At 43.0% G+C, this 57,671-nt stretch carries 54 protein-coding genes and 1 pseudogene (1 of these 55 cut by a window edge); 46 read left to right on the top strand and 9 right to left on the bottom strand.

Annotated features, from left to right (window positions below; all coding sequences use genetic code 11):
* The 3 genes from OCV47_RS11000 to OCV47_RS10990 all read right to left on the bottom strand — a co-directional run.
* Positions 1–87, bottom strand: partial view of an aspartate carbamoyltransferase regulatory subunit gene (locus OCV47_RS11000; RefSeq protein WP_117449647.1) — the 5' end (the start) only. 345 nt of this gene lie to the left of the window's left edge; the window shows 87 of its 432 coding nt (coding positions 1–87); it begins with the start codon at positions 85–87; the stop codon falls past the left edge of the window.
* 24 nt (positions 88–111) lie between these two features.
* Positions 112–1,032: an aspartate carbamoyltransferase gene (pyrB, locus tag OCV47_RS10995; protein WP_117449648.1), complete on the bottom strand. Its 921-nt coding sequence runs from the start codon at positions 1,030–1,032 to the stop codon at positions 112–114.
* 69 nt (positions 1,033–1,101) lie between these two features.
* The gene (locus OCV47_RS10990; protein WP_256300804.1) at positions 1,102–1,479 is read right to left on the bottom strand and encodes a putative ABC transporter permease; all 378 of its coding nucleotides are present in this window, start codon (positions 1,477–1,479) and stop codon (positions 1,102–1,104) included.
* 140 nt (positions 1,480–1,619) lie between these two features.
* Here OCV47_RS10990 and OCV47_RS10985 point away from each other — a divergent pair, with 140 nt between their 5' ends.
* From OCV47_RS10985 to OCV47_RS10965, 5 genes are read left to right on the top strand one after another with little or no spacing between them, the layout of a single operon-like run.
* Positions 1,620–2,927, top strand: a complete 1,308-nt coding sequence (locus OCV47_RS10985) for a bifunctional folylpolyglutamate synthase/dihydrofolate synthase (protein WP_256300806.1) — start codon at positions 1,620–1,622, stop codon at positions 2,925–2,927.
* Complete coding sequence (pheA, locus tag OCV47_RS10980; RefSeq protein ID WP_256300808.1) at positions 2,920–4,050, top strand: prephenate dehydratase; 1,131 nt, start codon at positions 2,920–2,922, stop codon at positions 4,048–4,050. Before OCV47_RS10985 ends, pheA begins: the two co-directional genes overlap by 8 nt.
* Before the next feature lie 13 nt (positions 4,051–4,063).
* A complete protein-coding gene (locus OCV47_RS10975; protein WP_256300810.1) occupies positions 4,064–5,350 on the top strand; it encodes an ATP-binding protein in 1,287 nt (428 codons plus the stop codon).
* 36 nt (positions 5,351–5,386) lie between these two features.
* The gene (locus tag OCV47_RS10970) at positions 5,387–6,901 is read left to right on the top strand and encodes a Ppx/GppA phosphatase family protein (protein ID WP_256300812.1); all 1,515 of its coding nucleotides are present in this window, start codon (positions 5,387–5,389) and stop codon (positions 6,899–6,901) included.
* Positions 6,902–6,914: 13 nt separating this feature from the next.
* Positions 6,915–9,041, top strand: a complete 2,127-nt coding sequence (locus OCV47_RS10965) for an RNA degradosome polyphosphate kinase (RefSeq protein WP_262655116.1) — start codon at positions 6,915–6,917, stop codon at positions 9,039–9,041.
* A gap of 51 nt (positions 9,042–9,092) precedes the next feature.
* Here OCV47_RS10965 and OCV47_RS10960 read toward each other — a convergent pair whose 3' ends face one another.
* Entirely contained in the window at positions 9,093–10,382 is a 1,290-nt protein-coding gene (locus OCV47_RS10960) for a fibronectin type III domain-containing protein (RefSeq protein WP_256300816.1), read from the bottom strand.
* 165 nt (positions 10,383–10,547) lie between these two features.
* Here OCV47_RS10960 and OCV47_RS10955 point away from each other — a divergent pair, with 165 nt between their 5' ends.
* From OCV47_RS10955 to OCV47_RS10825, 27 genes and pseudogenes are all read left to right on the top strand, one after another.
* Positions 10,548–13,259 (top strand): YfhO family protein, encoded by a 2,712-nt coding sequence (locus OCV47_RS10955; RefSeq protein WP_256300818.1) that lies wholly within the window; start codon positions 10,548–10,550, stop codon positions 13,257–13,259.
* Positions 13,246–14,019 (top strand): ABC transporter substrate-binding protein, encoded by a 774-nt coding sequence (locus OCV47_RS10950; protein WP_256300820.1) that lies wholly within the window; start codon positions 13,246–13,248, stop codon positions 14,017–14,019. Before OCV47_RS10955 ends, OCV47_RS10950 begins: the two co-directional genes overlap by 14 nt.
* A gap of 131 nt (positions 14,020–14,150) precedes the next feature.
* A complete protein-coding gene (locus OCV47_RS10945) occupies positions 14,151–15,449 on the top strand; it encodes a bifunctional folylpolyglutamate synthase/dihydrofolate synthase (RefSeq protein ID WP_262655114.1) in 1,299 nt (432 codons plus the stop codon).
* Positions 15,442–15,588: a hypothetical protein gene (locus tag OCV47_RS10940; protein WP_256300822.1), complete on the top strand. Its 147-nt coding sequence runs from the start codon at positions 15,442–15,444 to the stop codon at positions 15,586–15,588. The genes OCV47_RS10945 and OCV47_RS10940 overlap by 8 nt, the downstream gene beginning before the upstream one ends.
* A gap of 12 nt (positions 15,589–15,600) precedes the next feature.
* The gene (locus OCV47_RS10935) at positions 15,601–17,214 is read left to right on the top strand and encodes a tetratricopeptide repeat protein (RefSeq protein ID WP_262655111.1); all 1,614 of its coding nucleotides are present in this window, start codon (positions 15,601–15,603) and stop codon (positions 17,212–17,214) included.
* A gap of 110 nt (positions 17,215–17,324) precedes the next feature.
* Complete coding sequence (locus tag OCV47_RS10930; protein ID WP_117449659.1) at positions 17,325–17,660, top strand: STAS domain-containing protein; 336 nt, start codon at positions 17,325–17,327, stop codon at positions 17,658–17,660.
* Positions 17,661–17,670: 10 nt separating this feature from the next.
* Positions 17,671–18,108: an anti-sigma F factor gene (gene spoIIAB / locus OCV47_RS10925; RefSeq protein WP_117449660.1), complete on the top strand. Its 438-nt coding sequence runs from the start codon at positions 17,671–17,673 to the stop codon at positions 18,106–18,108.
* Between the two features lie 2 nt (positions 18,109–18,110).
* Positions 18,111–18,830 (top strand): SigB/SigF/SigG family RNA polymerase sigma factor, encoded by a 720-nt coding sequence (locus OCV47_RS10920; protein ID WP_262655110.1) that lies wholly within the window; start codon positions 18,111–18,113, stop codon positions 18,828–18,830.
* A 49-nt stretch (positions 18,831–18,879) separates the two neighbouring features.
* Positions 18,880–19,521 carry a stage V sporulation protein AA gene (locus OCV47_RS10915; RefSeq protein ID WP_262655109.1) on the top strand — a complete coding sequence of 214 codons (642 nt, stop codon included), beginning with the start codon at positions 18,880–18,882 and terminating at the stop codon, positions 19,519–19,521.
* Entirely contained in the window at positions 19,518–19,943 is a 426-nt protein-coding gene (locus OCV47_RS10910; protein WP_256300831.1) for a stage V sporulation protein AB, read from the top strand. Before OCV47_RS10915 ends, OCV47_RS10910 begins: the two co-directional genes overlap by 4 nt.
* Positions 19,944–19,955: 12 nt before the next feature.
* The gene (gene spoVAC / locus OCV47_RS10905; RefSeq protein WP_117449782.1) at positions 19,956–20,435 is read left to right on the top strand and encodes a stage V sporulation protein AC; all 480 of its coding nucleotides are present in this window, start codon (positions 19,956–19,958) and stop codon (positions 20,433–20,435) included.
* Between the two features lie 108 nt (positions 20,436–20,543).
* Positions 20,544–21,026, top strand: a complete 483-nt coding sequence (locus OCV47_RS10900) for a Na+/H+ antiporter subunit E (protein WP_256300833.1) — start codon at positions 20,544–20,546, stop codon at positions 21,024–21,026.
* The gene (locus tag OCV47_RS10895; protein ID WP_256300835.1) at positions 21,013–21,405 is read left to right on the top strand and encodes an MrpF/PhaF family protein; all 393 of its coding nucleotides are present in this window, start codon (positions 21,013–21,015) and stop codon (positions 21,403–21,405) included. The genes OCV47_RS10900 and OCV47_RS10895 overlap by 14 nt, the downstream gene beginning before the upstream one ends.
* A complete protein-coding gene (locus OCV47_RS10890) occupies positions 21,392–21,766 on the top strand; it encodes a cation:proton antiporter (protein ID WP_117449784.1) in 375 nt (124 codons plus the stop codon). The genes OCV47_RS10895 and OCV47_RS10890 overlap by 14 nt, the downstream gene beginning before the upstream one ends.
* Positions 21,767–22,051 (top strand): hydrogenase subunit MbhD domain-containing protein, encoded by a 285-nt coding sequence (locus OCV47_RS10885; protein ID WP_117449785.1) that lies wholly within the window; start codon positions 21,767–21,769, stop codon positions 22,049–22,051.
* Positions 22,044–23,006: a hydrogen gas-evolving membrane-bound hydrogenase subunit E gene (mbhE, locus tag OCV47_RS10880; protein WP_256300839.1), complete on the top strand. Its 963-nt coding sequence runs from the start codon at positions 22,044–22,046 to the stop codon at positions 23,004–23,006. Before OCV47_RS10885 ends, mbhE begins: the two co-directional genes overlap by 8 nt.
* A 4-nt stretch (positions 23,007–23,010) precedes the next feature.
* Complete coding sequence (locus OCV47_RS10875) at positions 23,011–23,394, top strand: sodium:proton antiporter (RefSeq protein ID WP_262655106.1); 384 nt, start codon at positions 23,011–23,013, stop codon at positions 23,392–23,394.
* On the top strand, positions 23,394–24,908 hold the full coding sequence (locus tag OCV47_RS10870; RefSeq protein WP_256300842.1) for a complex I subunit 5 family protein: 1,515 nt from the start codon (positions 23,394–23,396) through the stop codon (positions 24,906–24,908). Before OCV47_RS10875 ends, OCV47_RS10870 begins: the two co-directional genes overlap by 1 nt.
* Before the next feature lie 17 nt (positions 24,909–24,925).
* Positions 24,926–26,401, top strand: coding sequence for a complex I subunit 5 family protein (locus OCV47_RS10865; RefSeq protein WP_256300844.1), 1,476 nt, complete (start codon positions 24,926–24,928; stop codon positions 26,399–26,401).
* Positions 26,398–27,873 (top strand): complex I subunit 5 family protein, encoded by a 1,476-nt coding sequence (locus OCV47_RS10860; protein ID WP_262655105.1) that lies wholly within the window; start codon positions 26,398–26,400, stop codon positions 27,871–27,873. The genes OCV47_RS10865 and OCV47_RS10860 overlap by 4 nt, the downstream gene beginning before the upstream one ends.
* A gap of 15 nt (positions 27,874–27,888) precedes the next feature.
* Positions 27,889–30,048 (top strand): complex I subunit 5 family protein, encoded by a 2,160-nt coding sequence (locus OCV47_RS10855; protein WP_317244324.1) that lies wholly within the window; start codon positions 27,889–27,891, stop codon positions 30,046–30,048.
* A gap of 19 nt (positions 30,049–30,067) precedes the next feature.
* On the top strand, positions 30,068–31,084 hold the full coding sequence (locus OCV47_RS10850; RefSeq protein ID WP_262655104.1) for an asparaginase: 1,017 nt from the start codon (positions 30,068–30,070) through the stop codon (positions 31,082–31,084).
* 79 nt (positions 31,085–31,163) lie between these two features.
* Entirely contained in the window at positions 31,164–31,574 is a 411-nt protein-coding gene (locus OCV47_RS10845) for a hypothetical protein (protein ID WP_117449791.1), read from the top strand.
* Between the two features lie 181 nt (positions 31,575–31,755).
* Positions 31,756–32,388: pseudogene (locus tag OCV47_RS10840) on the top strand (stage V sporulation protein AD); the annotation flags it as partial.
* Between the two features lie 116 nt (positions 32,389–32,504).
* A complete protein-coding gene (locus OCV47_RS10835; protein WP_262655103.1) occupies positions 32,505–32,942 on the top strand; it encodes a DUF6075 family protein in 438 nt (145 codons plus the stop codon).
* Between the two features lie 297 nt (positions 32,943–33,239).
* Positions 33,240–34,262, top strand: a complete 1,023-nt coding sequence (locus OCV47_RS10830; protein WP_262655102.1) for a DUF6017 domain-containing protein — start codon at positions 33,240–33,242, stop codon at positions 34,260–34,262.
* A gap of 148 nt (positions 34,263–34,410) precedes the next feature.
* Complete coding sequence (locus OCV47_RS10825) at positions 34,411–34,713, top strand: hypothetical protein (RefSeq protein ID WP_262655101.1); 303 nt, start codon at positions 34,411–34,413, stop codon at positions 34,711–34,713.
* 130 nt (positions 34,714–34,843) lie between these two features.
* Here OCV47_RS10825 and OCV47_RS10820 read toward each other — a convergent pair whose 3' ends face one another.
* A complete protein-coding gene (locus OCV47_RS10820; RefSeq protein ID WP_262655100.1) occupies positions 34,844–35,299 on the bottom strand; it encodes a helix-turn-helix domain-containing protein in 456 nt (151 codons plus the stop codon).
* A 426-nt stretch (positions 35,300–35,725) separates the two neighbouring features.
* Between OCV47_RS10820 and OCV47_RS10815 the strand changes: the two genes are divergently transcribed.
* Entirely contained in the window at positions 35,726–36,145 is a 420-nt protein-coding gene (locus OCV47_RS10815; protein ID WP_470358594.1) for an MmcQ/YjbR family DNA-binding protein, read from the top strand.
* Entirely contained in the window at positions 36,142–36,576 is a 435-nt protein-coding gene (locus OCV47_RS10810) for a flavodoxin family protein (protein WP_117649061.1), read from the top strand. Before OCV47_RS10815 ends, OCV47_RS10810 begins: the two co-directional genes overlap by 4 nt.
* Positions 36,577–36,633: 57 nt before the next feature.
* On the opposite strand, the gene OCV47_RS10805 is transcribed toward OCV47_RS10810, so the two are convergent.
* Together OCV47_RS10805 and OCV47_RS10800 are read right to left on the bottom strand one after the other, a co-directional pair.
* Entirely contained in the window at positions 36,634–36,834 is a 201-nt protein-coding gene (locus tag OCV47_RS10805) for a helix-turn-helix transcriptional regulator (RefSeq protein WP_005344265.1), read from the bottom strand.
* A 56-nt stretch (positions 36,835–36,890) separates the two neighbouring features.
* The gene (locus OCV47_RS10800) at positions 36,891–37,622 is read right to left on the bottom strand and encodes an XRE family transcriptional regulator (protein ID WP_117649057.1); all 732 of its coding nucleotides are present in this window, start codon (positions 37,620–37,622) and stop codon (positions 36,891–36,893) included.
* Positions 37,623–37,816: 194 nt separating this feature from the next.
* Between OCV47_RS10800 and dinB the strand changes: the two genes are divergently transcribed.
* From dinB to OCV47_RS10780, 4 genes are all read left to right on the top strand, one after another.
* Entirely contained in the window at positions 37,817–39,064 is a 1,248-nt protein-coding gene (dinB, locus tag OCV47_RS10795) for a DNA polymerase IV (protein ID WP_262655099.1), read from the top strand.
* Between the two features lie 14 nt (positions 39,065–39,078).
* On the top strand, positions 39,079–39,291 hold the full coding sequence (locus OCV47_RS10790) for a LexA family protein (protein WP_024720752.1): 213 nt from the start codon (positions 39,079–39,081) through the stop codon (positions 39,289–39,291).
* Between the two features lie 12 nt (positions 39,292–39,303).
* Positions 39,304–39,543, top strand: coding sequence for a hypothetical protein (locus OCV47_RS10785; RefSeq protein ID WP_055180584.1), 240 nt, complete (start codon positions 39,304–39,306; stop codon positions 39,541–39,543).
* Positions 39,544–39,793: 250 nt separating this feature from the next.
* Positions 39,794–40,096, top strand: coding sequence for a hypothetical protein (locus OCV47_RS10780; protein ID WP_262655097.1), 303 nt, complete (start codon positions 39,794–39,796; stop codon positions 40,094–40,096).
* A 216-nt stretch (positions 40,097–40,312) separates the two neighbouring features.
* Here the strand turns inward: OCV47_RS10780 and OCV47_RS10775 are convergent, their stop codons facing one another.
* Complete coding sequence (locus OCV47_RS10775; RefSeq protein WP_262655096.1) at positions 40,313–41,206, bottom strand: TIM barrel protein; 894 nt, start codon at positions 41,204–41,206, stop codon at positions 40,313–40,315.
* Positions 41,207–41,661: 455 nt separating this feature from the next.
* On the opposite strand from OCV47_RS10775, the gene OCV47_RS10770 reads away from it, so the two are divergent.
* Together OCV47_RS10770 and OCV47_RS10765 are read left to right on the top strand one after the other, a co-directional pair.
* Positions 41,662–42,150 carry a DUF3990 domain-containing protein gene (locus OCV47_RS10770; RefSeq protein ID WP_262655095.1) on the top strand — a complete coding sequence of 163 codons (489 nt, stop codon included), beginning with the start codon at positions 41,662–41,664 and terminating at the stop codon, positions 42,148–42,150.
* Positions 42,151–42,582 (top strand): hypothetical protein, encoded by a 432-nt coding sequence (locus OCV47_RS10765; protein ID WP_262655094.1) that lies wholly within the window; start codon positions 42,151–42,153, stop codon positions 42,580–42,582.
* Between the two features lie 64 nt (positions 42,583–42,646).
* On the opposite strand, the gene OCV47_RS10760 is transcribed toward OCV47_RS10765, so the two are convergent.
* On the bottom strand, positions 42,647–43,480 hold the full coding sequence (locus OCV47_RS10760; RefSeq protein ID WP_262655093.1) for a leucine-rich repeat domain-containing protein: 834 nt from the start codon (positions 43,478–43,480) through the stop codon (positions 42,647–42,649).
* A gap of 685 nt (positions 43,481–44,165) precedes the next feature.
* On the opposite strand from OCV47_RS10760, the gene OCV47_RS10755 reads away from it, so the two are divergent.
* The 6 genes from OCV47_RS10755 to OCV47_RS10730 all read left to right on the top strand — a co-directional run.
* Positions 44,166–44,702: a hypothetical protein gene (locus OCV47_RS10755; protein WP_262655092.1), complete on the top strand. Its 537-nt coding sequence runs from the start codon at positions 44,166–44,168 to the stop codon at positions 44,700–44,702.
* Between the two features lie 2 nt (positions 44,703–44,704).
* Positions 44,705–47,098, top strand: a complete 2,394-nt coding sequence (locus OCV47_RS10750; protein ID WP_262655090.1) for a leucine-rich repeat protein — start codon at positions 44,705–44,707, stop codon at positions 47,096–47,098.
* Positions 47,099–47,173: 75 nt separating this feature from the next.
* Positions 47,174–52,513, top strand: coding sequence for an Ig-like domain-containing protein (locus tag OCV47_RS10745; protein WP_262655089.1), 5,340 nt, complete (start codon positions 47,174–47,176; stop codon positions 52,511–52,513).
* Positions 52,514–52,731: 218 nt separating this feature from the next.
* The gene (locus tag OCV47_RS10740; protein WP_262655088.1) at positions 52,732–54,063 is read left to right on the top strand and encodes a DUF4430 domain-containing protein; all 1,332 of its coding nucleotides are present in this window, start codon (positions 52,732–52,734) and stop codon (positions 54,061–54,063) included.
* A gap of 33 nt (positions 54,064–54,096) precedes the next feature.
* A complete protein-coding gene (locus tag OCV47_RS10735; RefSeq protein ID WP_262655087.1) occupies positions 54,097–57,279 on the top strand; it encodes a prenyltransferase/squalene oxidase repeat-containing protein in 3,183 nt (1,060 codons plus the stop codon).
* A partial coding sequence (locus tag OCV47_RS10730) for an energy-coupling factor transporter transmembrane component T (protein WP_262655086.1) occupies positions 57,269–57,671 on the top strand: 403 nt, incomplete at its 3' end. The genes OCV47_RS10735 and OCV47_RS10730, both read left to right, overlap by 11 nt.

Raw genomic sequence — 57,671 nt, 5'->3', positions numbered from 1 at the left:
CTTCAGATAATGATAAATGGTCATACTTTTGCCGGCTTCGATATGATCCAGAACAAATCCTTCGTTTAACTGTCCTACATTTAACATAAGTTTTCACACTCCTTTTTCGAATTACTGGTCGCGCCATTTCAACAGTGTCAGAATCAGGGCCATTCTTGCATAGACGCCGTACTGGACCTGTTTGAAGTAGGCTGCTCGTGGGTCATCATCAACTTCTACAGAAATCTCGTTTACACGAGGAAGTGGATGGAGAACCAGCATATCAGGTCCGGCCAGTTTCATCTTTTCTTTATCCAGGATATAGAAATCCTTCATACGTACATAATCCTCTTCATTGAAGAAACGTTCCTTCTGCACACGGGTCATGTAGAGCAGATCCAGTTCTGGAAGGGCGTCTTCCAGACGAACGACTTCTTTATAAGGAATATTGTTTTTAGCCAGAACATCTTCACGGATATAGCTTGGTACACGAAGCTCCTCCGGAGAGATCAGGACAAAGCGTACATTTGGATAACGGATCATGGCATGGATCAGAGAATGAACCGTACGTCCGAATTTCAGGTCTCCGCAGAAACCAATGGTCAGGTTATCCAGGTGTCCTTTCAGGGAACGGATAGTCAGCAGATCGGTAAGCGTCTGGGTAGGATGCTGATGTCCGCCGTCGCCTGCGTTGATGACAGGAATGGATGATTTGGTGGAAGCTACATAGGCAGCACCTTCCTTTGGATGACGGATCGCACAGATGTCTGCGTAGCAGGAAATCATGCGGATCGTATCAGCAACGCTTTCTCCTTTGGCAGCAGAGCTGCTGGCGGCCGAAGAAAAACCAAGTACCTGACCACCCAGATTGATCATAGCAGCTTCAAAACTGAGTCGTGTGCGTGTACTTGGTTCATAAAATAAAGTAGCAATTTTAAGGCCATCACATTTATGTGAATACTTGGAAGGGTTCGCTTCAATGTCATTCGCAAGATCAAGAATACCGTCGATTTCTTCTACGGTAAGATCTAAAGGGTTCATCAAATGTCTCATCTAATTATCTCCTTTTCGTATACTCTGTAAACAGTATACACGAAAAGTTTAAAATAGCAAGCAGAAAAATCAGTGTTTTACAACTTTTTCAAACAGAAGCCCTGTGAGAAACCAGACAGGGGCATAGTCCAGACGGATGACACCATGAAAATTCAGAGGAGCATTGCTGTAATCCCAGGGACAGAGATTATGTTTTTTTAAAAGGGTACCAGTCAGATACTCCATGGTAAAGATGCCATTCATGTAGAGTATACCACGAAGAGCGATATTTTGGTTTTTCAGTTTTCTGGACAGCGGTCCTATGATGGCAGCCATGCCATAGATCGGGAACATCCAAACGGAAGAATGACCGATCATCTTATAATCCTGGCGGGACAGGGAATGCAGGCTGGTCCAGAGAAGCTCCAGACACCAGCCACAGATGCCGCATTTCATAAAGTTCTTCATAGAGTCAGTATGTCCAGAAAGCGAAAAAGTATGCTACTTGAAAAAAAGATGAGGTATGATATACTAAAAAATAATATGCCGTGTCCATAAGAACAGAGGACAGGCAGGAAAAGTAATGAAGTATCAAATGAGGAGAAATTATGACATACGAGGAAGCGAGAAGCTATCTGGAGGAAATGAATAAAACCGGAATTGTGCTCGGACTGGAGAGTATGGAACATCTTTTGGCAGAACTTGGGAATCCACAGGATCAGCTGAAGTTTATCCATATTGCAGGAACCAATGGAAAAGGTTCTGTGCTGGCTTATCTGTCTACTATTTTAAAAGAAGCAGGATACCGGGTGGGACGGTATATATCCCCGACATTGTTTTCTTATCGGGAGCGTATTCAGGTAAATGAGGAATATATCAGCCGTGAGGCAGTGAGCTGTTATGTGGAAAAGATAAAGCAGGCTATTGAACGGATGCGGGAAAAGAATATGCCGGATCCGACGATTTTTGAAGTGGAAACGGCAATGGCCTTTTTACATTTTGTGGATCAGAACTGTGATATTGTTGTTCTGGAGACTGGCATGGGTGGTGACACGGATGCTACCAATGTGATCCGCACGACGGTGATGGAAGTCATCGTATCCATCAGCAAAGATCACACAGCATTTCTGGGAAATACACTGGCTGAGATTGCAGGACACAAGGCGGGCATTATTAAGCCGGGAACGGTGGTAGTATCTGCAAAGCAGGCACCGGAAGCCATGGCTGTGCTGGAAGAAAAAGCCAGAAGCTGCAATGCTGTATTAAAAGTAGCAGACTGGGAGCAGGCAGAAGACATCCGCTATGGTCTGGAGGAGCAGAGCTTCTCTTATGGTCATGACCGTGACATCTGCATTTATCTTGGTGGAAGTTATCAGATCAAAAATGCGGTGACTGCCTATATTGGTGTGCAGGCGCTGAGGGAACTGGGCTATTCGATCAGTGAGGAGCAGATGCGGCAGGGATTCGCAAAGACACGATGGAATGGAAGATTTACTGTGCTGCAGAAAGATCCCATGGTGATTATTGATGGGGCACATAATCCGGATGGAGCAGCAGAATTGGAAAAATCCATTTGCCAGTGCCTGAAAAATAAAGAGATCTATGCGATCTGTGGGGTTTTTCGGGATAAGGAATATGATCAGGTGTTGCATTGTATTCTGCCCCATGTAAAATCGGTGATTACTATTCAGACACCAGGCAATCCAAGGGCACTGCCTGCAAAGGAACTGGCAGAAGCTGCAAAGCAGTATTGTCCGCAGGTTCATGCGGAAAAGAATATAGAAAAAGCGGTTCAGGAGTCTGTGGAGCAGGCAAAAAGGTCGGATGGTGTAGTACTGGCATTTGGTTCCCTGTCTTTCCTTGGTGAGATCCGAAAAGCAATAAATGAAAGGAAAACAGTAGTAATATATGATTGATTTATCAGAATTAAGAAACCAGATCGATGACATCGACCGTCAGATTGTGGATTTATATGAAAAACGTATGGCTGTCAGCAGTCAGGTGGCAGAATATAAGATTGAGACAGGGAAGAAAGTCTTTGATAAAGAACGGGAGGACTCCAAGCTGGAGACATTAAAAGGGCTCACACATAATAATTTTAACAGCCATGGAATCGAAGAACTGTTTCAGCAGATTATGTCCATGAGCCGTAAGCTTCAGTATCAGCTGCTGACCCAAAAAGGTGTGGTAGGTAAGCTGCCATTTACAGAAGTGGAGCAGCTGGAGAAGAAAAATGTCCGGGTTGTATTTCAGGGTGTGGAAGGTGCCTACAGTCAGGCAGCCATGAAAGCATTCTTTGGAGATGAGATCACTTCCTTTCATGTAAAACAGTGGAGAGATGCGTTAAGCGCTATCTCAGAAGGAATGGCAGATTTTGCAGTACTTCCAATTGAAAATTCGACTGCAGGTTTTGTCAGTGAAATCTATGATCTGTTATTGAAATACGATGATTACATTGTTGGAGAGCAGATCATAAGAATTGAACATAAGCTGCTGGGATGTCCGGGGGCTAAGCTGGAGGATATCCGCAGTGTCTATTCTCATGAGCAGGCGCTGATGCAGTGTGAACAGTATCTGAATCGTCACCGCAACTGGACACAGACTGCACTGGAGAATACAGCAGGTGCGGCTAAGAAGGTGGCAGAAGACCATGATAAGACACAGGCTGCAATTGCCAGTGCGATTGCCGGAGAGACTTTCGGACTGGAGATTCTGGATGAGAATCTCTGTGAAAATGATGTGAATTCTACCAGATTCATTATTGTATCCAATCAGCGCATTTTTGAAAAGAATGCGAAAAAGATCAGTATCTGCTTTGAACTGCCACATCACAGCGGATCATTGTACAATATTTTATCCCATTTCATTTATAATAATCTGAATATGAGCAAGATTGAATCCCGCCCGCTTCCGGGAAGAAATTGGGAGTATCGTTTTTTTGTGGATTTTGAAGGCAATCTGAATGACAGCGCTGTAAAAAATGCAATCCGTGGCATTACGGAAGAAGCGGCAAATATGAAAATACTTGGAAATTACTAAACAGGAGCAAGCTATGACAAGAACAGAAGAATTAATGATCTATCGCAATTTTGAAGATGGAAGAATCTTTGAAGATATGATCTGGATATTGGACCATTACGAAGAAAAAGAAGAAAGCAGCGTATTGAAAGAGATGTATTATGAAACTGCTCACGGACTGATTGAGATGGCCGGGAACTTTGGCTTCGCCGGCAATCTCTGGCATAATTATCTGACCTATCTGCTGGTGAACAACGAGAACGTGTTCAGTACTTCCTGTGAGATTGTAGGAAGAATAGAAGGTACGATTAATGAGCTGGTCAGACATGATTTTGAGATTCTCCGTGCACTGTATCAGTTTGATTTCGGAAAATTGGATGAAAAGCTGGGGGTTACCGGTATGCAGTATCTGAGAGCATATCAGAACAGTGGATCCGGAAAACAATTCAACCAGAGAATTCGTGACCGTATCGATACTCTGACCCGGGAACTGGAAGCTTCCGTTTCTGTGGAAGAATTTATGGAACATATGATTCATTTTTACAAAGAATTTGGTGTAGGCAAGCTGGGACTGCACAAAGCTTTTCGAATTGTGCATGACGAAGCGGGAGTGAAGATCGTGCCGATCACCAGAATCGCTCATATGTGCCTGGAAGATCTGGTAGGATATGAAGCGGCAAAGCAGAAGCTGATTGATAATACAGAAGCATTTATTAAAGGAAAAAGAGCGAATAACTGCCTGCTTTTTGGAGATGCGGGAACCGGAAAGTCTTCCAGTATCAAAGCAATCTTAAATAAATACTATGACCAGGGACTTCGTGTGATTGAAGTATACAAGCACCAGTTCCAGGATCTGAATGATGTGATTGCCCAGGTAAAGAACCGTAATTATAAGTTCATTATTTATATGGATGATCTGTCTTTTGAAGACTTTGAGATTGAATACAAGTACCTGAAAGCAGTGATTGAAGGTGGACTGGAACGCAAGCCGGATAATATCCTGATTTATGCAACATCCAACCGCAGACATCTGGTAAGAGAGAAGTTCAGCGATAAAGAGGAAAGAAGAGATGATCTTCATTCTTCTGATACGGTACAGGAAAAGCTGTCACTGGTGAATCGTTTTGGAGTGCAGATCTTCTTCTGCGCACCAAGTAAGAAAGAATTCCAGAACATTGTCAGAACGCTTGCAGAAAAGAATCATGTGGTAATGGACGAGGACGAGCTGCTCCTGGAAGCAAATAAATGGGAACTGTCCCATGGCGGATTATCAGGAAGAACCGCACAGCAGTTTATCGATTACCTTCTGGGAAAGATGTAAGTATTTCAAACCAATAACAATAAAGGAGAAAAGAAGATGGCTGTCACACTATTTGCTGCGATCAATGTTGGTTCCTATGAAGTGGAAATGAAGATTTTTCAGTATGTGACACGGAAAGAGTTCAAGGAGATCGATCATGTCAGATACCGGATTGAACTGGGAAAGGATACTTATACCACAGGTAAAATCGGGGTAGACAAGATTGAGGAGTTGTGCAAAGTACTGAATGATTTTGTAAAGATCATGAATGGATATAAGGTAAAAGTCTACCGTGCCTGTGCCACCAGTGCGGTCAGAGAAGCAGAGAATCATATGTTGCTTGCTGAGTACGTGGAACATATGACAGGAATTCATATGGAGATTCTGGACAACTCTGAGCAGAGATTCCTGGATTATAAGTCGATTGCTTTTGGAGAAAAGGACTTTTACAAAATAATCCAGAAGGGTACAGCCATCGTAGAAGTAGGCGGTGGAAGTGTGCAGGTATGCTTATTTGATAATGACAAGCTTGTGACCACGCAGAATATCCGTATCGGAAATTTGCGAATTCGTGAGAAAGTAGCAGATTTTTCCAGAGAAACGCTTCATACCGAGGAAATGGTGGAAGAACTGATCAATAATGATCTGGAAAGCTTTAAAAAGATGTATCTGAAGGATCGTGATATCAAGTGCCTGATTATTACCGGAGATTACATCCTGGAACTGCTGAAAAAGCATGAGGTCACGGCAGAAGAATTTCGTGCCATGTACGATGCTATCATTTATAAGCACCCGGAAGAGATTGCCAAGGAGTATGGAATCCCTTCAGAAAGTGCCTCTCTGATTCTTCCTTCTGTTACGATCTATAAACGCATCATCGAGGAATTAGAAGCAGAGGCGATTTATCTGCCGGGCACCTCATTAAGCGATGGAATCGCTTATGACTATGCTCAGAAAATGCGTTATATTAAGCCGGAACATCAGTTCAATGATGATATCATTGCAGCTGCCCGTATCATTGCCAAACGATATCAGGGAAACAAAGGACATATTCGCAATCTGGAAAAACTGGCATTGTCCATTTTTGATAAAATGAAGAAAATCTCCGGGCTGGGAGAGCGACAGAGACTGCTTTTGCAGATCGCAGTGATTCTTCACGGCTGCGGCAAATATATTAATTTATCAGATGCAGCTCAGTGTTCTTACAGCATTATTATGGCAACAGAGATTATTGGGTTGTCCACTGCGGAAAGAAGCATTATTGCCAACGTAGTAAGATACAATACAGTAGAATTTACCATGGAAGATGTGCTGACCCAGCAGCTGCGGCCAGAAGATTATCTGGTGATTGTGAAACTGGTAGCTATTTTACGTGTGGCTAATGCACTGGATCGCAGTCATAAACAGAAGTTTGAGCAGGTACGGCTGATCTTAAAGGACGCACAGCTGGAAATTGTGGTGGATACCAGTGAAGATATCACACTGGAAAAAGGATTGTTTCCACCAAAAGCGGACTATTTTGAAGAAGTATTTCATGTACGGCCAATGATCCGTAAGAAAAAGAATCTATAGGGAGGGAGCACAGGTGAATACAGAGTATTACAAACCGGACTATTACAGAAACAGGGAAGACAGCTGGATCAGTTTTGATGAGCGGGTACTCAGTGAGGCAAGAGATAAGAATATTCCTTTATTTGAACGATTAAAGTTCCTGAGTATCACAGCATCAAACCTGGATGAATTCTTTATGATTCGTGTGGCATCCCTGAAAGATATGGTACATGCAGGCTATACGAAGAAAGATATTGCCGGCATGACAGCTCAGGAACAGATTGATCTGATTCTGAAACGCGTACATGATATGGTGAATGTACAGTATTCTACTTATGAACGCAGCCTGGTACCACTTCTGAAGCAGAATGGGCTGGAGATCATTGCCACTCATGAGGAATTGTCAGAAGCTCAGAAAGAATATGTAGATCGTTATTTTGATGAGAATGTGTATCCTGTGCTGACTCCGATGGCCATGGATTCCTCCAGGCCGTTTCCTTTGATTCGTAATAAAACATTGAATATAGGAGCACTGATTTCAAAAAAAGGCAGTGAAGAAGAACCGCAGTTTGCAACGGTACAGGTGCCTTCGGTATTGACAAGGATTGTGGAGATCCCATCTGGAAAAGATGGAATGCGCAGTGTGATTCATCTGGAGCAGGTCATCGAACGGAATATTGGCAAACTGTTCCTGAACTATGATGTAGTTTGCGCACATCCATACCGGATCATGCGAAATGCGGATCTGACCATTGAAGAAGATGAAGCCGCGGATTTATTAAAAGAGATTCAGAAACAGCTGAAAAAGAGACAGTGGGGAGAAGTTATCCGCCTGGAAGTGGAAGAAGGCATGGAAAAGCCGCTCCTGAAAATTCTCAAGAAGGAATTTGATATCAAAAATGATGCGATCTTTTTAATTAATGGACCACTGGATCTGACATTCCTGATGAAGATATATGGAATGGAAGGATTTGAAAAACTGAAGGAGAAAAAATATATTCCACAGCCAGTACCGGCTCTGATGCATACAGAGGATATCTTTGAAGCTATCCGGAAGCAGGATATTTTACTCCATCATCCATACATGACCTTTGATCCGGTAGTGAATTTCGTAAAACAGGCAGCGAAAGATCCAGACGTACTGGCGATTAAACAGACCCTGTATCGTGTCAGCGGTAATTCACCAATTATTGCAGCACTGGCACAGGCAGCGGAAAATGGCAAGCAGGTGTCTGTTCTGGTAGAATTAAAGGCACGTTTTGATGAGGAAAATAATATCGTCTGGGCAAAGATGCTGGAAAAAGCAGGCTGCCATGTCATCTATGGCCTGCTGGGACTGAAGACGCACAGTAAGATAACGCTTGTGGTAAGACGAGAAGCAGATGGTATTCGCAGATATGTGCATCTGGGAACCGGAAACTACAATGATTCCACGGCAAAGCTCTATACAGACTGCGGTCTGTTAACCTGTGCTGAACCGATCGGAGAAGATGCGACAGCGGTATTTAATATGTTGTCCGGCTATTCCGAACCAAAGAACTGGAATAAGCTGTCCCTGGCGCCACTTTGGCTGCGAGATCGTTTCGCAGAACTGATTCAAAGGGAAACAGAACACGCCAGAAATGGAGAAGAAGCTCATATCATTGCCAAAATGAATTCTCTGTGTGACCGTGATATTATTGCATTGCTTTATGAAGCTTCTGCGGCAGGTGTGAAGATCGAACTGATTGTAAGGGGAATCTGCTGTCTGAAGACTGGAATCCCGGGAATCAGTGAGAACATTACAGTTCATTCAATTGTGGGAAATTTCCTGGAACATGCCAGAATCTTCTATTTCCGCAACAATGGTATGGAAGAGTATTACATGGGAAGTGCGGACTGGATGCCGCGAAATCTGGATAAACGTGTAGAGATTTTATTCCCGGTGGAAGATGAGAAGCTCAAAACAGAACTGGAGCATATTTTGCAGATTCAGCTGGAAGACAATGTGAAATCTCATATTTTACAGCCAGATGGAAGTTATGTGAAGGTGAACCGGAGAGGAAAGAAGCGGCTCTGTGCACAGGAATATTTCTGTCAGGAGGCAGTAGAAAGGGCTAAGCTGCCAAAGGAACCGGGAAAAGACCGGGTGTTCATTCCAGAAGAGTCTTTAACAGAATAGTTAGAAAAACAGGCGGTTCATCAATGAAAGATGAACCGCCTGTCTGGTATTTTAATAAATGTATACGGATGTGCCCACCGGGCAATGACTATAGATATAATTCAGAACACTTCGGTTTACACGTACACAGCCATGGGATTTGGCGCCTACGCGGCTGCTGTTGACGAAATTGTGGAAGGCATTTCCGTTTGGATTGCTGGATGTTCCGGTGCCTGGTGTAAAAGTAATAACCGGACCGCCATATTGACCAGAACCGTTTTTCTTCAGAATCCGGTGCATACCAGATGAAGTACGACTGTTCCAGCTTCCAACGATGCATGGATAACTGCCTACCAGTTTCCAGTTTCCTGCAGAACCCTTAAAAATATTGGTACGATAAGTATACTGGGAAATCCAGATGAAATATTTTGTTCTGCTTCCCAGTCCTTTGCTGTTAATGAATTGTTCCTTTACTTCAGTGGAGTAATCAGAACCACGACTGTCCAGTCCGGTATATTTCAGAAAGGAACGCTTCACCTGAATAGAGGAGCCATCACTGGTATAACCTTTTACTTTGGAACCGTGTTTGCTTTTTACAACAAGTTTTGTACCGGCCTTCAGAGTAATTTTGCTTCCACCGGACAGATTGCTGGCATTCACAGTTTTCTTAACTTTTACGGTATAGTAAGGAGCACGCACAGATTTTACAGTGGAAGAGAACTTGACAGCCTTTACGGTTATGACATCAGAAGGACTGCTGTAGATAACAGAACCATTCACTTTACGAAGGCTTCTGATGCGGAACTTATAGGTAGTATTTTCTGTCAGATTTTTGATGGAGGTCTCTTTTGTTTTGGAAGAACTGATAGTCTTGATTATATCATAAGAACCGGTGCTCTCATTATAAGACTCGATCACATATCCGCCTGCATTGTTAACACGACTCCATTTTAAGGTAACATAAAGGCTGCCTCTGGATTTCAGATAAAAGTTAGATGGCGTCTTAGGTGCATTTACCCGTGGTGTTACGGCAATTACAGAAGAAAAAGCGCCACTTTTACCGGACTTGTTCAGAGCACATACTTTATAATAAGAGGTAACACCGATGGTGCCCTTTACAGTGCAGGAAGTGGATGAGGTTTTCTTCACCAGTTTTTCCTGTCCGCCATTATTATCTACACGATAGACTGCATATTTTTTTGCTTTGGAAGCTTTGTTCCATTTCAATTTGATGGAAGCATCACTGGAGGTTGCTTTTAATCCAGTTACTTTCCCAGGCACAGAAGCTGCACTGGCAGTAGTACAGCACAGGCAGACCATAAGAAAGATCAGTGGAAAAAGCGTTTTCAAGTATCGTTTCATAGTTTTCCCTTTCTTTCAATAAATAATAAATTTAACAGTATATTTTATTATACTGTTAGAAAAAAGGGATGTCAAACGTAAAAAGCAACGAAAGGCGCTTACCTTGACATATATTTTTTTTTCCCATATAATTTGAATAAAAAATAAGCGAAAAAAGGAAAATTTATGATAGAAAATAAAGAATACAAAAAAGAACAGCAGACATTGAAAAGAAAGAAAATAGCAGGATACCTCGGATGGTATACACTGTTATTTGCACTTGTCTCGGCTGGTGTTTTTGTGTGGTTCCTGGAGAATCAAAAGAGTTTTTGCTGGACCACGGATGCCTCTTCTCAGTATATACCAAAAGTTTCTTATTTTATTACATGGGTAAAGGAGACATTGCAGAATCTTTTAAATGGAGAACGGGCTTTCCGAATATATGATTTTCATATTGGCATGGGGGATTCTGTGCCATTACATACAGAACCGTTATATTGGCTTTATCTGTTGTTCGATGAGAGTCAGTTGGAATTTGCATATGGTTTTCTGATTGTACTGAGATTTTATCTTTCCGGACTGAGTCTGACCATATTTTTGAAGTATTTTCATTATGACAGATGGCAGTGTCTGACAGGAAGCATGGTTTATGTATTTTCCGGGTATGGGCTGTTTGCAGGGATGCGTCACAGCCATTTTATTATACCAATGATGACGCTTCCGATGCTGCTGCTGGCCATGGAAGAGATCTATCGGAAAAAACGATGGTATCTGTGTACCATGTTTGTGGCAGTAAGCCTCTGGTGTGGCTATTATTTCACTTATATGAATACGCTTCTGATGGGAGTATATTTCCTGATACGATTTTTCTGCGGAGAGGAAAAGAAAAGTATCCGGGAATTCTTGCTGAGAATGCGCACCATTATTGGGTCATATCTGTTGGGAATTGGCATAGCCAATATTACTTTTTTCAATACTTTCGCAGATTACCTTACTTCTTCACGTACAGGAGTAACGGCAGAACAGAGGATTTCTTTATGGAACTATGGAAGCGGATGGATAGAAAAATTATACCAGAGTTTCCTTTCTGCTGCCATAACACCTGGCAGATGGATGTGGCTCGGATTTATTCCTCTGTCCTATATCTGTGTCGAGCTTCTGTTTTTGCGAAAAGGGAATAAAACACTGAAAGCTGCTTTTGTGACAGGAACGGTATTCTGTCTGATCCCTGCATTTGGATTGGTATTCAGCGGATTTGGAGCATTGAATAACCGTTGGTGTTATGCCATTGCCATGCTTGTGGCGGTGATTACAGCGAAGATGTCAGAAGAACTGAAAAAAATGTCAGGAAGAGATCTGTTGCTGACCTTGCTCTTTGCACTGCCCTATCTGTATCTTGGAATCGGCAGACTGTTGCTTCGTCAGGAGTATAAACCTTCTGTGGTAGTGGCTGGTATTGGATTCCTGGGAACCTGGATAATTTTGTTGATGTTGAATTACCGGAAAAAGATACCGGAATGGATGAAGCAAAGTGCGATCCCGGTGATTGTGGTCATTTCTCTGTGGGTAAGTGGTGTATATCGGTACTGCGGATATTTTGCAGGTATGGCACATGAATTTACTACAGCAGGAAAAGTAATAGAGCAGGCCACCGATACGCCTTTGAAAGTATTAGATGAACTGGATGACACTGGCTTTTACCGGTCTTATTCCAGAAAAAGTGAGTCTAATGTACAGGGAGCGTCCATGATGCTGGGCTATAACGGAATCGTTTATTATTCCAGTACCCTGTCAAAGTCTATGATAGATTTCTATCGGGAAATGGGCTTATCTTCCTGGAGTCTGGTCAGAGTGAAAGGATTTGATGCAAGAGGCTTTCTGGATACCCTTGCATGTGTCAAATATCAGGTTCCGGAAAGTGACTCAGACAGTGAGATTCCATATGGATATGAAAAAGTGAAAGAAGTATTACGGGATGACGTATATTATACAATCTGCGAGAATCAGAATGTACTTCCACTTGGATACTGCTATGACAAGGTACTTTCATGGGAGAATATGGAAAAACTGGATACGGCTCAAAGACAGGAGGCCATGCTGCAGGCGGCAATTGTGGAGAATGAGACAGTACAGGATCAGAATTACATGATGGATACCAGTGAACTGACCATATCCGGACAAAAAGTGCCGATACAGAGAATAGAATGCAGCGATGGTGTTACGTTTGATGGAAAAGAGATAAAGGTTAAGAAGAAGAATGCAGAGATGACGATCTGGTTCGATGGTCTGGATGATTCGGAGACTTATATCAACCTGGAATCACTGAGTATGAAGAATGCCAGTAAAGTATGGTTCTATTTTGATGCAGATGAGGGAAGCTACGATATTTCTTATTATTATCATGGCGATTATAATACCTATGCGACAGGACAGGAAGATTATCTTTTTAATTTGGGATATGCAGAGAAGGGAAAGACTTACTGTACGATCAGATTTGGTAAAAAATGTACGATGACGGTAGATGATATTTCTGTGTATTGTCAGCCAATGGAAAAGTTGACTGAATATGTGCAGCAGAGGAAAGCCGCTTCGCTGGAGAATGTAACAGAAGAAATGAATTCCGTATCCGGAACGATAGATACAGAAAAGGATCAGCTTCTGGTCCTGAGTATTCCATACCAGAATGGATGGAGTGCTTATGTGGATGGGGAAAAAGTACCGATTCGAAAAGTGAATATTATGTATATGGGACTGGACCTCAAAGCAGGGACACATACAGTGGAACTGCACTACGAAATGCCGGGAATCCGTATAAGTATAGTGATTTCCGTGGTTTCCTTTGGAATCTTTGTAGCAGCATTGATGATAAGGAGGAAAAAAAGACATGAAGAAAAGTAAAAAAATAATTCCGACTGTTACAGGTATAGCGGCCACACTGGCCGTACCAGTGTGTGCGCAGGCTTCTCATACAGTAACCTTAAGTGTGGCAACAAATGCAGATTTCCCGCCTTATGAATATTGCGAAGATCAGGAAATTGTTGGGATTGATATGGAGATCGCAAGGATGATTGCTGAGGAACTGGGCATGAATCTGGAGATCTGTAATATGTCTTTTGATTCCATATTTGAGTCAGTGGAATCAGGGAAGACACAGATTGCCATGGGAAGAATTGTAAAACCGGAAGAGGACAGTGAGACACTGAGTTTTTCAGATGGATATATGTCTGTGAACTATGCCATTGTGACAGCACAGGAATATCCGGAGTTCCAGAAAGAAGATCTGGAAGGGAAAAAAGTCGGAGCTGCGGATGCATTACATGGCGCTTCACTGGCAGAAGAACTGAGCCCGGATCATACAGTTGTTTATGAGAAAGAAGAGGACGCTGTGGAGGCATTGGAGAAAGGTGAGGTCGATGCACTGGTTCTGGATGAAAAAGCGGCAAGATATTTTTGCAGCCAGCAGGAGCGCCTGTATATTTGCGAGCGGATTTCAGATGAACAGAATTTTGTGATTGCAACAGGGGCAGAAAAAGAAGACTTGCTTGCAGATATAAATGATGCTCTGGCTACGATGAATGAGACTGGTGAACTGGATAAGATCGTAGAAAAATATCTGGGCGAAGAGAATGAAGAAACGGAAGAAGCGACAACAGAATAAAACAGGAACTTAGATTTTATGACGAATCCTGCGAAAAGTTTTACTTGCAATCACAGAATGAAGTATATATGATAAATAGGAACCGAATGTAAGGGTTACGATGAACTAAGAGATTGGAAGATGAAGAAAAGATGACATATGAAGAAGCGGAAGCTTATATCAATAGTGTACCTAAGTTTACCTCAAAGAATAAACCGGAGAATACGCAGGAACTGATTTGCAGAATCGGACATCCAAAGCGGAAGATGAAGGTAGTCCATGTGGCTGGAACCAATGGAAAAGGTTCAGTCTGCGCGTTTCTTTCTTCGATGATGACAGCAGGCGGAAAAAGATGCGGATTATTTACTTCCCCTCATCTGGTAAAGATGAACGAGAGATTTCAGATTGATAATATTCCGGTCAGTGATGAAATTTTTCTTGGGGCTTATGATAAAGTGATGAAGATTGTGAAAGAGATGCAGGAAGATGGATTTTATCATCCGGCTTATTTTGAACTTCTCTTTGCGATTGGAATGGTGATTTTTGAAGAAGAAGGAGTGGAATATCTGGTTCTGGAGACCGGTCTGGGCGGAAGGCTGGATGCAACCAATATTGTAGAGCATCCGATTGTGACAGTCATTACCTCCATCAGTCTGGATCATACAGAGATCCTTGGAGATACCATAGAAGAGATTGCAGGCGAAAAAGCAGGTATTATTAAGCAGGGGGTACCAGTTGTCTACGATGGCAGAGAGAAACGGGCAGAAAAAGTAATATGCAAAAAAGCAGAAGAACAGAATGCCAGGGCAGTGCCACTGTATGAAGAGACTCTTCATATACTGGGATCCACAGACCATAGTGTGGATTATACGTTTGATGCACCGTATTATTGCGGACAGAAAATTACGGTACCTTATCTGGCCCCGTATCAGGTACGAAACAGTGCACTGGCACTTCTGGCCATGGAAGAGATCGACCCACAGCATGAGATTTCACTTGAGACTCGTCTGAATGCGATCCGTACTACCCGCTGGCAGGGAAGAATGGAGACGGTTCTTCCAGGAGTCATTGTAGATGGTGCACATAATGAAGATGGTGTACATGAATTTGTACGTACCCTGCGTCAGGTTGGAAAAGGCCGCAGAATTGTCATGCTGTTTTCTGCGGTGGTAGAAAAGAACTATGAGGAGATGGTACATACCATCTGCCAGACGGGCTGCATTCAGGAAGTTGTTGTAACAGAGATTCACGGAAGCAGAATTGTTCCGGCAGGGGAACTGGCAGAAGTATTCCACAGATACACTGATGTACCGGTGACTCCGGTGTGCGATATAGATGATGCCTTTGCACTTGCGCTGGAAAAGAAAGGGGACGGACTGCTGTTCTGCGTGGGGTCCCTGTATCTGGTAGGAGAAGTGAAGAGAGTAATAGAGGAGAAAAAGCATGATTAACTATGAAGAAGAACTGAAAAAGTTTCATCCCAGCTTGGATGTAAATGAAGCAGAAGATGCTATATATAAAAGGGACTTTACGGATGTTACAGATATTTTAAAAGAAATGATTCAGGAAGAAAAGAACAAGAGGAGATAAGGGGGACACGCTATGAGATGTATTTATTGCGGGACACCTTTATCTGCAATTGATTATTGTACCGGATGTGGAGCAGACGTGACGCTGCAGAAGCGAATTGTCCGTATATCCAATCTGTTATACAATGAAGGACTGGAGAAGGCCAGTGTCAGGGATCTGTCTGGCGCAATTTCCTGTCTGAAGCGAAGCCTGAAGTTTAATAAAGAGAACATTGATGCCAGAAACCTGCTGGGTCTGGTGTATTATGAGACGGGAGAAGTGGTTTCCGCCTTGAGTGAATGGGTCATCAGTAAGAATACCATGGAAGAAAATAATGCGGCAGATTTCTATATTGCAAAGCTGCAGTCCAATAAAAACAAACTGGAGACCATCAACCAGACTATAAAGAAGTATAATCAGGCGCTGCTGTACTGTAAACAGGACGATGAGGATATGGCCGTGATTCAGCTGAAAAAGGTTCTGTCTCAGAATCCCAATCTGATCAAGGCTTATCATCTGCTGGCGCTGATCTATATGAAGCAGCAGGAGTACGAAAAGGCAAGAAAGCTGTTGAAAAAAGCGGCACAGATTGATACTACGAATACAACCACACTTCGCTATCTCCATGAGGTGGAAGAGGCTACAGGAGTGGGAACCAATCTGAACAAAAGCAGCAGGAGATTTCGAAAGACGGTAGATGGGGAAGAGAAGGAACCACATCTTCTGGGACCGGTAACTTATAAGAATGGTAATGATATCATCATCCAGCCAACCACATTCCGTGACAGTTCTACGATGGCTACCTTTTTGAATATTTTCATGGGATTTGTACTGGGAGCAGCATTGATCTGGTTCCTGGGAATCCCGGCAAATACCAGAAAGATCAACCAGGAAGCAAGCAAATCTGTCACAGATGCGAATACCAAGCTGGCTTCAGAAACTGCTAAAGTCACCAGCCTGGAAAAGGAAATCGAAGATTATCAGGCTAAAGTGGATGAGGCGAATAACACGATGCAGGCTGCACAGGATAAGGCAGATGGATATGATACCCTTCTGAAAGCAGCCACTGAGTTTATTTCCGGAGATCAGAATGCAGCAGGAAATACACTGGGAGAGATCGAGGCAGACAGTATGGAAGGTGAAGCCAGGACATTATATGAAAGTCTGCTGAACAGTGTGAAAGGCGCCATGTACAGTTCACTGTACAGTCAGGGAGCAACGGCCTATTCATCAGGAGATTATAAGACAGCAGCAGAGGCGTTGAAAAAAGCAACAGAAGCAGATCCGACACAGTATGATGCCTGGTATTATCTGGCATTTTCATACTATAATCTGAATGATACGGAAAATGCAGACAAGACTCTGGCTGAAACAATCGTCCGGTTTCCTCAGTATGAGGAACTGCTTTCTTCTTATATTACAGACAGTTCCGTGCTGACAACAGCGAAGTCCAAGAGTACTGGAAACACTGCGGACACACAGAGTAGTTCTTCTGACAGCAATCAGACCACCAGCACAGAAGCAGGTCAGACTACGCAGGATGCGTATACAGCAGCGGATCAGAACAGTGTAGCACAGGATGCCGGAAATACAGATACTGGCAATGGCTATTATGATGAAAATGGTATCTGGGTACAGACGTATTAAAAAACAAATGAGGAACCTCGAAAAAGGGGGCTGCCGCAGACAATGCGGTGGCTCTTTTCTTTTGCACAAGATAAGTAAATTCAAGTGAAATAGTGAAAGGGAGAGTATAAATGGAACAGTATTTTGAAATTTCAGGAACTGATTTACAGATCTTTCTTCCAGAAGAAGTGGATCATTTTAATGCGGAACAACTGAGAAAAGAAGCTGATCGGATTTTGCAGAGCCGGAATATCAGACGGATTGTGTTCGATTTTTCCAGAACTCAGTTTATGGACAGTTCCGGTATTGGAGTCATTATGGGTCGGTATAAGAATATGCGTTTTATGGGAGGAACAGTGATTGCCGTACATGTGAATGAACGAATCAGGAGAATTCTGACACTGTCCGGTGTCTATAAAGTCCTGGATATATACGAAGGACAGGCAGTGCCATCTAATATGTTTTAAGGGGGAGAACATGAGCGAGACGAATGAAATGAAACTGGAATTTGACAGCCGTCCATGCAACGAGAGCTTTGCCAGGGTGTCAGTGGCGGCTTTTATGACACAGCTGAATCCTACACTGGAAGAGGTGGCGGATGTAAAAACGGCACTTTCTGAGGCTGTGACCAATGCCATTGTACATGGATATGAAAATAAAGTGCAGAAAATATACATAGAGTGCCGCATGGAAGATCAGGAACTTCTGGTGAAGGTTACGGATTATGGAGTGGGAATCGAAAATGTGGAACTGGCTATGCAGCCACTTTATACAACCAAACCGGATGAAGAACGTTCTGGCATGGGATTTGCATTTATGGAGGCCTTTATGGATGAATTGTCAGTGGAATCAGAACCAGGAAAGGGAACCACTGTATGTATGCGGAAAAGAATAGGAAGATTTGAAAGGAAGTAGAGATGGATCGCACCCTGTGGCTGATTGAATGTGCACACCAGGGGGATAAAAAAGCAAGAGAAGCAGCGGTAGAAGAAAATATGGGACTGGTCATGCATGTGGTGAAGCGTTATCAGGGAAAAACAACAGATATGGAGGATCTGATTCAGATCGGCTGCATTGGCTTGCTGAAAGCAGTGGACTATTTTGACCTGAACATGGATGTTCGCTTTTCAAGCTATGCTGTACCAATGATTCTTGGAGAAATCAGACGTTATCTGAGAGACGATGGGATGCTGAAGGTCAGCAGATCTCTGAAAAATATCGCATATCAGACATCAAAGACCAGGGAAATGCTGACGGTACAGATGGGAAGAGAACCATCCATAGAGGAGATCGCAGACGCAACCGGAGTGGAAAGAGAAGAAATTGTCATGGCTATGGAAGCCTCTGCGGAACTGGAATCCCTTCAAAAATCTGTATATCAGTCAGATGGAAATGAAATCTGTCTGGAAGATAAGGTGGAAGACAGGAGAGATGCCGTCAGTGAACTGATGAATCATGTTTTGCTTGAGAATATGCTGAAGGTACTGGATCCAGAGGAAAAAAGTCTGATTCATATGCGTTATTATGAGGAAATGACGCAGTCTCAGATTGCTGCAAAAATGCAGAAAACACAGGTTCAGATATCCAGGATGGAAAAAAAGATACTGAAGAAAATGCGGTTATGTATAAAGGACTGAAAAATGGAAAAGATAGAGACAGAAAATATACACCGAAAAGAGGGATCATGTGGCAACAGAAACCTTATATCTGAAGATTGACAGTAATGTTCTGGTACATCAGAAGAATCTGACCGTGAAGGATATTGCACAGACAGCCTGTGCCAATTCGTCTGTACAGAATAAAATACAGACGCTGAAACTGAGTAATCTGCAAATATCAAAACCTGGAAGATATGTAAAGTCGGTTCTGGATGTGCTGGAGGCCATACAGAAGGAGTACCCATCTCTGAAAATTGAGAATCTGGGCGAAGCGGATTTTATCATTACTTATGAAGAAGAAAAGGGAAAAAGTCGTTTGATCGGATATCTGAAAACAATCCTGGTCAGTGTCCTGAGTTTTTTTGGAGCAGCATTTTCTATTATGACATTTAATAACGATGTGGATATCCGTGGATTATTTGCAGATGTCTATCTGTTATTTACAGGGCAGACTTCAGATGGCTTTACGGTACTGGAGCTGGCGTATTCTTTTGGACTTGGGATTGGCATTATTTTATTTTTTAATCACTTTGCCGGAAAAAGAATCGAAACGGACCCTACGCCTATGGACGTACAGATGCATACCTATGAGCAAGATGTGAATCAGACAATTATGTCCAATTATGGGGTAAGAAAACAGCAGGAAAAGACAACGGGAGAAAAAAGGTGAAAAGATTAGTGATCCAATATGTGGTTATGGCAGCCGGAGCCTTCAGCTGTGGATTTCTGGTAGCAGGAGGTGTGATTGCCCTGATCGTAGGGCTGGGAATTATAACTAGACTGACTGGCATCACCCATACGGCAAAAGAAAACAGATGGTATGAAAGTATGATTTTCCTGGGAGCGGTATTTGGAAGCTGCCTGACGGTATACCTGCTTCCGGTACCTCTGGGAAGAGCAGGGCTTCTGGTGCTGGGACTCAGTGCAGGAATTTATACCGGAGGGTGGATTATGGCTCTGGCAGAGATGGTGCATATGTTTCCTGTATTTTCCCGCCGCATTGGGATTACCACAGGAATCGGGGCGATTATCTGGAGTCTGGCTCTGGGAAAAATGACCGGCAGTCTGCTGCAGTTTTATGAGAACTGGTAAAGGAGAAAAAAGATGAGTGCAAACGCAGAAAAAGAAGAAACAGAAAAGTCAGAGAACAGAGAAAAAAGAAATCAGTCATATCAGGAATATGTAAAAAAAGTGACACCAAAACACAGTGTGATAAAAAACTGTCTGAAAGCATTTGTAACAGGTGGAGCGATCTGTCTGCTTGGACAGATATTACTTCATATGGGAAATACACTGGGGCTGGATGAAGAGACGGCAGCAGGATGGTGTTCTGTGATACTGGTACTGCTCAGTATTATTCTGACGGCTGCAGGTTGGTATCAGCCACTGGCTAAATTCGGTGGAGCAGGAACACTGGTTCCGATCACCGGATTTGCTAACTCAGTGGCGGCACCGGCAATTGAATTCCAGAAAGAAGGACAGGTATTCGGGATAGGATGCAAGATCTTTAATATCGCCGGACCGGTAATTCTGTACGGCATTTTTACCAGTTGGGTGCTGGGTGTGATCTATTGGCTGATCTGACAAAAAAATATAAGAAGAAAGGAAAAAAATATAATTGTTGTAAAATAAAGTTCCACTTACGGGATAAACATGGTATAATTATCACCAGAAATCTGAGGAGTGAGAACGATGCTTTTATTATTTTTTCTTGTATGGATTATTTTCAACGGGGCGATTACAACGGAGATTTGTATCTTTGGAGTTGTAGTTGCCTTTTTGATGTTTGGATTTGTATGTAAATTCATGGATTACAGCTGGAGAAAAGAAAAACTGCTGATCCAGAGAAGCGGATATTTCCTGCTTTATCTGGGCAATCTCCTGATCGAGATTGTAAGGGCGAATGTGTCAGTATGTCACTTTGTATTATCTGACAGAGATGAGATTCACCCGGTGATGGTATCTTTTCATACTACATTAAAGTCCGGTCTGGCCAGGGTGATCCTGACCAATTCCATTACACTGACGCCGGGAACTATTACTGTATCGCTTCAGGGAGATGAGGTGATTGTTCATTGCCTGGACCGGTCGCTGGCAGAGGGGATGGAAAACAGCAGCTTTGTAAAGATGCTGGAACATATGGAAAGGATAGGTGAAACAAATGGAAATCTATAGCAAATGTCCGTGGATATTTTCTATCATATTGATTTATCTGGCGGTATTGCTGTTCCTGTGTCTGCTTCGCGCAGTGAAGGGACCGACGATTGCGGACCGTCTGATGGCAGGAAATATGATGGGAACCATAGTTATGGTTATTATCTCGATCCTTGCCCTGTATCTTCAGGAAGGATATCTGGTGGACATTTGTCTGATCTATGCCATGATCAGTTTCCTGGCGGTAGTAGTTCTGACAAAGGTATATACCGGTGTCTATCTGGAGAAAAAAGATCAGGAACAGAAAAGACAGGAGATGAAAGCGGCAGCTGGAGAAAAAGAACAGACAGCATTGCCGGAAGACATCACAGAAGGGGAGGAGCAGCATGGTAATTCTTAGTTGGGTGCGTCTGGCACTGGGAATTATTTTTTTACTGATTGGTATGTTTTTGTTTGGCATACAGATTCTTGCATTATTTAAATTTCGTTATGTACTGGACCGCATGCAGGCAGCGGCCATGGGGGATACGCTGGGAATCGGAAGTTCTCTGCTTGGTCTGATGCTGCTGTCCGGATGGAATCTCACCACAGCAAAGCTGGCGCTGGTGGTGATCTTTTTATGGTGTTCCTCACCGGTATCGTCTCATCTGATTGCCAGACTGGAGGCGGTGACCAATCCAAAGCTGGAGCAAAAGTGCGAGGTCCCAGATGAGATACGAAAAAGTATAGAAGAGCAGAATCAGCAGAGAGGGGATGCATAAATGAAGATCTTTGAATATATGCTGCTGGCATTTCTGGTATTGTGTGCCGTTTCCGTCAGCTTTTCTAAAAATCTGTTAAACTCTATTTTGATTTTTATGAGTTTCAGTCTGATTATGTCCATCATGTGGATATTGCTGCAGTCACCGGATCTGGCCATTACAGAAGCCGCGGTAGGTGCGGGCGTGACGACGATTCTGTTTTTTGCCACTTTGAAAAAGATTCATGGCATGGAAGCGGATCAAGATCAGGATGGAGAAGATCAGGGAGGAAAAAGACATGAATGAAAGCAGACAGGAGGAAAACAAAAAGCCGGCAGTGTATCGGATCTGGCGAGCCTTAAAGGGCCAGCCAGAGGAGAAAGCGGAGGAACTGACACTGGAGCGGGAACAGATCCTGGATGAGAAAGTGCTGGAAAAGCATCGTCTGGATCATGAAAAGATGCTGGAGAAGACATATGACATTGAACATAACCCAATCTATGGATTTTTCCGTCGGTTTTATAAAGTGGCAGGCGTCTTGTGCTGTCTGGCGCTGATTACTATTTTGCTGGTGCAGGTCTCTTACCTTCCAGCTGTGGGAAGCAGCAGCAATCCAGGCAGTAATGAAGTGGCAGCCAAATATATTGAAGACGGACTGCAGGATACAGGAGCTGTAAATATTGTGACAGGCATGATTCTGGACTATCGGGCTTTTGATACTTTTGGAGAGTCTAATGTATTGTTTATTGCTACCTGTACTGTATTGATTTTGCTGCGCAATGATAAGAAAAAAGGAAAAGACAGTGCAGAGGCGGAAGAACGCAGGGACAGTTATTATGAACCGAAGAATGATGTTATCCTCCAGACCATTACCAAAGTACTGGTGCCGATTATTTTTATTTTTGGAATTTATGTGATCCTGAATGGGCATCTGTCACCGGGGGGAGGATTTTCCGGAGGTGCGATTATTGGAGCCGGACTGATCCTGTATCTGAATGCTTTTGGATTTCAGAAGATCGAGCGGTTCTTTACAGAAAAGACTTATAAATGGATAAGTTTTGGTTCACTGACTTTTTACTGTCTGGCAAAGAGTTATTCCTTTTATACCGGAGCACATCATCTGGAAAGCGGCATTCCTCTGGGAAAGGCAGGAGCGATTATCAGCAGTGGGCTGATTCTGCCACTGAATATCTGCGTGGGTCTGGTAGTGGCCTGCACCATGTATGCATTCTTTGCGTTGTTCCGGAAAGGAGGATTCTAAAAAGATGCTGTTATTTGGAGCAAATTTTATATCCAATATTGGAGAAGAAGTGGCAATGGTCTTATTCGGAATCGGATTTGCCAATCTGCTTTTTCAGAAAAACCTGATAAAAAAAATCATCGGATTGAATATCATGGATTCCTCTGTTTATCTGTTTCTGGCAGAAAAAGGGTACATAGAAGGACGGCTGGCACCGATTGTGGTGAATGGGATTCAGTATGTGAATACCTACATCAATCCGATTCCCAGCGGACTGGTGCTGACAGGAATCGTGGTGTCAGTATCCGTTACTGCACTGATGCTGTCATTGACGGTACGTCTGTACCGCAGATATCATACATTGGATCTGGATGAGATATCAGCCAGATTGAAGAAGGAGGGACTCTGATGGCTTTTGTACAGAATGTGCCTTTCTTCTCCATTATTCTGTCCATGTTTTCAGGAATTGTCAGTTCGGTGCTGCCTGAGAAGCAGGCAAAATGGCTGAATACAGCGGTGATCACACTGGTAGGAGCGATGTCAGCCTGGCTGCTTTCCTATCTGCTGGAGGTGGGCGGAAGCTTTACCTTTATGATGGGACATTTTCCGGCACCCTGGGGGAATGAGATTCGAGCCGGCGCACTGGAAGCTTTGATGGCATTGATTTTTTCCATTATTATGCTGTTGTCCCTGCTGGGCGGAAGAAAGAAGTTAAAAGATGAGGTAGAGATTACCAAACACAACATATATTATATTCTGACAGATTTGCTGCTCAGCTCTCTGCTGGCGTTGATCTATACCAATGACCTGTTTACGGCCTATGTATTTGTAGAGATCAATACCATCTCAGCCTGTGGTCTGATTATGATCCGTCAGAATGGACGTACCATCGAAGCTGCAGTCCGTTATATGATCATGAGCCTTCTGGGATCCGGTCTGCTGCTGATGGGGATCTGTATGTTATATGACCTGACCGGACATCTGTTGATGTCCAATATCAAAGAATCTGTGCAGCAGATCATGGCAGAGGGCAGTTATCGTGTGCCGATGCTGATCACGATTGGATTGATTACAGTGGGACTTTCTATTAAAAGTGCACTGTTTCCATTTCATGCCTGGCTTCCGGATGCTTATGGGTATTCGACAGTTTCATCCGCGGCGATGTTATCCAGTCTGGTGTCCAAAGGTTATATTTTCCTGCTGATTAAGATATTTTACCGGGTAATCGGTATCGATATTATTCGAAACAGCAATATCCTGAATGTACTGTTTGTCTTTGGACTCTGCGCCATGATCTTCGGCTCTGTCAGTGCCATCTGGGAAAATGATATACGCAGAATGATTTCATTTTCTTCTGTGGCACAGATTGGTTATATCTATATGGGATTTGGACTGGGAACAGAAGCAGGAATGGTGGCCAGTGTCTTTCATATCCTGATGCATGCTGCGACCAAATCCATGCTGTTTATTTCTGCCATCGGACTGACAGATGTATCCAACGGAAGCCGTCATTTCGCAGAACTGACCGGTTCCGGGTACCGGAATAAGATAGCCGGTATAGGCTTTACAGTGGGGTCACTTTCCATGGTTGGAATTCCATGCTTTGCCGGGTTTGTCAGCAAAATTTTGTTTGCCCAGGCGGCAGTGGCCAATAATGCACCGGTGAAGATATTCCCAACGGTGATTGTCCTGGCTGTCAGTACGATATTAAATGCAGTCTATTTTCTGAAAACAGTGATTCGAATCTATGTGCCGGAGGATCCTGCATTTGAAAAACAGCAGGGCTATCTGTTTTTCCATATCTCCAGACAGAAATTGTATGGACTGACAATCATCTGTTTTATTGCCTTGAATCTGGTGCTTGGAATGATGTCACAGCCGATTGTACATATCATTGGAATCGGTCTGCAGAATTTCTCATAGGGGGCTTAGGATTAAGAATGAAAGCAGGTATTCTTTTATTAAATATGTGTTTCCCTGTGCTGGCAGGACTGATGATGTTTCAGGGAAAAAGAGAATATACGGAAAAAAAACTGGCAAGGCGATCTCTGGCAGCTATGGTGATTGCAGCATGTTTTCTGGTATGGAATCTGACGGGAGATCCGCAGTCACTGCATCTGTGTTCACTGGGAAAAGATCTCCCGGTGTACTTTCATGTAGATGCAATCGGAAAACTGTTTGCATCCGTGGTTACTTTGGTCTGGATCCTGGCAATATGTTTTGCCGGAGAATATATGAAAAAAGAGCAGGATCAGAAACGATTCTTCGGATTTTTTCTGATTGTATATGGGGTGCTGATGGGACTGTGTTATGCAGGCAATCTGATCACTTTTTATCTGTTCTATGAAATGATGACATTAACCACGGTACCGCTGGTACTGCATACCCGGACAAGAGAGGCCATTACAGCCGGTATGAAGTATCTGCTGTATTCCTTAAGCGGAGCATATCTGGTTCTGTTTAGCACTTATATGCTGAATCGATATACTACATCTTTGAATTTTACACCGGGCGGAACCCTGGATCTTGCAGCGGCAGAAGGGCATACGACACTGATATTGGTATGTGCCTGCCTGATGATTCTGGGATTTGGCGTAAAAGCCGGTATGTTTCCCATGCATGGATGGCTCTCGACTGCTCATCCGGCGGCACCGGCACCGGCCAGTGCAGTTCTTTCCGGTGTGATCGTTAAAATGGGTGTGCTGGGAGCAATCCGCGTAGTGTATGAGATTATCGGTCCGGAAATGATCCGGGGTACCTGGGTACAGACAGTGTGGCTGACATTGTCACTGATAACGGTATTCATGGGTTCTATGCTGGCGTACCGGGAGAAGATATTGAAGAAAAGGCTGGCTTATTCTACCGTCAGTCAGATCTCTTATATTCTCTTTGGGCTTGCACTTTTGCAGCCCCAGGCATTGACAGGCTCTCTGCTTCATGTGGTGTTTCATGCATGTATCAAATCCTGCCTCTTCCTTTGTGCAGGTGCTGTGATTTTCTGCACCGGGAAGATCAGAACGGATCAGCTTACCGGAATCGGCAAGGAGATGCCGGTGACCATATGGTGTTATACCATTGCATCGCTGGCGCTGATTGGTATTCCGCCAGCCAGTGGCTTTATCAGCAAATGGTATCTGGCGGAAGGAGCACTCTCATCGGGAACCTCTGTTTTTGCAGTTCTGGGGCCGGTTGTACTTCTGATCAGCGCACTGCTGACAGCAGGGTATCTGCTGCCTGTCAGCATGAAGGGATTCCTGCCTGGAAAAGAGTTTGATTATGCACATCTGATCAGAAAAGAAGCAAATCTGGCCATGTTGATTCCGGTAAGTATGTTATCTCTTCTGGCTTTGCTGCTGGGAATCTTTTGCGGACCATTGGTACAGTATGTGGAAAAAATTGTGGAGGTCATGCTATGAGCCAATATTGGATGACAGTTGCAATATTATTGCCAATCATTGGAGGAATCCTGGTAAAAGTGATTCCTTTTCCAAATCAGAAAATCATGAAAATTTATCTGGAATGTGTCATGGTGGTGACCTCTCTGCTGGTTTTTCTTCTGGCCTGGAATCGCCCGGAGGGAACACTGGAAGTAGTTCATTTTATGCAGGGACTTTCTATTTCTTTTCGTATAGATGGAATGTCCATGGTATTTTCTGTGCTGATAGCGGTTCTGTGGCCGCTGGCCATGCTGTATTCCTTTGAATATATGGAACGGGAACAGCATCAGAGAGTGTTTTTCCTGTTTTACTCTGTGACATATGGGGTAACACTTGGAATCGCCTACGCATCGGATATGCTGAGCATGTATTTCTTTTATGAACTGCTGACATTGGTAACAGTCCCGTTAATTATGCACAGCTTAAGCCGCCAGGCCATTCATGCCACACGGAAATATCTGTATTATTCCCTTGGCGGTGCGGCGTTTGCACTGATTGGAATTGTATTTCTGATGGTATATGGAAGCCAGCTGGATTTTGTCCTTGGTGGTGTACTGGATCTGGCAAAAGCAGAAGAGAAGAAGCAGGTACTGTTGGTGGTATATCTGATTGCTTGCCTGGGATTTGGAGTAAAGGCTGCCATGTTTCCCATGGGCTCCTGGCTCCCGGATGCAGGTGTGGCACCGACTCCGGTCACGGCACTGCTTCATGCAGTGGCTGTGGTAAAAGCAGGCGTATTTGCAATTATCCGTCTGACCTACTACAGTTTCGGAACGGATTTTCTCAGGGGGACCTGGGTGCAGGCTGTGGTGATGGCACTGGCCATGTTTTCCGTGGTTTATGGCTGCACAAGAGCAGTGATGGAACGTCATATAAAGAGAAGACTAGCCTATTCCACAATCAGCAATCTTTCTTATATTATTTTCAGTGCCATGATCATGACTCCTCTGGGACTGGTTGGAGCACTTACCCATATGGTATGCCATGCCGTGATGAAGATCTGCTCGTTTCTGTGTGCAGGTGCCATTATGCATCAGACCGGAAAGACGTTTATCGATGATCTGAATGGATATGCCAAAAAGATGCCAGTGGTATTCGGATGTTTCCTGGTATCTGCCCTTGGATTGATGGGAGTACCGGGGCTGGCCGGCTTTATCAGTAAATGGAATATTGCCCAGGCAGCAGTGGACAGCGGAAGAGTGCAGGCATATCTGGGAATTGGCTGTCTTTTGATTTCAGCGTTCCTTACCTCGATCTATATGATGTCGATTGTATTTCGGGCATATTTCCCAGGGAAAGAGTTCCACTATGAAGAACTGGGAGAAATCAGGGATCCATCCTGGAGAATGTGTGTGCCGCTGGTGCTGTTTGCAGCAGGCGTGGCAGGCCTGGGACTGGGGTCCGCACCACTGGTCAGATTCTTTACGGATGTGGCTAATGGACTGTATTAGAGGGGGAACGGTAAGATGATGGAAACACAGATTTATTTATTAGCCTGGATCGTATTTTTCCCATTGGCAGGAGCAGCAGTTACCTATCTTGCGGGAAGGTCAGACAAGCTTCTGCGTGACAGGATGGCATCAGCAGTGACGGTGGCAGAATTCCTGATGCTGCTGGTACTTTTACTTACCGTCAGGGACAGCAGGGTATTTTGCCAGATTCCCGGTATCTGTCAGATGGGGCTGACATTTGAAAGTGATGGATTTCGATCTGTTTATGCGTTGATTGCAGCTTTTATGTGGATGATGACCACATTATTTTCTGGGGAGTATTTTGCTTCTTACAGGAATCGAAATCGCTATTATCTCTTTTCACTGATGACACTGGGAGCTACCGAGGGAGTGTTGTTATCTGCAGATCTGTATACTACACTGATCTTTTTTGAACTGATGTCTTTTACCTCTTATGTATGGGTGGCCCAGGATGAGAGAAAAGAATCGCTGCGGGCAGCAGAGACTTATCTGGCGATTGCGGTAATCGGAGGTCTGTCCATTTTAATGGGACTGTTTTTACTATATCATCAGACAGGCACCCTGCGCATCGATGACCTGTATCAGGCATGCCAGGGGAAGAATGTTCTGCCGGCATGCATCTGTATGTTGATCGGATTTGGAGGAAAAGCCGGAGTATTTCCGCTTCATATCTGGCTGCCGAAAGCACATCCTGCAGCACCGGCACCTGCCAGTGCATTACTGTCAGGTATCTTGACAAAGACCGGAATTTTCGGCATACTGGTAATCAGTTGTAAAATTTTTCTGCACGATGCAGTCTGGGGAACAGCCATGCTGGTGCTGGGAGTACTGACTATGCTGGTTGGTGCGGTGCTGGCAGTCTTTTCTGTGGATATTAAGAGAACACTTGCCTGCTCCTCTGTTTCTCAGATCGGATTTATACTGGTAGGAATCGGCATGCAGGGGTTGCTTGGAGAGGAAAACATTCTGGCAGTACGGGGAACCATGCTCCATATGGTGAATCATTCCCTGTTTAAACTTACTTTGTTTCTGGTTGCCGGTGTGATCTACATGAACCTGCACAGACTGGATCTGAATGAGATACGGGGATTTGGAAGAAATAAGCCACTTCTGAAGGCAATATTTTCAGGCGGTGCACTGGGAATCAGCGGCGTACCATTTTTTTCCGGATACATCAGTAAGACACTGCTGCATGAAGGTATTGTAGAATATAGTGAACAGATACAGACAGGCAGTGGAATATTGGGTTATTCAGATATTCGTCTGATAGAATGGCTGTTTTTGATCAGTGGAGGTCTGACGGTGGCGTATATGTGTAAACTATATGTGGCTGTCTTTGTGGAAGAAAATCAGAATGCGCAGACACAGGCGGCCTATGATGCGTTAAAAGGGCATTATATGAATCGTGTCAGCGCAGCAGTACTGGCAGTTTGCGCCATGCTGTTTCCTGTGATGGGAATTGTGCCTCATCTGACGATGGATCGAATCGCAGATATGGGACAGGAATTTATGGGTGCAGAAGAGATGGCAGGACAAGTAGCTTATTACAGCTTTGGCAATCTGTCAGGAAGCCTGATCTCTATTGGTATTGGTATTCTGGTTTATGTTTTTGTGATCCGTACCTGGATGATGCAGAAAAATGGTAATACAAAAGAATATGTAAACCGCTGGCCGGCAGTGCTGGATCTGGAGGATTATCTTTACCGACCGGTACTTTTGCAGATACTCCCGGTAATTGGAGGGGGAGTAAGCAGTCTGCTGGATAAACTGGTGGATGTGTCAGCAAAGATACAGCCGCTGGCAGGGTATGTGGAAGCCAGTTTCTTTGATACGATTCAGGATCCGATTATTGTAGAGATGAAAAAAGATGTCTATCATGGCAGCATGGAAAAGACCGACCCGGAAGAGGGCAACCATCTGACCCATGTACTTGGTAAGCTGTGTAATGCAGTCAAACACTTGTGCAATGCTACGATCTGGAAAAAGCATCCGTGTCAGACAGATTTTATCCACAAACTGTCTCTGTGGTATGAAGAATTCAGAGAAAATACGATTCTGATCGGAAGAAGTATGTCCTATGGATTGCTGCTGTTTTCCCTGGGATTGTGTATTACACTGATTTATCTGCTTGTTTCAGCGGTTTGGTTGAATTAAAAGGAGAAGAGTGAAACAGATGAAGAAAATACTGTTAATTGCAACAGGAGGAACTATCGCATCAAAATATACGGACAAAGGCCTGTCACCACAGATCTCAGCGGAAGAATTGTTATCCTATGTTCCAGAAGCCAGAGAATTCTGTGAAATTGACCACATTCAGCCATTTAATCTGGACAGTACCAATGTGTGCTCCAGACAATGGACGCAGTTAGCAGAGCTGATAGAGAAGAAGTATGAATATTATGATGGATTTGTCATTTGTCACGGAACCGATACCATGGCGTATACGGCAGCAGCGCTTTCTTATCTGATTCAGAACAATCTAAAGCCGATTGTGGTGACCGGAGCACAGAAACCGATAGACCTGGCGATTACCGATGCGAGAGCCAATCTTCTGGACAGCCTGAGGTTTGCATCACATCCCAAAGCACACGGAACCAATATTGTATTCGGAGGCTCTGTCATAGCGGGCACCAGAGCAAAGAAGGAGCGATCCAAGAGTTATAATGCATTTTCCAGTATCAATTATCCCGATATTGCAGTGATACAGGATCGACGGATTATATTTTATATTGATGATAAGAATCATATTACAGACCGAATAAGGTTCTACCATAAGCTGGATGACCGGGTATTCCTGTTGAAGCTGATTCCGGGAAGCAGTGGAGCAATTATTGATTCTCTGGCTGAGACTACCGATGCCCTGATCATTGAATCCTTTGGAGTGGGAGGTCTTCCAGATTATGGGGATGATGAATTCTATCAGGCAATCAGGCGGTTTGTAGAAAAAGGAAAGATCGTCATTATGGCGACCCAGGTTACCCATGAAGGCAGCGATATGAGTGTTTATCAGGTAGGAAAGATGATTAAACGGGAATTCTCTCTGCTGGAGTCCTATGATATGACTTTGGAGGCCACTGTGGCAAAGACGATGTGGGCGCTGCAGGAGAGCATTGATCCAGATGGTTTCCGGGAGAAATTCTATAAAAAGATCAATCATGACATTATGTTCAGCCCGGAACAGAATCATTAGTCCGGACTGAAGCATAACACAGAAGTGAAGCGAGAAATGCTCATAACAGATACAGCGAAAGAAAGGCAAAGAAATGACTATGAAAAATAAAACCAATACCAAAAAGAAGAGCGCACATCACCAGACTGCAAAAAAATCCGCAGAGCAGGTCAAACCTGTCAAAAAAATGCTGACAGAGTACTATCTGATTCCTCAGGAGACCAGTATTTCACAGATGGCAGAGCTATTGCCGGACTATCAGGAAAAAATCGAGCTCTGGCTGGAAATGGACCTGATGGAACTGACCTTAACACATGATACGATGGTATTTGAAGAGGCTGCAGAGGATTTTGCGAATTCGGAAGATCAGGTTTACTTTGCAGAACACAAAATAAAGAAAGTATATGCGATCACCTATGATGCACTCGATGCAGAAGAAGTGAGACAGATTCTTTCTACTTTGCAGGCCGCTCTTCAGGGAAGAGTCTGCGAAGAAGATGAAATACTGTAGGATTCAAATAACATGTTCCATTTGCGCACTGTTTCAAATGGTGCTTACAGTATATCATACGTGGCAAACAGAAAAATATGCCATTTTCTTTTAAGAAAAATAAGAGAAAAACATAAGAGTATAAATAAAATAGAAAAGAAATGCACATACTTCTGGCAAAAGGATAGCAGGAGGTTATGGCATGGATCAGACACAGGGCAGACAGAGCATCTGCTTTCAGAGAGCACCGCACATCATAGGTACTTCATCCGTGGTAGGAAAAAAGGAAGGAGAAGGACCGCTGGGCAGTGCTTTTTCTGTTGTTTCCCAGGATGATTTGTTTGGGGAAGACTGCTGGGAAAAGGCAGAAAGCGAAATGCAGAAGGAGGCACTTACCACAGCAATTGAGGATGCTGGAATTCCAAAGGATCAGATCCGTTATCTGTATGGAGGAGATCTTCTGGGACAGCTGATTGCCACATCTTTTGGACTGGAGAGTTTTGGAATCCCATGGTTTGGATTGTATGGAGCCTGTTCTACCTGCGGGGAAGCGCTGGCGTTGGCGGCTATGACAGTGGCAGGCGGCTATGCTGATTATACGGCAGCAGTAACGTCCAGTCATTTTGCCAGCGCAGAGAAACAGTTCCGCTTTCCGTTAGCTTATGGCAATCAGAGACCACTGTCAGCCACCTGGACCGTTACCGGAAGCGGTGCTTTTGTACTGGGAAAAACGGGTGGACACGTGAGAGTCACCGGCATCACAGCAGGAAAAGTAACAGACTTTGGAGTACAGGACGCAATGAATATGGGAGCCTGTATGGCACCGGCGGCGTGTAAAATAGAACCATAACAAAGAAGAGGCGTATTAATTTACTAATGGTTCTACACACAAACTATTAGAGGATATTTATAACTGAAAATAGCTGATTCAGTAAAAATGGAGGTATAGATATGACAGACCTAACACTGGAAAGGAAGAAAAATGAGAAAGATAATATTATATTTATCAATGAAGAACATGAAAAATTTTATTATGAAAAGTTAGAAGAGGTACGTTATCAGGACGTGTATCACATGGCATTGTGTTATTGCCTGGGGATCAATAATGATACAAGAAAAAATGTGAACAGAATTTACAATTTTAAGAATGGGTGTGTGAAGCCCAAATGTTTACATGAGGGATGGCAAACTGATGGAAGCCTGAAAGTGGTAAGATTGGCATTTAATCTTTATTGTAATGGAATACCAAGTATTAATACAGATAATAATAATATTAAAGAACAGATAGATGAATGCAAGAGATATACAGTGGAAGATTTATTTTGCTGTGTATATGCACCATATTTTTGGCAGGCAATACAAATTCGTTATCCAGAATATACTGGCTAATATATTGAGTATATAGGGGAAGTGAATAGAGAGCTACCAGATAATTGATAGACTATAGGGATACCTGTAAAATCAAGTATCCCTATTTTTATGAGATACTTCAGAAATAGAAGCACTGACAGAAGATGCCATTTACAGGATTTTGACGAAACGTGAAAATGAGAAAGTGAATGTGACAATCTTTGTGAAAAGATAAAATGACTATTTTCCGGTTACCTATACAAAAGAGCAGATGGAAGAGGTAATCTATGGACTTCTGGGTCGATGGAGACAGGAAAATGAACAGGGGGGATTAGGATGCATAAGATACAGTTTGATTATTTCAGGGGAATGGAAGCGGAGCAGTACAGCTTTTATCGCATCCCAAAAGTTTTGTTTACTGCGGAATGTTTTCAGACACTTTCCTGTGAAGCAAAGGTATTATACGGTCTGATGCTGGATCGTATGAGCCTGAGCATTAAGAACCGATGGCTTGATGGAGAAGACAGGGTATACATTATTTTTACAGTAGATGAAGTAGCGGAACTGATGAACTGCGGAACCCAGAAGGCTGTGAAATTGATGAAAGAACTTGACAGTGAAAAAGGAATTGGACTGATTGAGAAGAAACGTCTGGGGCTTGGCAGACCAAATGTGATCTATGTGAAGAATTTCTTATTACAGGACATGAAAAAGACTACGGAAAAGGAAAATAGTATATCAGAACAGCGGGGGGATGTATCACAATTCAAGAATGGTGAAAATCACAATTCAGAAATTGTGAAAACCACAATTCAGGAAGTTCCAGAATCATCATCAAAGAATAATGAAAATCACAATTCTGGAATGATGAAAAAAGCAACTCAGGAATTGGGAAAATCACAATCTAATAAGACTGAAAAGAATGATACAGAGAGAAATAAGACTGATAGTATTCCATCTTATCTTATCAATCAGACAGATAAGGATATACAGGATGGGATGGATGTGATGGAAGAAATGAGCATCTATCGTCAGTTGATACAGGACCATATTGAATATCAGTGTCATAATCAGAAAGAGGTAGATGATCTTGTAGAATTGATGGTGGAGGTCATGATGATGCCAGATAACAGCATGATTCGGATTGCAGGAGTGGACAAGCCAGTGTCCATTGTGAAAAATCGTTTTATGAAAATCAATTATTCCCACATAGAGTATGTCCTGTTATGCATGAAAAAGAATACGACGAAAATCAAGAACATTAAAACCTATTTGATAACGGCATTATATAATGCACCGGCCACGATGAATAGTTTTTACCAGGCAGAGGTTAATCACGATTTGTTTGGCAGTACATAAAAAATAACTTTGCGACAAAGTGACATAAAGTACAACAAAGATAAAAATACATAAAATTTTAATATAATCACATATTGACCATTATAGATATTTTCAGTATGATAAAAGAAAAACAATATGGTCAGGAATAGAAAAGGGAGGAAGGTACATGTTGAGGACAGTTGGAAGATTGATATTAAAATTAATGGCAATTGTGTGTATCATAGGAATTGTGGCATTGCTGGGAATCCTGGATGTATTTCTACTTCTTGGGTATGCGCTGCATGGCCTTATACTGGCATGTGCGGGATTCATGGTACTGATGATGATATTAGTCACGCAGGACTGGCAGACGATTGGTGTGATCCTTGCAATAGTAGCAGGAAGTAGTCTGGTGATGTTCTTTGGTACCGGTTTGACAACACTTATGAGGAGTATAGAATTTGGTCTGGCAGAGTTTGTAGGATCATGATTATTGAAAATGACTTTGTGTCACGGTGGCATAAAGTAAAGATAATGAAGTGTATTCAGTATGGCAAGAGAAACAAGAAGTCGCTGCAGAAATTCTGTGGCGATTTTTTGTACCCTTCAATCTGAATATGCTATATCTGTTTCAGATGTTTTTCATATTTCGAATCTGTATGGCGTTTCATCTGTACTTCCAGACTATCCAGAACCTGTCTGCGACCTTCTTCATCCAGTATATAAAACTGAGTAAGGATCTGGTCAAGTAATGGGTAATCACTGTATGAGTACAGATTAAGAATCTGGGACATACGATTTTTCAAAGCACTGTTCGTATTTAGGGCAGAAAGAAGACCGTCAGTCTCAGATAAAGAGTCTGTTTCTGTCTGTGAGAAAGGATTTTCCCTGCATATCAGCTTTATATCAATGCCAAGTAGATTAGACAATCTCAGTGCGAGATCATATCGCATAGAGGAATCACGGCGGATTGATGTGTGGATGGTATTAGCATTTACACCGGATCTGCGTGCTGTTTCTGCAACAGACCAACCTCTGGCGGTTATCGCATTTGCAAGATTTTTTCCATATCCCATAACAGTATCTCCAATTTTCAAAAATAAGTATACAACTTATCCTACTATATAAGAGAGAATCCTACAACAAAAATTCTATGATTTTTTTATAAAAAGGAGGAGTGCTTATTGTAATACCCCACAGGAAGCCTGGGCGATTTAAGTTACTGATCTGGCAGATCTTGTGGTAGGTGCGTTTATTGGAAACATATTTATGATAATCCGTGAAGTTTGCCATATAAAAAATCTCCTTTATGTTTTCATAAAATATAAAATTGAGTGAAGCGAAGATTCCAAAAGTGGGGAGGATCCCGCTTTTGTGGTGAATGCCCGGCAGTGTATATACATTGCCTGTCCCTGCTGTTTTACCCCTCTATTAGTTAAAGTCAGGAGAACCGGGAAAATGCAAAAGAATTTGGCAGGTAGTATGGCATACGAAAATGTGGTATGATTATGGACAGGATATCAGAAGAATCAGGAGTTGAAAAGATTGTGAAGACGGAAGAAATCTTTGAATACGTGCAGAAACAGTACGGTACAGTTCCAGAATATTTATGGAGTAAATCTCCAGACAGTGTTGTACTTCGTCATAAAAATGGAAAATGGTATGCAGTATTCATGACAGTTGAGAAATCTAAGTTGGGATTAGAGGGAAATGATCTGGTTGCCATCATGGACGTAAAGTGCGATCCAGAAATGACCAGCATGATTATTCAGACTTATGGATTTTTACCAGGATACCATATGAATAAACAGCACTGGATCACGATTTTACTGGATGGTTCAGTCAGTGAAGCGAAGACATTGGACTTTTTGGATATGAGCTATGACCTGATTGACGGAGCAGACAGAAAGGAAGAAAAATGAGAACAGCGATAGTATACGCATCTGTGCATCATGGAAATACAGAAAAATTAGTAAAGAGGATTGCAGAAGAATGTCAGATGGATTTGATTGATGCTGTGAAACAGCCAGATGCAGATCTGAGCAGTTATGATATGATTGGGTTTGCATCAGGAATCTATTTTTCAAAGTTTCATCAGTCGATATTGGAATTTGCAGAGAAGAATCTACCGGACGACAAAAAGATATTTCTGATCTGTACTTATGGTGGGAGTGCGAATTATAAATCCATAGAGCAGATTTTGGATAAAAAACATGCCAGTGTGGTTGGAAAATTTGGCTGTAAAGGGTATGACACATTCGGACCATTTAAACTGGTTGGAGGTATTGCTAAAGGCCATCCGAATGAAGAAGATATGAAAAACGCAGCGGACTTCGTAAAAGGAATACACTGATTTTTGAGCAAAAGGAAAACCGGGGATTTTACTCCTCGGTTTTCTGGATGTTGTGCTTCAGTCTTCAACTTGAAAAATATCTTCTACAGGCACTTTCAGGTAATGTGCCAGCCGGATTGCAATCTCAAGAGAGGGATTACGTTCTCCACGTTCGATGCGGCCTATCGTCTGGCTGCAGGAACCTATGGCTTCAGCCAAATCTGCTTGAATGAGATTCCGTTCTTCACGAATATCTTTTAGTGTATTATTGATTGCCATTCAATCACTTCCTTTGCTTATTGTTATCAGCAGGATCATGAACCTGCTGTTGAAATTTAATGGAATCCCGGAATTTCTGCACCTTTGCATTTCCCGATTACTTTTCCAAAAATCTTAAAAGAGTCAGATTCCAAAACCTGGATAGGACGATATTTTTGATTTAAAGAGATCAGATAAACACCATCTGGCTCATCGTGTAATTCCTTGATGTAAGTATTGCCGTTGAGATAGAAGATTCCAATTTCACCATTAGCAAGAGAATCTTTTTTCTGAATCCATGCAACATCGCCTGTATGATAAAGTGGCTCCATACTGTCACCGGAAATCCGTACACCAAAGTCAGTCTGCTCAGGAGCAAGGTGTCCTACGTCATAGGTTTCTTTTACAGAATCCTCCAGGTAATTTCCAGTACCAGCAGAAACTGGTTCCCAGGTAATTTCTACAGGATGATGGAATGGGATAATCTTTGCAGACAGTGGAGAAAACTTTTTAGAAGCTTTCAAAATATCAGCAAATTCAATCAATTTATTTCTGCCTTCTTCATTCAATCCACTCATAATGTTATATGGGTTTTCTCCAAAGAAGGATTCATATATATCTTCGATATCAAGTAACTGGCAAAGTGTCAGGAAAACATGTAAAGCTGGTTCTCGTGCATTGGTCTCCCATTTGGAGATTGCTTTTGTAGTGACCTGAATACCTTCTTGAGAAAGCAGGTCTACCAGATCTGATTGAGAGTATCCTTTCTTTTTTCTATTTTCTGCTAATATTTCCCCGAAATTACGCATTTGTTCGCCTCATTTCTATTTGAATTTTCTATATGCATTATACCGTATGTTAGAAATAAAATCAAGAATAATCTCCGAAATGGAGAAAATACAACCAAGATGTCACTTGACTATCTCCGGAATGTCGATATATACTAAACATACAGAAATTGATAAGACATTATGTTGAAGGAAACAGCTGGGAGGTGAAAAGTTTGAGTGAGCGTGTGATCCTGCATAGTGATATGAACTGTTTTTACGCCAGTGTAGAAATGCTACATCATCCGGAATTTGCCGGAATGCCTCTGGCAGTAGGTGGCGATACGGAAGCCCGGCATGGAATTGTACTGACAGCAAATTATATTGCCAAGAAAAAAGGAGTAAAAACCGGAATGGCATTATGGCAGGCGAAACAGGTTTGCCCGGAAATTATTTTTGTACCGCCACGGATGGATTTATATTTGCGATTTTCACAAATGGCAAGAGAAATCTATTCAGAGTATACAGACAAAATTGAGCCATATGGAATTGATGAAGCCTGGCTGGATGTATCAGGCAGTGGAAATCTGAAAGGAAGAGGAATGACAATTGCGAGAGAAATCAGCCATCGGATTAAATACGAACTTGGAGTAACAGTGAGTATTGGAATTTCCTGGAATAAGATTTATGCGAAACTTGGCTCGGATTATAAAAAGCCGGATGCAATCACAGAGCTTAATCGAGAAAATTATAAAGACAGGATATGGCAGCTTCCAGCGTCAGATTTGCTTTATGTCGGAAGACAGACGAATAAGAAATTGCAAAAACTTGGAATCCGGACAATCGGGCAACTTGCGGAATCAGACGAAAAGTTGTTAGAGAGTCATTTTGGAAAAATAGGAAATGTATTATGGGCTTTCGCAAATGGCTGGGATGAAGATCCGGTTTGCAAGGAAGGATATGAAGCACCAGTAAAGTCGATAGGTAATAGCACCACAACACCGAGAGATCTGGAAAATGATCTGGATGTCTGGATCATTCAAATAGCATTGGCAGAAAGTGTAGCTGCACGATTGCGGAAACATGGATTTAAATGCAAAACAGTAGAAATTACAGTTCGAGATAATGGATTGTATAGTTTTTCCAGACAGATACATTTACGACAGCCAACGAATATTACAAACGAGATTGTAACTGCAGCATTTCAGCTATTTAAAGATAATTACAAATGGGAACATCCCATTAGAAGCCTGGGAATCCGAGCTGCGGATCTTGTGTTAGATGATATTCCCGTGCAGTTGGATTTATTTGGAAATCAGGAGAAAAAGGAAAAGTTAGAGAAGCTGGATCGTACTGTAGATGAGATCAGACGACGGTTTGGTTATTTCAGTATACAGCGAGCGGCAATGTATCAGGATAAAGTCTTATCCCACTTAGACGCTGGTACGCACACGATCCATCCACACAGTTATTTTCATGGGTAATTGGAGGGATAGATTTGAAAAAAGCATTAACCAGAAAACAGGAAGAAAGTTATCAGTGTATTTTACGATATACCAATGAACATGGATATCCACCGACAATACGGGAATTTGGAAAATTGATCGGGGTGAAATCAACATCATCAGCATTTTCCAGAATCAAGCAGTTGGAGCTAAATGGATATATCCGAAGGATTCCGGCATCGCCAAGAGCAATCGAGATTTTATAGTGAGGTGTCGGCATGAATAAAGTATATGTAGATGTAGTGGCAGAGTTCCGGAAAGACGGACAACTGGTTCCCATATTTTTTACATGGGAGGATGGAAGAAAATATAACATCGACAGAATTTTGAAAATCGAGCGATGCGCCAGCAGAAAGGCAGGCGGTGTAGGAATGATGTACACCTGTATGATACAGGGACAGGAAAGCCATTTATTCTATGAAGTGGATAAATGGTTTATGGAGAGAAAAACAGCATAAGGAGAGATAGGTATAGACGATATTATATGGATTATTAACCGGCAGGGATAGTCACTTTCCCTTTATATTCCTGCAGGTTTTACATAAGAAGATGGATTCCGGTCAGCAAAGGCAGCTCCCACAATGCCTTTTGGATATCCGCTTCTGCAAATTGTAGTAAGTAATTGCTTCCCATCAAAATCATGGGGAAAGCGAACTGGTCTGAAAGACCGCCAGTTAGTGTGATGATGATAAGGAGATTTTGAAACTGATGACAGATAGAGATTATGCAATTAAATCAATGAAAGAAATTACCTTCCAGATGGCAAGTCATGCACAGGATTATCTGGAAGTTACAATCGAAAGACATTATACTGATGCGCTGCATGGCCTGATACTGGCATGTGCGGGATTCATGGTACTGATGCTGATATTAGTCACACAGGACTGGCAGATGATTGGTGTGATCCTTGCAATAGTAGCAGGAAGCAGTCTTGTGATATTCTTTGGTACCGGTTTGACAACACTTATGAGGAGTATAGAATTTGGTCTGGCAGAGTTTGTAGGATCATGATTATTGAAAATGACTTTGTGTTACGGTGGCATAAAGTAAAGATAATAAAATGTATTCAGTATAGCAAGAGAAACAAGAAGTCGCTGCAGAAATTCTGTGGCGATTTTTTGTACCCTTCAATCTGAATATGCTATATCTGTTTCAGCTGTTTCTCATATTTTGGATTTGTATGGCGTTTCATCAGTGCTTCCAGACTGTCCAAGCTTTCACTGGTAATTAACTGTTTTGCAGAGCATTTACCCCCTGACGCAGCAACCGTGCATGTTCCTTCCGATCCCGTGAGATGCATTCCAGTGTTACATAAAGCGGATCCATACGCTGTACCAGCTCACGGACGCCATTTGCTACAAAAGGCTGATGCAGATCAATATGGAAGATATGCAGAAAAGCCTGCGTGGCCAGTTCACCTGGATCCGCAGACGGTGTGAGCATATGCTTTTGATAATCTTTCACATATGCGCCACTCAGAGACTGGTTCAGATGAATGCCCTTGATCATCGGGATCAGATCTTCATGAACATCCAGCATCTGATTCAGATAGACGACCGCATCATCCGGCGTCTGCAGATCAGTATTCGTGTTCATAAAATGTCCCGTATCCAGCATAAGCCCTTTCTTAGGGTAATGCACCTGTTCCAGGAGCCGGCTGGTTATGGCGGGATCTTCAAAGGTCAGTCCCGGCCACCATAGATTCTCCATCAGAAAATAAAAATCATAGTCTGTTCCGTCCAAAAGGCGGTTGATAAAAGCAGCGGCAGCATCCACCACTTCTTCATTGCTGTGGTGCATTACATAAGTAAGAGATTCTGCATAGCTTACCTGTGTGATGTGAAATACAACATATTCCGCATGAACAGCTTTCGCATAATCCAGATCTTTCCGGTAATGTTCCAGAAGCATCTCCTGATTCAGATCCATCCAGTCCGTAATGCAACAGGCATGTACACCAGTGATCATATCTGATTCCAAAATGTGCGTTTCATCCGGCATAAGAGGCATCACTTCCAGACCACAAAGACCAAATTGCTGATAAAATGTGCGCAGATCAGATGAGTCTGTATAACGGCGGGTATCGTCATCCGAGATAGAAAAATTCATAGTTAATTTCATAATCAAATACTCCTGTCAGGCTGTGATGTATTTATAATACAGCATAAGAAGAAAATAGGACAGAACTTTTACATTAATGAAACTTAATCCAGATATTCTACTTTAAATGATATAAATGAAAAGAATATACCTGTAAACGATAAAATCCTAATAAATGAAAAAGTCCCACCGGGTTGCGCATGAAAATCAGAGGCGTGGTGGGTTCTGTTACTAATATATTACAACATGAAGTTTAGTTGTCAAGAATTCATTTTTCAAAAAAGATAATGTCAAAACTTGCGATGGATTTCGTGTTGAGAAAAAAAGAAAATGTTATAGGATAGATATGAAAATATGTTTACAACAAGGGCGTTTATGCAAGAAAATTATAGGTAGATAAAAAGATTCTGATATGATAAAATTAGAGAAAACCAAATGAATATGTCGAAATTTAGATAAAAAGGGAAAATTTTTATATGGAGTTATATCATGGAAGTACATATGATTTTACGGAAATAGATTTATCAAAAGCACGTAAAGGAAAAGATTTTGGTCTGGGATATTATCTGACAACAAATAAGAGTCAGGCAATCAGATGGGCTACAAGAGGAAAAATGAAAAAGGAAGGTTTTTTGTATACATACGCTTTTGATGAAAAAATCCTTAATGGGTACGAATTTAATATAAAAAAATTAACCAGATATAATAAAGAATGGGCAGACTTTTTATGTAAATGTAGATTGGAATTTTATAACAGTGACCATGATATTATTTATGACAGAATGGCAGACTCAACATTTAAGGTATTATCGAACTATATTGAACGATACTATTTTGGAGAGATAGACTTAAATATGCTGTTACTTATTGCCAGATTTCCGAAAAACAGACGCTATGATCAGTACTGTTTTAAAACAAAAAGAGCAATAGAAAAATTAAGTTTGGTAAAAAAGGAAGGTGTTTAAATGAATTATAATACCAGAAACATCATAAAAACATATTCTGCTATAACCGGGAATACGGATGTGAATCAAATTATCCGTGTCTTATCTAAGTCCCCAGCTTTTATGGCAGTGAAAAAAGGAAACTCGGTATTGATGTATGATGGATATAGTGCCAATCTTCTGGAAATAGTGGAAGAATTAAAACAGCAAAGTGACTGCCCGGAAGATGTGAAGAAAATTACGGCTGAAAATATTGCAATAGTAAACAGGGCAAGAAGAAATCATATAGGATCACGGGAACGAATGATAAGTGTGCGGCCGATTAATGCAGTTTCCAGGCGTGAACATGTTCTAAAGCGACTGTCTGGCAGAGCACTCAGACGAAACAGAAGGTTAAAAGTGGCAAAATCGGTAAACGCTGGGGTAAAAAGAACTGAAATTATGAAACCGTGAAAAAGATTTCCCCTGTCTGTGAAAACGAAAAGTTTCAGCAGACAGGGGATTTTTATACGATTTTTTACAGGTACGAAACCGCATACCCATTTCTCTTACAGTATTCTTCCACAGCAGATCCCTGATAGCACCGTATCAGCGTGTCATGATTCGCCACATCCGGTCCGATATAGTCCGGATCATGGCGCAGCTCCAGCACTTTCATTTTCTGGCTGCCTTTGAAAGCCCTGTTTCCAATGTATCTGACTGAAGCCGGAATTTCCACATGGGTCAGCTGCGGACAGTGGTAGAAGGCTGCAGCACCAATGTATTCCAGCCCTTCCGGAAGAACGACTTCTGACAGCAGGCAGTAATGGAAAGCGTGTTCTCCGATCTGCTTCAGGCGTGACGGAAAATGAAACTGGCGCATCTTCTTGCAGGTGAAAAATGCCGCATCTTCGATAATGGTCACCCCGTCTGGAAGAAATAGAGAAGACAGTCTGGTACATTTGAAAAAAGCATTGACTCCAACCGAATGTAATCTGCTGTTTGCAGGAATATAAAGCTCCTGCAGCTTCCCGTCATCGGAAAATAGACGGTCCGGGATGGCAGCCAGGGAAACCGGCAGGACAGCACTTTCCAGATTTTTACATTCCCGGAATGCTTCTGCACCGATCCTGGAAACCCGGCTAGGCAGTTCGATGCTTTTCGGCCCGGAACAGCTGTGGAAAGCATGCGCACTGATGTACTGCAAGCTGTTGGGGAATACAATGGATTTTAACTTTTTAAAATCTGCAAAGGTACCTGCCTCGATTCCGACAATCCCATCAGGTAATCGCAAAAAAGAAGAACGGTACAGATGGACATTGCCGTGGTGTACCGTGCGTTTGTTTACATAATATTTTTTTGGCTCAGCCATAAATATTCCTTTCCTGATACAGCCAAATATGAAAAAATAAGAATCTGCGGCCAGCAAAAATACCATATGGCATATTGTACAGATTTTATGGCTGTTTGCATAGATATATGCTTTGCTTTTTAAGCATAATAGCATAAAAAAATAAAGAAAACAAGATTAAAATGGATCAGAATATATATAAAATTGACAAAAATGCAACAATTCTTTGGAAATACTTGACAAAATATTACAGGGTGGTACACTAAGCCTAAGTGAATATCATAGGGATTTTATGCAAGGTAAACAAAAAGTATTTCTCTGCATAGGAAGCCGGGTGAGATTCCCGCACAGGAACGCTACTGTGATGAGCGAAAGCTCTAAGTCAGGCCTATCTTTATGATGTTGTGCAACAACCCTCGATATCAGGGCGGCACCGTATGGATTGTAGTGTGGGTCGTACTCTGAACGGGTATAGCTTTTTTTGATGCAGAACAAAAGACTTAAGAGAAGAAAGTCTGGAGACATCAGGATAATGAAAAAGAACCCTTTTCAGAATACCGCAGCCACAACGCATACCACTAATACGACAAAAAGGAGAAGAAGGCAGCCTGAAAACTGCCGGCAGGGATGGAATCGCATACCTGTGTTTGTATGCAACTGGAAACAATTATTCAAAAGACTAAATGAAAAACAGGAGGAAAGTATTATGAGTAAGAAATTGAAAAGATTATCCGCATTGTTATTAGCAGTAGTAATGATGTTCAGTATGAGTGCTTTTGCATCAGCTGCTAATATGAGCATTTATGTAAGAGATTACAACCAGCCAGGCAAGGAAGGAAAATTCACATATTATCCAGCGGATAAAACACCATTAGTAACAATTAGCACCATTCCAGGAAAATCAGTATACGATGCTATTGAAGCTGCAACTGAAGCTGGAAAAGTTAGTTCAACTTGGAACAAAGTCACTAATTCGGATGGTTCAATTGATGAATATATGGAAAGCTTTGGAGTAGGAAGCTTCACCAGAACCAACTGGGGAGATTATTCTAATTTGAAATATGATAGCGATGGAAATGTGACTAGTGGAACATGGGCTGGAAGTTCCTGGATGTGGCGTTTAGGTGATAAAGAAGATTTGACAAGTACCACTTATCCTAATTACACAATGAGCGATTATAAGTGCCCAGCAAATGACTTCTCCATCATTCTCAGTTTTGATTATTCATCATTTAGCTGGTAGAAATGAAAAAAAGACAGTTAGCAATATTATTGTCTTCTTGTCTTTTAATTTCTTCACTTAATCCGTTGACAGTATTTGCTGGTGAAATGGATGAACCATCAAATGTGTCTGAGCAAGACACACTTGATGTTCTACTTGATGGAGATGAAATAGAGAATGTAGAAATAGAAGATAACGAAGAAATAGAAGATAACGAAGAAATAGAAGATAACGAAGAAATAGAGGATAATGACGATACAGAAGAATACGTGATGTCTGCTCCTGAATCATTACCAAATGAAGAACAACTTATTGATAGCTATGAAATTGAAAAAATAGAAAATACTTGTAATGATCCAATATCTTTGTATGAAAGTGAAGATGAGGGCTTTACTCAAGTAGCGCAAGGAGTTCCGATAGAATTTAAATATGATGGAACTACGTTGCATTTTCGGTTACAGAAGAATGCAGCTCCAACTCCAATGCCAGATTTAAAAAGAGTTGCTGGCGGTATATGGGTTAGGGAGCATCAAGCCGAGGCACAAAATGTTACTAAAATTGTAATCGGTGAAGGAATTACTGCATTAGGAAATCACAATTTTGAAGGAATATCTAACAAATACTTTAATAAAGTAACTGAAGTAGAATTGCCTTCTACGGTTAACAAAATTGGTGATTATACTTTTCAGAGAGATTTGGCATTACAAAGCATTGATCTTTCCAATGTAACATATATTGGAGATACAGCTTTAGCAAGAACCGGAGTTCAAGACATTTCTTTGTCTCGTGATAAAGAAGTGAGTTTGGGGGATGGGGCATTTAGACAATGTACAGAATTAAGATCGGTGACAGGCGGCAATATTAAACTTGCGACAGGTGCATTTGATCTATGCTCAAAATTATCGAGTTTTCAGTGTACAACAAAACTTGATGAAATCCCTGAAGAAGCTTTTGCTGGAACAAAATTAACAAATTTTGATTTTGAAAGTGTTAAAATTATAGGGGATGGCGCATTTTCCTACACCAAATTGGGTACCATTTCATTCAAACAATCAGATTTAACGATAGGTACAAATGCATTTACAGGATGTAATGAGTTGTCAGCAATATGTTATCCAGGAACAAAGGACGCATGGACTGCGATTTCTGGCAGTGCAGGATTAGCCTCTACCGTAACAGTACATTGTAAAGCAGACCAATTAGAAGCAAAAACACCTACATGTACAGAATCTGGATTAGAATTAGAGGATAATGTATGTGGAGTCTGCGGTGAACATTATTTTACTGGAAAAGTACTTGAACCTCTTGGTCATAAATTCTCAGATGATTACACAGTGGATAAAGTGGCCACTTGCAATGAAGAAGGCGAAAAGAGTAAGCATTGTGAGAATGGATGCGGAGTTAGAGATGATATTCAGCCGATTCCGGTTGATAAAGAGAATCATGACTGGACATCTGAAGTAACTACTCAGCCAACCTGCACGAAAGATGGTGTCCGCACTCTTACCTGTACCCGATGCAAAAATGTGAAGACAGAAGTAATTCCTGCGACAGGCGTGCATCAGTGGAGTGACTGGAAGAAGACAGCAGATGCAACTGTATTTGCAGCAGAACAGCAGGAAAGAAACTGTGCAACCTGTGACAAGAAGGAAACACGGACTGTTGGAGAAAAGCTTGCAGCAACAGCATCTGTAAATGCATCCTCTGTAACATTAAAAGAAAAACAGAGCACAGGAACCGTGAAAGTTGCAGGATTGGCGAATGGAGACTCCATAACATCCTGGAAATCCACCAATACCAAAGTTTTTACAGTTTCTGGTAAAGCAGATGGAACCTGCAAACTGACAGGTGTGAAAAAAGGTACTGCGAAACTGGAAATTACACTGGCAAGCGGTTTGAAAAAAACAGTTACTGTAAAAGTTCAGGTAAAGACAGTAAAGACTTCCAAGATCTCTGGTCTGGCAAAGAAGATGACGGTCAAGAAGGGTGAAAAAACAACCTTAAAGCCAGTCATTACACCTGCAACATCCCAGCAGAAGGTAACTTATAGTAGCTCTAACAAAAAAGTAGCAACGGTTTCTTCTAAAGGTGTGATCACAGCCAAGAAAGCCGGGACTGCTAAGATTACAGTAAAATCCGGAAGCAAAAAAGTAACGGTAACCGTAACGGTGCCAAAAACCAAGACAACAGCAATTAAAGTTGGCGAAAAGGTATCGGTAAAGAAGGGAAAGACTTACAGCTTAAAGGCAAAAACAACCCCATCTAACAGCGACGAAAAGATCACCTATAAAACATCCAACAAAAAGATTGCAACTGTGTCTAAATCAGGAAAGATTAAAGGTGTGAAAAAAGGTACTGCAACTATTACCATCAAATCCGGAAAAGTTGTTAAGAAAGTAAAAGTTACAGTTAAATAAAAAAGGTGAACAATAAAAGTAAGACGGGCTCTTCTTCCGAAAGGGAGATGAGCCTTTTTCAAAGTGGGGAAAAGAATGATGAAAAAGGCAGGTAAGCGTATACTCGGACTGCTTATGGCAGTGTTGATGATCTTCCAGCTTCCTTTTTCTGTATTGGCAGAAGACTGGGGAAATGGTTCGGAAGAAAGTGTAGTTTATTCATATGATGAAGAAGTCTCGGATGAGACAGGAGAAATTGAAGATATAACAGATGAGGATACGGATTTCATAGAAGAAAACCCAGACTCAGATGAAGAGATATTAAATGAAGAACAGGCAGATATTCTTTTTGAAGAAACAGAATCTGAGGATGAAGAGCAGATCCTGGAAGAAGAGACAGAAGAAGTAACAGAAGGGCAGAACGAAGCACAAGAGTATGCCACGTTATCTGCAGGAAAATATACAGAAGAAACACAGGAAATCCATGTGACGGTCAGTGTTAGTAAGGATGGAAAATTCCTCGATGATAAAGACGGGAATCCAATGGCTGGTAGGGAGATTACTCTGACCGACCAGCCATCTTATACGATGGATGATGCATTAAAAGCAGCACATGATCTCTATTATCCGGGTGGGGCTGAAGCTGGATATGATTATCACGCAGACGACGAAGGCAAATATTATGGCGTTATTTATAAATTGTGGGGATATAAGAAAGATGAAGTCCCTTATATTAAATCTTCTTTAAATCATGATAGCGGAAATTATCAAACAGCACTTTCAAGAAAAATTGCTGATGGAGATGAATTACATTTTTTTATCCAACAGAGAAAAGGTATTGATTTACTTGCTTTTTTTACTGAAACAGAAAAAAAAGTAAGTCAGGGACAAGATGTTGTACTTACATTGCGTCAGGTGGATGATAATGGAAATCAGTATACAAATTGCGAAGGTGCTACCATATATATTGATGGGGAAAGAGCAGAAGATTGTATAACAGATGCCAACGGAAAAGTAGTTATTACAGGATTGGAAAGTAAAGAAAAGCCCTATTATATTACGGTCGAGAAACAAGTTAAGATATCAGATAGTGAAAGTGCAACAGCAATCACGGCAGCTTATGCAAATGTTACTGTAACCCCTGGAACAGAGAAATATAGTAATTATTTAAAAAGCGTAACGTTAAGGGAAGAAATAGAAGGAAAAGAAAATGAAGAATCTTTAGATCTCTTGGATGGATCAAGAGCATTCACAATACCGGCAGAAATGGTATATCTGCATTTTCAGAAGAAGGCAGATATGTATGTAAGTGTGGAAACCATAGAATCCATGCCAGAAGATTGCAAAGTTTACGCAGTTTATACAGATCCTAAAGATGCTACAGTACACAGAGTAGAAATTAAAAAAGGAAAATCAGCTTATTTAAAAAATGCCATAGCAAAGGGAATTACGTATGGCAATATGATAAATTACAATCAAGCCATTCGCTCTATTACATTAGAAGTATTACAGGATGGCGCTGTCATTGAATCGAAAGAAATACCTGTTACTTACCGGAATCATTTAAGTAAATTATCAGTCACAACGTCTTTCGGAAATGAGGTGCCGACCGGATTTTCAGAAGATATTTTGGATAATCAGAATCTTGAAATTGAAGTTCCAGAAAATGCAGAATATGTAGAGATTGCCTCCCAGCCGTATGGATATACGGATACCAACAAAACAATATCTGTGAATGGAGAAACAAAAGAATTATCTTATTATCAGCCTTATGAGTTGAATCTGGACTGGGAGAAATGTGAGGAATATCATGTTTCTATAAATATTATAGAGTCTGGAAAGATTTATTGTCCGGAAGATGCAGAATATACCATTACTATCAAAAAAGGCGGAGTGAATTATACTCCGAAAGTTAAATTAAACGTATCAGGAAAACACAGTGTTTTGAAAAATTCGCAATCTCCAGTCATAAAAGCAAATGCAGAAGTTTTACGTCCAGAGGAAGGTACATTAACATATCAGTGGTACCAGGGCAGTATGACAGAGAATTATGAGATGGTATATACAGCAATAGAAAATGCCGTAAATAATGTATATGCTGTTCCAACTGATACACGTGGAAATGAGAAAACTTACCGATGCCAGGTTACATATAGCATAGATGGGAAAGAGTATACAACTACGAGCCCATCTGTAGACTATACCGTAATATCGAAAGAAGTGGAAATTCCTGAAATACTGGGACAGCCAGGAAGTATTCTGTGCGTGGAAGGAAAGCCGATAACAGAAAAGTTGAATATTGAATTGGAAGAAACACCGTGGGAAGATTTGACGCCACTGTATCAGTGGTATCAAAATACGGAAGAAAATACAGAAACAGGAACACGGATATCAGGAGCAACAAAGAAATTTTATGAGCCTTCCGTGCCAGAAGAAGGAACCATTTACTATTATTGCAGGGTACAGTACCGGAGATGGGAATGGAACCTGACAGAAGGGAGCGGGTTGTCTCATACGGATGGCATGGAAGTATGTTCCGATATCGTCTCAGTATCTGTCATAGAAGAAGAACTTCCATGGGAAGGAAGCGGATCAGCAAAAGATCCATATAAGATAAATGGAATAGAAGATCTGGAAGCACTGCGGGATAAAGTGAATAAAGAGGGATTTTCTTTTGCAGGGATGCATTTTCAGATGACAGCAGATATTTCACTGCCATCAGACTGGGCACCAATAGGAACCATTGAGCCTGGAAAAGCAATGACTGGAGATGGTAAGTATCTCTGGGCTTTCTCTGGCATTTTCGAGGGAAACGGTCATACTCTTGCCATGTCAGAAGGAGGAAAACCACTTTTTAATTATGTAAGAAATGCTGTGGTAGAAGATCTGAAATTGGCAGGTGAAAATATCAATGGCTATGGGCTGGTAGATCGTTACACTGTAGATTATGGTGTGGATGGAGAATATGATACCGGTTGCCCGGATGCGGTTACAATTCGTAATGTTACCTTAACATCAGGTATGAGTACTAAAGAAGCTGGTTTGATTGGTGGTTATGCATCCGGTGCCAATGATGTGGTGATTGAAAACTGTAATGCTGAAGCCGGTGTTATCATCGGATACACAAAACAAGAGGAAAGTATAGGAACTTTTGCTGGCAGCATTAATGGAGTCATCCGTAACTGTCACAGTGCGGCAACCGTCTATGGCACAAGTGCAGTCGGAGGGCTGGTAGGATCCAAAGGACAGGCCATGGGAGCCTGCACCATCGAAAATAGCAGTTTTACTGGAAACGTAATAGCAACAGGTAATTGGGTAGGCGGTATTTTAGGAAAAGGCTACGAGGCTGATTCTGCCCCAAATACCCCGGTTGCATCCGTGAAGAACTGCTACGTGGCAGGCAATGTGTCCGGTGCATCGAACGTAGGAGGTATTTTCGGCGGGGAACCGAGCTGTAAGCAGTGCTGGGGCAACGGAAGTGGTGCGATTGCCAACAACTTTTTCTATGGCACCGTCAGCGGAAGCAGCAATGTAGGAGCGATTGTCGGATATCTGCGCAGCTTTGACAAGTTCCAGGGCATCACGAACAACTACTTCCTGGATACCTGCGGAGCATCCAATGGTATCGGTGGTATCGGAACGATTCTGACCGTGGATGGCAGCCTGCAGGATCTTCCATATGAAGTAGATGCAAGCTACGGTATCGATTATAAGTTTGATCAGAAGCTGTACTGTTTCCCAAAGAGTACAGCAGAGTTTGCTGACGGTACGGTAACCGGCGGCTTAAACAGCGGCGATTACAATAACTGGGAGCAGGGCAGCAGCTATCCGGTCTATGGGGCAGGTGCTTACGCAACAGGTCTTTCCCTGACCGGCAATTATAAGAAAGAATATTATCTTGGGGAAGAGCTGGATCTCTCCGGCGGTACCTTTACCGTGACCTGGAGTGACGGCACGAAGACCCATCCGGAGGCAAATGAGATTACGGTGGTCGGTTATGACCCGAATAAGCGTGGCAGCCAGATGCTCTCCCTGAAATACGGCGCAGTAGAGACGACCATCACAGTTGGTGTGATACTGCGTGCAGGACAGATCGAAGTCAGCTTTACGCTGCTGGGCGATTATGTCCATGACAGTGATGCGGACCAGAATTACCATACCTTAAATAACGGTACGCTGGAGACCTGGATTCCGGAGACGAAGATGATCGTCAGCAACAATGCAAAAGTAAAAGATGTACTGGAACAGGCACTGCAGGCAAACGGCATGACCTGTGAGAATCCGAAAGGCAACTATGTCTCAGCCATTACCAGAAACGGAGTAAAACTGGCTGAGTTCACGAATGGAAAGAATTCCGGATGGATGTATACCTTAAACGGCAAGCATCCGGATCTTGGCGTCAATGAACAGTACCTGAACAACGGAGATGTGATCGTATTCCATTATACAGATGACTATGTAAATGAAGAACACGTACACCACTGGGCTGCGGGCTGGAGCAGCAACGGCGTAGTACACTGGCATGAGTGCGAGTGGGCCTGCGGCCAGAGAAAAGACCAGGCATCCCACAGCTGGAGTGCATGGAAGACCACAAAGGCAGCCACCTATACAACTGCGGCAGTACAGACACGGTACTGTACCGTATGCGGTCGGGAGCAGACACAGAGTGTTGGAAGCCCATTGCCACAGCCGGCACCAAAGCCAAACCCGACCATGCAGGTCAATGCCAGCAGGATTACCCTGAAGTACGGACAGTCCACAACAGGGCTGAAAGTAACCGGACTGCAGTCAGGGGACTATGTACAGTCCTATAAATCCAGCAATACCAAAATCTTTAAGGTGAACGGAAATGGTAAGATCACTGCAAAGAAAAAGGCAGGAAGCGCCACTCTGACCATCACCTTAAAGAGCGGCCTGTCCAGAAACGTAACCGTAACGGTCCAGAAGGGTACGGTAAAGACTGCGAAGGTAAGCGGCGTAGCAAAGAAAATCACCCTGAATAAGGGGAAGAAATATACATTAAAGCCAGTCATCACACCGTTTACATCCCAGGAAAAGGTGACTTATACATCTTCCAACAAGAAGGTGGCAACGGTTACATCCAGGGGTGTGATTACGGCAAAGAAATCCGGAACCGCAAAGATTACGGTAAAATCCGGTAAGAAAAAAGCAGTTCTGACTGTAACCGTCCCGAAGACGGCAACAAAGAGGATTTCCGTTGCATCCGCAGTCAGTGTGAAAAAGGGAAAGACTTATACGCTGAAAGCAAAGAGAACACCGGCGAACAGCGAGGAGAAGATTACTTACAGATCTTCTAATAAGAAGGTAGCAACCGTAACCAGCTCCGGCAAGATTAAAGGCGTAAAGAAGGGAACAGCAACCATTACGGTAAAATCCGGAAAAGTCACGAAGAAAGTAACAGTAACTGTAAAATAAGCATTGAGGCATCCGTCTTCCCATACGGGAAGGCGGAACCGGCCTCTGAAGTATGTAAAGGGTAACTGTTCAGAACCCACTGTGAAGGTACTGGACAGATATGAAAATGGAAAACAACAATCCGGTAAGCGGTGGCTGGAAGATGATGAAATAAATGGATGAGGCGTAAAGCTCATAACGATATCAAAATAGAATTATGCGGAAGAAGGAGAACAGGTATGGAGACAAAAGGGAAAAAGAGGCTGTTAAATGTGATCATGGTGCTGCTGATCCTGGTTATTGCGGCAAGCGGAGTGCTGACAGTGGGAAAGATCCGGGGATGGTTTGACAAGCCGGAAGAGACAGTGGTATCAGCAGGAACGACAAAAGGCGTAGTGAACATCCAGAGAAACGGCATTGGCTATACATTAAATGCAGACTCTGCCCTGCAGGGCAATGACCTGGTGGAGACCAAGAAAGGGGCAGAAGCGGAACTGGACTGGACGGACCAGGGAAAGCTGGAGCTGAATGAAAAGAGTGAAGTGGTCCTGACAGCCTGTGAGAAAGAACAGAGTGAAGTACAGGTGAACAAGGGCGAAGTCTTCGGGGATATGCTGAAGCAGTCCGGCACGTTTGATGTGGCTTTTGCAGGAAATACGGCGCACCTGTCCGGGGCGGTATTTTCCGTCAGCGTGCAGTCCGGAAGCAGCAGCCTGAATCTTTATGCCGGGGATATCAGCATCCTGCTGGCAGACGGTACACAGGAGCGGGTAGAAGCTGGAGAGTATCTTTCCGTGACAGACAGCAGTGACGGAAGTTCTTCCTATCAGATCCAGAAGATGCAGGCAGCATCCCTGAATGAATTCCTGATTAACCAGGTACAGAGCTGTGACAGCAGCAAGGATCTTTGTTTTACACCGGAGGATCTGCAGAAAGTACTGGATGACCGTGCAGCGGAGAAGCAGGCAGCACTTGAAGCTGCCATGAATGCAGAAAAGATCCCGTCAGAGGAGAAAAAAGAAGCAGAATCTGACAATAAGGAACAGGAAAGTGAAGCACAGTCTGAAACAGAGACTGAGAACGGGGAATCTGAAGAAGACCAGAACAGCGTGGAAGAGTATACGCCGGAAGATACCGGGGATGACGGCGGTTCCGGAGGCAGTTCCAATATCTGTACCATTACCATCCGTTGTGATACGATTCTGGACAACCTGAATAACCTGGATGCCGGAAAAGAGGCATACGTGCCGTCAAACGGCGTGATCCTGGCTACCAGCAGCGTGGAATTTGAAGACGGCGAAACAGTCTTCGATGTACTGAACCGGGTATGCGAGTACGCAGGCATCCAGATCGAGTATTCCTGGACACCTCTGTACAACAGCTATTATATCGAGGGTATCAATAACCTGTATGAGTTTGACTGTGGCAACGAATCCGGATGGATGTACAAGGTCAACGGCTGGTTCCCGAACTACGGATGCTCCAGCTACACACTGAAGGATGGGGATGACATTGTATGGTGTTACACCTGTAACGGACTTGGGGCAGATGTAGGCGGAGGAATGTCATAAGCAGATAAACCGGGGAAGAAGGAGCTTAGAAAAATGAAAGACAGAATGAAACGATTATCCATCCTGTGCATTACGGCAGCCTTATGTGCGGGAAATGTATATGCGGAAGAACTGCCGGCTGCCACGGGCACAGAACTGGAAACTCATGCAGAAAGTGCACAGGAAGCGGTGGCTGCAGAAGCGGCGGCAGAAAGCACAGAACCAGAGACGGCAAAAGAGCCGGAGACACAGAAAGAGACAGAGCAGGAAAGTACCGAAGCTGCACAGAGCGAATCCCAGACGGAGAAAGAAACGACTGGCGGGGAAGAAAATAACGAATCCGGGGAAACAGACCGGGCGGATACGGAAAACACCGAAGTGCAGGGCGAAAACCAGAAACATACAGACAAAGAAACAGAAAAAAATCCGGAGACAGAGGAAGAGAGGGAAACCGAAGCGGCCACGGAAAAAGAAGCAGAAAAGGCAGAGCTGGCAGTGACAGATTCGAACGGGGAGACCTTAAAGAAAGAAAAGCTGGATGTGCCGGCAGTCCTGCCGGTAGACGGGGAAACCCACCCGGTGGAATACCTGCAGGGCGTGTATAAGATAACAGTGCCTTCCGGCAGTAAAACCATACAGCTTACCGTGCCAGACCAGAAAGAAGGGGAAAAGATTTCCCTGACACGCTGGGGTGGATTTTTAACAGAGTCAGAAAAACACTGGTACCTGTGCCCGGATGACCCGGAAGAAGGGGCTTTTACGCAGGCAGGGAATGTCTATATTGTGAATCTGGACAACTTTACCCTGACGATGGAGGATCTGACAAAAGAGCAGCTTGCCGTATACGGGGATCTGTCAGAGGACATTTCCTATGCAGAGATTCTGGTAACCGGGGAAGGACGGTCAGAACTGCTTCTGATTGAGTTTGATGCAGAATCCGGAAAGGAAACGGAACCTGTATCAGAAGAAAGTACACCAGAAGCGGAAAGCACAGAAACCGGGACGGAAGCTAATACATCGGCAGAGACGGAAAACGGCACAGAGGACGGCATAGCAGCTCTGGCAGATACGGAACAGGCAGGTGAAATTGCAACGCTGTCAGCCAGTGCATCCCAGATAGACAGTGCTTATACATCAGCCGGGAAGAACCTGTCCGATTCATCCAAAAAGGTGACACCGTCTGTTGGCTCCATTGGAGGGGAATGGGAGATCCTTGGGCTGGCCAGAAGCGGAAAGCTGGATCAGGATGTGATAGACAAGTATCTGGCAAATGTGGTCAGCACCTTAAAAGAAAATAACGGGGTGCTCCATGAAAAAAAATACACGGAATATTCCAGAGTCATTCTGGCATTGACTTCCCTTGGTGTGGATGTGACAAATGTAGGAGGCTATAACCTGCTGAAGCCTCTGGCTGATTTTGAAAAGACGAAATGGCAGGGCGTGAACGGTTCCATCTGGGCGCTGATTGCGGTGGACAGCCACGGCTATGAGTTCCCGCAGGCAGACGCAGGGGTAACCCAGAATTCCAGGGATAAACTAATCGAAGATATCCTGATACAGGAGCTTTCCAGCGGAGGCTGGGACATCTCAGGCAAAAGCGCAGACCCGGATATGACCGCCATGGCAATCCAGTCCCTGGCTCCCTATTACAGTACCAATTCTGATGTAAAAGAAGCTGTGGACAGAGGGATTGACCGTCTTTCAGCTATCCAGAAGAGCAATGGTTCCTTTGCTACCTATGGATCAGAGTCTTCTGAGAGTTGTGCGCAGGTGATTGTAGCTTTGACAGCCATGGGGATTGACCCAAATACCGACAGCCGTTTTGTCAAGAATGGAAAATCGGTAGTAGATGCACTCCTGACGTACGCCAATGCGGACGGCTCCTTCCGCCATGTGCTGGACGGGGATGCCAACCAGATGGCAACCGAACAGGCTTACTACGCACTGACGGCCTATGAGCGGTTTACCGGCGGCAAAACCCGGCTGTATGATATGACGGATGTGGCCATGCAGTCAGATAAAGACAAGGCAGCAACCGTACAGAAACTGATTGCGGCACTGCCGTCAACGGTGAAGCTGACTGACAAGAGCCAGATCGAGGCAGCCAGGAGTATGTACGACAGCCTGAGTGACGCACAGAAGGCGCTGGTTACCAATTACAGCAAGCTGGAAGCAGCCATGAAAAAGCTGCAGGAGCTGAAAAAATCCAGCGGTTCCGGCAGTGAAAGCGGTTCAGGATCCGGAAGTGGCAAAAAAAACAGTTCAACTACTAAGAAAAAGACCAAAGGAAGCACCAAAAAGGTAAATCTGGTATCAGGATCTTCCGGTAAGAAAGGCGGTACAGCAGCTGGTAAAACAGCATCTGGCAAGACTACAGCGGATACAAAAGAAAAAGAATCGGAAAAAGAAACAGACAAGAATGCCACAAAAACGACAGAAAAAAAGGGTGGCACAAAGACGGAAAAAGAAGTCACCAGCCTGATTACAGAGATGAACGGCCTGTTCCGTAAGACAAAGACCTCTGAGAAACTGCCAGAGAATGCAGAGGACTATACGGATGCGCAGAAAGAACAGATTCTGGATATTTACCGGACTTATTCGGAACTGACGGACGCACAGAAAAAAGAAGTAGAAGCAAGCAGCCATTATAAAGATTATGAAAAGGCAGTAGAGAGTTTCAAAGAGACGAACCATTATGATAAAGCGGCAGACATTGATCTGCGTGATAATGAAGAAGAGATCCTACCATGGTATGTGCAGGTGGAAGCAAGCAGTCTGAATGTGGAAAGCAGTCAGGCAGAGCAGGTAAGCCAGGCTCTGAAAGGCCAGGGAGAACTACTGAATCTGACGGATATTTCCCTGATGGATCTTCTGGATAATACCCAGTGGGAACCGGACGATCTGGTGCGGGTCAGTGTGCCGCTGGCAGACTTAGGGGACTATGAGAACGTGGCTGTGGTACACCTGAAGGACGACGGCAGTCTGGAATTCATCGACGGTCATATCGCAGGAAGCAGGATTGAGTTCGATACGGACCAGTTCTCCAGATTCGGCATTGCCGGATACAACGGTTCCATGGAGGATCTGATGAAGCCGGAAGAATCCACACAGAAACCGCTGTGGATGTATCTGATTCCAGGTGCGGGAGCAGCAGCGCTGCTGGTTATTCTGGGAGCCATGCGCCTGTCCCTTTCCAGAAAAGGCAAAAAGAAAACGGGTGAAGAGCGTGAGAGATAAATTCGCATCCTACCATCCGGTGATCAATTTCACCTTTTTTATCGTGGCCATCGTATACGGCATGATTCTACTGCATCCGGCTTTCCTGGCCGCATCGGTATTATTGTCCATGCTGTATTATCTGACAGCAAAGGGGTGGCAGGGCTGGAAGTTCGTGGGAGGGATGATCCCGTTATTACTGGTATTGTCCCTGATGAATCCGGTGTTTAATACCTATGGGGCGCATGTATTATTCCGGTACGCCGGGGGCAGGCCCTATACGCTGGAAGCCCTGTGTTATGGAGCGGCCCTCGGTGCCATGATGGTATCGGTGCTCATGTGGTTTGCCTGCTACAATGCAGTCATGACCAGTGACAAGTTTTTATATTTATTTGGAAAAATGGCACCGTCGG

The organism is Muricoprocola aceti, assembly GCF_025567005.1.
In the GTDB taxonomy this organism is placed as follows: Bacteria; Bacillota; Clostridia; order Lachnospirales; family Lachnospiraceae; genus Marvinbryantia; species Marvinbryantia aceti.
This window is presented reverse-complemented; position numbering and strand designations above follow the sequence as displayed.

Excerpts from the sequence above, each read along its gene's own strand:
- pyrB (WP_117449648.1), bottom strand. The coding sequence starts at position 1,032 with ATGAGACATTTGATGAACCCTTTAGATCTTACCGTAGAAGAAATCGAC.
- OCV47_RS10990 (WP_256300804.1), bottom strand. The coding sequence starts at position 1,479 with ATGAAGAACTTTATGAAATGCGGCATCTGTGGCTGGTGTCTGGAGCTT.
- OCV47_RS10985 (WP_256300806.1), top strand. The coding sequence starts at position 1,620 with ATGACATACGAGGAAGCGAGAAGCTATCTGGAGGAAATGAATAAAACC.
- pheA (WP_256300808.1), top strand. The coding sequence starts at position 2,920 with ATGATTGATTTATCAGAATTAAGAAACCAGATCGATGACATCGACCGT.
- OCV47_RS10975 (WP_256300810.1), top strand. The coding sequence starts at position 4,064 with ATGACAAGAACAGAAGAATTAATGATCTATCGCAATTTTGAAGATGGA.
- OCV47_RS10970 (WP_256300812.1), top strand. The coding sequence starts at position 5,387 with ATGGCTGTCACACTATTTGCTGCGATCAATGTTGGTTCCTATGAAGTG.
- OCV47_RS10960 (WP_256300816.1), bottom strand. The coding sequence starts at position 10,382 with ATGAAACGATACTTGAAAACGCTTTTTCCACTGATCTTTCTTATGGTC.
- OCV47_RS10955 (WP_256300818.1), top strand. The coding sequence starts at position 10,548 with ATGATAGAAAATAAAGAATACAAAAAAGAACAGCAGACATTGAAAAGA.
- OCV47_RS10950 (WP_256300820.1), top strand. The coding sequence starts at position 13,246 with ATGAAGAAAAGTAAAAAAATAATTCCGACTGTTACAGGTATAGCGGCC.
- OCV47_RS10945 (WP_262655114.1), top strand. The coding sequence starts at position 14,151 with ATGACATATGAAGAAGCGGAAGCTTATATCAATAGTGTACCTAAGTTT.
- OCV47_RS10940 (WP_256300822.1), top strand. The coding sequence starts at position 15,442 with ATGATTAACTATGAAGAAGAACTGAAAAAGTTTCATCCCAGCTTGGAT.
- OCV47_RS10935 (WP_262655111.1), top strand. The coding sequence starts at position 15,601 with ATGAGATGTATTTATTGCGGGACACCTTTATCTGCAATTGATTATTGT.
- OCV47_RS10930 (WP_117449659.1), top strand. The coding sequence starts at position 17,325 with ATGGAACAGTATTTTGAAATTTCAGGAACTGATTTACAGATCTTTCTT.
- spoIIAB (WP_117449660.1), top strand. The coding sequence starts at position 17,671 with ATGAGCGAGACGAATGAAATGAAACTGGAATTTGACAGCCGTCCATGC.
- OCV47_RS10920 (WP_262655110.1), top strand. The coding sequence starts at position 18,111 with ATGGATCGCACCCTGTGGCTGATTGAATGTGCACACCAGGGGGATAAA.
- spoVAC (WP_117449782.1), top strand. The coding sequence starts at position 19,956 with ATGAGTGCAAACGCAGAAAAAGAAGAAACAGAAAAGTCAGAGAACAGA.
- OCV47_RS10900 (WP_256300833.1), top strand. The coding sequence starts at position 20,544 with ATGCTTTTATTATTTTTTCTTGTATGGATTATTTTCAACGGGGCGATT.
- OCV47_RS10895 (WP_256300835.1), top strand. The coding sequence starts at position 21,013 with ATGGAAATCTATAGCAAATGTCCGTGGATATTTTCTATCATATTGATT.
- OCV47_RS10890 (WP_117449784.1), top strand. The coding sequence starts at position 21,392 with ATGGTAATTCTTAGTTGGGTGCGTCTGGCACTGGGAATTATTTTTTTA.
- OCV47_RS10885 (WP_117449785.1), top strand. The coding sequence starts at position 21,767 with ATGAAGATCTTTGAATATATGCTGCTGGCATTTCTGGTATTGTGTGCC.
- mbhE (WP_256300839.1), top strand. The coding sequence starts at position 22,044 with ATGAATGAAAGCAGACAGGAGGAAAACAAAAAGCCGGCAGTGTATCGG.
- OCV47_RS10875 (WP_262655106.1), top strand. The coding sequence starts at position 23,011 with ATGCTGTTATTTGGAGCAAATTTTATATCCAATATTGGAGAAGAAGTG.
- OCV47_RS10870 (WP_256300842.1), top strand. The coding sequence starts at position 23,394 with ATGGCTTTTGTACAGAATGTGCCTTTCTTCTCCATTATTCTGTCCATG.
- OCV47_RS10865 (WP_256300844.1), top strand. The coding sequence starts at position 24,926 with ATGAAAGCAGGTATTCTTTTATTAAATATGTGTTTCCCTGTGCTGGCA.
- OCV47_RS10860 (WP_262655105.1), top strand. The coding sequence starts at position 26,398 with ATGAGCCAATATTGGATGACAGTTGCAATATTATTGCCAATCATTGGA.
- OCV47_RS10855 (WP_317244324.1), top strand. The coding sequence starts at position 27,889 with ATGATGGAAACACAGATTTATTTATTAGCCTGGATCGTATTTTTCCCA.
- OCV47_RS10850 (WP_262655104.1), top strand. The coding sequence starts at position 30,068 with ATGAAGAAAATACTGTTAATTGCAACAGGAGGAACTATCGCATCAAAA.
- OCV47_RS10845 (WP_117449791.1), top strand. The coding sequence starts at position 31,164 with ATGAAAAATAAAACCAATACCAAAAAGAAGAGCGCACATCACCAGACT.
- OCV47_RS10835 (WP_262655103.1), top strand. The coding sequence starts at position 32,505 with ATGACAGACCTAACACTGGAAAGGAAGAAAAATGAGAAAGATAATATT.
- OCV47_RS10830 (WP_262655102.1), top strand. The coding sequence starts at position 33,240 with ATGCATAAGATACAGTTTGATTATTTCAGGGGAATGGAAGCGGAGCAG.
- OCV47_RS10825 (WP_262655101.1), top strand. The coding sequence starts at position 34,411 with ATGTTGAGGACAGTTGGAAGATTGATATTAAAATTAATGGCAATTGTG.
- OCV47_RS10820 (WP_262655100.1), bottom strand. The coding sequence starts at position 35,299 with ATGGGATATGGAAAAAATCTTGCAAATGCGATAACCGCCAGAGGTTGG.
- OCV47_RS10815 (WP_470358594.1), top strand. The coding sequence starts at position 35,726 with ATGATTATGGACAGGATATCAGAAGAATCAGGAGTTGAAAAGATTGTG.
- OCV47_RS10810 (WP_117649061.1), top strand. The coding sequence starts at position 36,142 with ATGAGAACAGCGATAGTATACGCATCTGTGCATCATGGAAATACAGAA.
- OCV47_RS10805 (WP_005344265.1), bottom strand. The coding sequence starts at position 36,834 with ATGGCAATCAATAATACACTAAAAGATATTCGTGAAGAACGGAATCTC.
- OCV47_RS10800 (WP_117649057.1), bottom strand. The coding sequence starts at position 37,622 with ATGCGTAATTTCGGGGAAATATTAGCAGAAAATAGAAAAAAGAAAGGA.
- OCV47_RS10785 (WP_055180584.1), top strand. The coding sequence starts at position 39,304 with ATGAATAAAGTATATGTAGATGTAGTGGCAGAGTTCCGGAAAGACGGA.
- OCV47_RS10780 (WP_262655097.1), top strand. The coding sequence starts at position 39,794 with ATGACAGATAGAGATTATGCAATTAAATCAATGAAAGAAATTACCTTC.
- OCV47_RS10775 (WP_262655096.1), bottom strand. The coding sequence starts at position 41,206 with ATGAAATTAACTATGAATTTTTCTATCTCGGATGACGATACCCGCCGT.
- OCV47_RS10770 (WP_262655095.1), top strand. The coding sequence starts at position 41,662 with ATGGAGTTATATCATGGAAGTACATATGATTTTACGGAAATAGATTTA.
- OCV47_RS10765 (WP_262655094.1), top strand. The coding sequence starts at position 42,151 with ATGAATTATAATACCAGAAACATCATAAAAACATATTCTGCTATAACC.
- OCV47_RS10760 (WP_262655093.1), bottom strand. The coding sequence starts at position 43,480 with ATGGCTGAGCCAAAAAAATATTATGTAAACAAACGCACGGTACACCAC.
- OCV47_RS10755 (WP_262655092.1), top strand. The coding sequence starts at position 44,166 with ATGAGTAAGAAATTGAAAAGATTATCCGCATTGTTATTAGCAGTAGTA.
- OCV47_RS10750 (WP_262655090.1), top strand. The coding sequence starts at position 44,705 with ATGAAAAAAAGACAGTTAGCAATATTATTGTCTTCTTGTCTTTTAATT.
- OCV47_RS10745 (WP_262655089.1), top strand. The coding sequence starts at position 47,174 with ATGATGAAAAAGGCAGGTAAGCGTATACTCGGACTGCTTATGGCAGTG.
- OCV47_RS10740 (WP_262655088.1), top strand. The coding sequence starts at position 52,732 with ATGGAGACAAAAGGGAAAAAGAGGCTGTTAAATGTGATCATGGTGCTG.
- OCV47_RS10735 (WP_262655087.1), top strand. The coding sequence starts at position 54,097 with ATGAAAGACAGAATGAAACGATTATCCATCCTGTGCATTACGGCAGCC.